General features: G+C 74.9%; 50 protein-coding genes. 21 read left to right on the top strand and 29 right to left on the bottom strand.

Annotated elements, in window-relative coordinates; genetic code table 11:
- The first annotated feature begins 122 nt into the window (after nucleotides 1–122).
- Together ACYVI6_RS06860 and ACYVI6_RS06855 are read left to right on the top strand one after the other, a co-directional pair.
- Nucleotides 123–1,265, top strand: coding sequence for a diacylglycerol/lipid kinase family protein (locus tag ACYVI6_RS06860; protein WP_460445649.1), 1,143 nt, complete (start codon nucleotides 123–125; stop codon nucleotides 1,263–1,265).
- A 283-nt stretch (nucleotides 1,266–1,548) separates the two neighbouring features.
- A complete protein-coding gene (locus tag ACYVI6_RS06855; protein ID WP_460445648.1) occupies nucleotides 1,549–1,797 on the top strand; it encodes a WhiB family transcriptional regulator in 249 nt (82 codons plus the stop codon).
- Between the two features lie 100 nt (nucleotides 1,798–1,897).
- On the opposite strand, the gene ACYVI6_RS06850 is transcribed toward ACYVI6_RS06855, so the two are convergent.
- The 3 genes from ACYVI6_RS06850 to ACYVI6_RS06840 all read right to left on the bottom strand — a co-directional run bounded on the left by ACYVI6_RS06850 (nucleotide 1,898) and on the right by ACYVI6_RS06840 (nucleotide 9,279).
- Nucleotides 1,898–3,367, bottom strand: a complete 1,470-nt coding sequence (locus ACYVI6_RS06850; protein ID WP_460445653.1) for a sensor histidine kinase — start codon at nucleotides 3,365–3,367, stop codon at nucleotides 1,898–1,900.
- A 45-nt stretch (nucleotides 3,368–3,412) separates the two neighbouring features.
- A complete protein-coding gene (locus ACYVI6_RS06845) occupies nucleotides 3,413–8,317 on the bottom strand; it encodes an NAD-glutamate dehydrogenase (protein WP_460445647.1) in 4,905 nt (1,634 codons plus the stop codon).
- 146 nt (nucleotides 8,318–8,463) lie between these two features.
- Nucleotides 8,464–9,279 carry a tryptophan 2,3-dioxygenase gene (locus ACYVI6_RS06840; protein WP_460445646.1) on the bottom strand — a complete coding sequence of 272 codons (816 nt, stop codon included), beginning with the start codon at nucleotides 9,277–9,279 and terminating at the stop codon, nucleotides 8,464–8,466.
- A gap of 60 nt (nucleotides 9,280–9,339) precedes the next feature.
- Here ACYVI6_RS06840 and ACYVI6_RS06835 point away from each other — a divergent pair, with 60 nt between their 5' ends.
- The 3 genes from ACYVI6_RS06835 (at nucleotide 9,340) to ACYVI6_RS06825 (ending at nucleotide 11,995) form a co-directional block, all read left to right on the top strand.
- On the top strand, nucleotides 9,340–9,834 hold the full coding sequence (locus ACYVI6_RS06835; RefSeq protein WP_460445645.1) for a DUF2505 domain-containing protein: 495 nt from the start codon (nucleotides 9,340–9,342) through the stop codon (nucleotides 9,832–9,834).
- Nucleotides 9,835–9,895: 61 nt separating this feature from the next.
- Complete coding sequence (locus tag ACYVI6_RS06830; RefSeq protein ID WP_460445644.1) at nucleotides 9,896–11,383, top strand: aminopeptidase P family protein; 1,488 nt, start codon at nucleotides 9,896–9,898, stop codon at nucleotides 11,381–11,383.
- Between the two features lie 165 nt (nucleotides 11,384–11,548).
- Nucleotides 11,549–11,995, top strand: coding sequence for a DUF6636 domain-containing protein (locus tag ACYVI6_RS06825; RefSeq protein ID WP_460445643.1), 447 nt, complete (start codon nucleotides 11,549–11,551; stop codon nucleotides 11,993–11,995).
- Here the strand turns inward: ACYVI6_RS06825 and ACYVI6_RS06820 are convergent.
- Together ACYVI6_RS06820 and ACYVI6_RS06815 are read right to left on the bottom strand one after the other, a co-directional pair.
- Entirely contained in the window at nucleotides 11,992–12,495 is a 504-nt protein-coding gene (locus ACYVI6_RS06820; protein WP_460445642.1) for a YflT domain-containing protein, read from the bottom strand. The genes ACYVI6_RS06825 and ACYVI6_RS06820 overlap by 4 nt on opposite strands.
- 106 nt (nucleotides 12,496–12,601) lie before the next feature.
- Nucleotides 12,602–13,183, bottom strand: coding sequence for a Dps family protein (locus ACYVI6_RS06815; protein ID WP_460445641.1), 582 nt, complete (start codon nucleotides 13,181–13,183; stop codon nucleotides 12,602–12,604).
- Nucleotides 13,184–13,558: 375 nt separating this feature from the next.
- On the opposite strand from ACYVI6_RS06815, the gene ACYVI6_RS06810 reads away from it, so the two are divergent.
- Nucleotides 13,559–14,017 (top strand): hypothetical protein, encoded by a 459-nt coding sequence (locus tag ACYVI6_RS06810; RefSeq protein WP_460445640.1) that lies wholly within the window; start codon nucleotides 13,559–13,561, stop codon nucleotides 14,015–14,017.
- Between the two features lie 23 nt (nucleotides 14,018–14,040).
- On the opposite strand, the gene ACYVI6_RS06805 is transcribed toward ACYVI6_RS06810, so the two are convergent.
- A complete protein-coding gene (locus ACYVI6_RS06805) occupies nucleotides 14,041–15,000 on the bottom strand; it encodes a DMT family transporter (RefSeq protein WP_460445652.1) in 960 nt (319 codons plus the stop codon).
- Between the two features lie 46 nt (nucleotides 15,001–15,046).
- Between ACYVI6_RS06805 and ACYVI6_RS06800 the strand changes: the two genes are divergently transcribed.
- Nucleotides 15,047–15,571, top strand: a complete 525-nt coding sequence (locus ACYVI6_RS06800; RefSeq protein ID WP_460445639.1) for a hypothetical protein — start codon at nucleotides 15,047–15,049, stop codon at nucleotides 15,569–15,571.
- A 29-nt stretch (nucleotides 15,572–15,600) separates the two neighbouring features.
- Here ACYVI6_RS06800 and ACYVI6_RS06795 read toward each other — a convergent pair whose 3' ends face one another.
- A complete protein-coding gene (locus ACYVI6_RS06795) occupies nucleotides 15,601–16,473 on the bottom strand; it encodes a PhzF family phenazine biosynthesis protein (RefSeq protein ID WP_460445651.1) in 873 nt (290 codons plus the stop codon).
- A 207-nt stretch (nucleotides 16,474–16,680) separates the two neighbouring features.
- Here ACYVI6_RS06795 and ACYVI6_RS06790 point away from each other — a divergent pair, with 207 nt between their 5' ends.
- From ACYVI6_RS06790 to ACYVI6_RS06780, 3 genes are all read left to right on the top strand, one after another.
- The gene (locus tag ACYVI6_RS06790) at nucleotides 16,681–18,009 is read left to right on the top strand and encodes a magnesium transporter MgtE N-terminal domain-containing protein (protein WP_460445638.1); all 1,329 of its coding nucleotides are present in this window, start codon (nucleotides 16,681–16,683) and stop codon (nucleotides 18,007–18,009) included.
- Entirely contained in the window at nucleotides 17,999–18,544 is a 546-nt protein-coding gene (locus ACYVI6_RS06785; RefSeq protein WP_460445637.1) for a DUF1003 domain-containing protein, read from the top strand. Before ACYVI6_RS06790 ends, ACYVI6_RS06785 begins: the two co-directional genes overlap by 11 nt.
- Before the next feature lie 90 nt (nucleotides 18,545–18,634).
- On the top strand, nucleotides 18,635–20,533 hold the full coding sequence (locus tag ACYVI6_RS06780; RefSeq protein ID WP_460445636.1) for an ATPase, T2SS/T4P/T4SS family: 1,899 nt from the start codon (nucleotides 18,635–18,637) through the stop codon (nucleotides 20,531–20,533).
- A gap of 24 nt (nucleotides 20,534–20,557) precedes the next feature.
- On the opposite strand, the gene ACYVI6_RS06775 is transcribed toward ACYVI6_RS06780, so the two are convergent.
- Entirely contained in the window at nucleotides 20,558–21,046 is a 489-nt protein-coding gene (locus tag ACYVI6_RS06775) for a MarR family winged helix-turn-helix transcriptional regulator (RefSeq protein ID WP_460445635.1), read from the bottom strand.
- A 238-nt stretch (nucleotides 21,047–21,284) separates the two neighbouring features.
- Between ACYVI6_RS06775 and ACYVI6_RS06770 the strand changes: the two genes are divergently transcribed.
- On the top strand, nucleotides 21,285–22,418 hold the full coding sequence (locus tag ACYVI6_RS06770; protein WP_460445634.1) for an Mrp/NBP35 family ATP-binding protein: 1,134 nt from the start codon (nucleotides 21,285–21,287) through the stop codon (nucleotides 22,416–22,418).
- Between the two features lie 125 nt (nucleotides 22,419–22,543).
- On the opposite strand, the gene ACYVI6_RS06765 is transcribed toward ACYVI6_RS06770, so the two are convergent.
- The 4 genes from ACYVI6_RS06765 to sigE are packed head-to-tail and all read right to left on the bottom strand — an operon-like array spanning nucleotide 22,544 to nucleotide 25,983.
- The gene (locus ACYVI6_RS06765) at nucleotides 22,544–23,002 is read right to left on the bottom strand and encodes a twin-arginine translocase TatA/TatE family subunit (RefSeq protein WP_460445633.1); all 459 of its coding nucleotides are present in this window, start codon (nucleotides 23,000–23,002) and stop codon (nucleotides 22,544–22,546) included.
- A 56-nt stretch (nucleotides 23,003–23,058) separates the two neighbouring features.
- Nucleotides 23,059–24,615, bottom strand: a complete 1,557-nt coding sequence (locus ACYVI6_RS06760; RefSeq protein ID WP_460445632.1) for a S1C family serine protease — start codon at nucleotides 24,613–24,615, stop codon at nucleotides 23,059–23,061.
- 52 nt (nucleotides 24,616–24,667) lie between these two features.
- Nucleotides 24,668–25,348, bottom strand: coding sequence for an anti-sigma factor family protein (locus tag ACYVI6_RS06755; protein ID WP_460445631.1), 681 nt, complete (start codon nucleotides 25,346–25,348; stop codon nucleotides 24,668–24,670).
- On the bottom strand, nucleotides 25,345–25,983 hold the full coding sequence (gene sigE, locus ACYVI6_RS06750) for an RNA polymerase sigma factor SigE (protein ID WP_460445630.1): 639 nt from the start codon (nucleotides 25,981–25,983) through the stop codon (nucleotides 25,345–25,347). Before sigE ends, ACYVI6_RS06755 begins: the two co-directional genes overlap by 4 nt.
- 165 nt (nucleotides 25,984–26,148) lie before the next feature.
- On the opposite strand from sigE, the gene ACYVI6_RS06745 reads away from it, so the two are divergent.
- Together ACYVI6_RS06745 and ACYVI6_RS06740 are read left to right on the top strand one after the other, a co-directional pair.
- The gene (locus ACYVI6_RS06745) at nucleotides 26,149–26,781 is read left to right on the top strand and encodes an O-methyltransferase (protein WP_460445650.1); all 633 of its coding nucleotides are present in this window, start codon (nucleotides 26,149–26,151) and stop codon (nucleotides 26,779–26,781) included.
- Nucleotides 26,782–26,789: 8 nt separating this feature from the next.
- Nucleotides 26,790–27,278, top strand: a complete 489-nt coding sequence (locus ACYVI6_RS06740) for a hypothetical protein (RefSeq protein WP_460445629.1) — start codon at nucleotides 26,790–26,792, stop codon at nucleotides 27,276–27,278.
- A gap of 9 nt (nucleotides 27,279–27,287) precedes the next feature.
- Here the strand turns inward: ACYVI6_RS06740 and ACYVI6_RS06735 are convergent, their stop codons facing one another.
- The 4 genes from ACYVI6_RS06735 to ACYVI6_RS06720 all read right to left on the bottom strand — a co-directional run bounded on the left by ACYVI6_RS06735 (nucleotide 27,288) and on the right by ACYVI6_RS06720 (nucleotide 30,107).
- Entirely contained in the window at nucleotides 27,288–27,881 is a 594-nt protein-coding gene (locus ACYVI6_RS06735; protein WP_460445628.1) for a YdeI/OmpD-associated family protein, read from the bottom strand.
- A 40-nt stretch (nucleotides 27,882–27,921) separates the two neighbouring features.
- Nucleotides 27,922–28,275 (bottom strand): hypothetical protein, encoded by a 354-nt coding sequence (locus ACYVI6_RS06730; RefSeq protein ID WP_284287983.1) that lies wholly within the window; start codon nucleotides 28,273–28,275, stop codon nucleotides 27,922–27,924.
- Nucleotides 28,276–28,309: 34 nt separating this feature from the next.
- Nucleotides 28,310–29,827, bottom strand: a complete 1,518-nt coding sequence (locus ACYVI6_RS06725; RefSeq protein ID WP_460445627.1) for a leucyl aminopeptidase family protein — start codon at nucleotides 29,825–29,827, stop codon at nucleotides 28,310–28,312.
- A gap of 112 nt (nucleotides 29,828–29,939) precedes the next feature.
- The gene (locus ACYVI6_RS06720) at nucleotides 29,940–30,107 is read right to left on the bottom strand and encodes a DUF3117 domain-containing protein (protein WP_284291066.1); all 168 of its coding nucleotides are present in this window, start codon (nucleotides 30,105–30,107) and stop codon (nucleotides 29,940–29,942) included.
- Between the two features lie 180 nt (nucleotides 30,108–30,287).
- Here ACYVI6_RS06720 and ACYVI6_RS06715 point away from each other — a divergent pair, with 180 nt between their 5' ends.
- The 3 genes from ACYVI6_RS06715 to ACYVI6_RS06705 all read left to right on the top strand — a co-directional run bounded on the left by ACYVI6_RS06715 (nucleotide 30,288) and on the right by ACYVI6_RS06705 (nucleotide 32,945).
- Nucleotides 30,288–31,109, top strand: a complete 822-nt coding sequence (locus ACYVI6_RS06715) for an enoyl-CoA hydratase/isomerase family protein (protein WP_460445626.1) — start codon at nucleotides 30,288–30,290, stop codon at nucleotides 31,107–31,109.
- A 109-nt stretch (nucleotides 31,110–31,218) separates the two neighbouring features.
- On the top strand, nucleotides 31,219–32,337 hold the full coding sequence (locus tag ACYVI6_RS06710; protein WP_460445625.1) for a DNA glycosylase AlkZ-like family protein: 1,119 nt from the start codon (nucleotides 31,219–31,221) through the stop codon (nucleotides 32,335–32,337).
- A gap of 26 nt (nucleotides 32,338–32,363) precedes the next feature.
- A complete protein-coding gene (locus ACYVI6_RS06705) occupies nucleotides 32,364–32,945 on the top strand; it encodes a hypothetical protein (protein WP_460445624.1) in 582 nt (193 codons plus the stop codon).
- A gap of 1 nt (nucleotide 32,946) precedes the next feature.
- Here ACYVI6_RS06705 and ACYVI6_RS06700 read toward each other — a convergent pair whose 3' ends face one another.
- From ACYVI6_RS06700 to ACYVI6_RS06670, 7 genes are read right to left on the bottom strand one after another with little or no spacing between them, the layout of a single operon-like run.
- Nucleotides 32,947–34,161, bottom strand: coding sequence for a hypothetical protein (locus tag ACYVI6_RS06700; RefSeq protein WP_460445623.1), 1,215 nt, complete (start codon nucleotides 34,159–34,161; stop codon nucleotides 32,947–32,949).
- Entirely contained in the window at nucleotides 34,158–34,748 is a 591-nt protein-coding gene (locus ACYVI6_RS06695) for a DNA-3-methyladenine glycosylase I (protein ID WP_284287989.1), read from the bottom strand. Before ACYVI6_RS06695 ends, ACYVI6_RS06700 begins: the two co-directional genes overlap by 4 nt.
- On the bottom strand, nucleotides 34,745–35,209 hold the full coding sequence (locus ACYVI6_RS06690; protein WP_284287990.1) for an SRPBCC family protein: 465 nt from the start codon (nucleotides 35,207–35,209) through the stop codon (nucleotides 34,745–34,747). The genes ACYVI6_RS06695 and ACYVI6_RS06690 overlap by 4 nt, the downstream gene beginning before the upstream one ends.
- A gap of 4 nt (nucleotides 35,210–35,213) precedes the next feature.
- A complete protein-coding gene (locus tag ACYVI6_RS06685) occupies nucleotides 35,214–35,552 on the bottom strand; it encodes a DivIVA domain-containing protein (RefSeq protein ID WP_460445622.1) in 339 nt (112 codons plus the stop codon).
- Between the two features lie 13 nt (nucleotides 35,553–35,565).
- Complete coding sequence (locus tag ACYVI6_RS06680) at nucleotides 35,566–36,135, bottom strand: LOG family protein (RefSeq protein WP_460445621.1); 570 nt, start codon at nucleotides 36,133–36,135, stop codon at nucleotides 35,566–35,568.
- Between the two features lie 20 nt (nucleotides 36,136–36,155).
- On the bottom strand, nucleotides 36,156–36,389 hold the full coding sequence (locus tag ACYVI6_RS06675; protein WP_460445620.1) for a hypothetical protein: 234 nt from the start codon (nucleotides 36,387–36,389) through the stop codon (nucleotides 36,156–36,158).
- A 38-nt stretch (nucleotides 36,390–36,427) separates the two neighbouring features.
- Nucleotides 36,428–37,201, bottom strand: coding sequence for an LOG family protein (locus ACYVI6_RS06670; RefSeq protein ID WP_460445619.1), 774 nt, complete (start codon nucleotides 37,199–37,201; stop codon nucleotides 36,428–36,430).
- A gap of 218 nt (nucleotides 37,202–37,419) precedes the next feature.
- On the opposite strand from ACYVI6_RS06670, the gene ACYVI6_RS06665 reads away from it, so the two are divergent.
- Entirely contained in the window at nucleotides 37,420–41,568 is a 4,149-nt protein-coding gene (locus ACYVI6_RS06665) for an Ig-like domain repeat protein (RefSeq protein WP_460445618.1), read from the top strand.
- 96 nt (nucleotides 41,569–41,664) lie between these two features.
- Here the strand turns inward: ACYVI6_RS06665 and dapE are convergent, their stop codons facing one another.
- Nucleotides 41,665–42,741 carry a succinyl-diaminopimelate desuccinylase gene (dapE, locus tag ACYVI6_RS06660; RefSeq protein ID WP_460445617.1) on the bottom strand — a complete coding sequence of 359 codons (1,077 nt, stop codon included), beginning with the start codon at nucleotides 42,739–42,741 and terminating at the stop codon, nucleotides 41,665–41,667.
- A 168-nt stretch (nucleotides 42,742–42,909) separates the two neighbouring features.
- Here dapE and ACYVI6_RS06655 point away from each other — a divergent pair, with 168 nt between their 5' ends.
- From ACYVI6_RS06655 to ACYVI6_RS06645, 3 genes are read left to right on the top strand one after another with little or no spacing between them, the layout of a single operon-like run.
- Nucleotides 42,910–43,215 (top strand): hypothetical protein, encoded by a 306-nt coding sequence (locus ACYVI6_RS06655; RefSeq protein WP_460445616.1) that lies wholly within the window; start codon nucleotides 42,910–42,912, stop codon nucleotides 43,213–43,215.
- A gap of 49 nt (nucleotides 43,216–43,264) precedes the next feature.
- The gene (gene dapD / locus ACYVI6_RS06650; protein ID WP_460445615.1) at nucleotides 43,265–44,218 is read left to right on the top strand and encodes a 2,3,4,5-tetrahydropyridine-2,6-dicarboxylate N-succinyltransferase; all 954 of its coding nucleotides are present in this window, start codon (nucleotides 43,265–43,267) and stop codon (nucleotides 44,216–44,218) included.
- A 22-nt stretch (nucleotides 44,219–44,240) separates the two neighbouring features.
- On the top strand, nucleotides 44,241–45,188 hold the full coding sequence (locus ACYVI6_RS06645) for a hypothetical protein (protein ID WP_460445614.1): 948 nt from the start codon (nucleotides 44,241–44,243) through the stop codon (nucleotides 45,186–45,188).
- A gap of 108 nt (nucleotides 45,189–45,296) precedes the next feature.
- Here the strand turns inward: ACYVI6_RS06645 and ACYVI6_RS06640 are convergent, their stop codons facing one another.
- The 5 genes from ACYVI6_RS06640 to fdxA form a co-directional block, all read right to left on the bottom strand.
- Nucleotides 45,297–46,961, bottom strand: a complete 1,665-nt coding sequence (locus tag ACYVI6_RS06640) for a catalase (protein ID WP_460445613.1) — start codon at nucleotides 46,959–46,961, stop codon at nucleotides 45,297–45,299.
- A complete protein-coding gene (locus ACYVI6_RS06635; RefSeq protein WP_460445612.1) occupies nucleotides 46,958–47,449 on the bottom strand; it encodes a Fur family transcriptional regulator in 492 nt (163 codons plus the stop codon). Before ACYVI6_RS06635 ends, ACYVI6_RS06640 begins: the two co-directional genes overlap by 4 nt.
- A 49-nt stretch (nucleotides 47,450–47,498) precedes the next feature.
- Complete coding sequence (locus ACYVI6_RS06630) at nucleotides 47,499–48,785, bottom strand: citrate synthase (RefSeq protein ID WP_460445611.1); 1,287 nt, start codon at nucleotides 48,783–48,785, stop codon at nucleotides 47,499–47,501.
- A 101-nt stretch (nucleotides 48,786–48,886) separates the two neighbouring features.
- The gene (gene dapC / locus ACYVI6_RS06625) at nucleotides 48,887–49,987 is read right to left on the bottom strand and encodes a succinyldiaminopimelate transaminase (RefSeq protein WP_460445610.1); all 1,101 of its coding nucleotides are present in this window, start codon (nucleotides 49,985–49,987) and stop codon (nucleotides 48,887–48,889) included.
- Nucleotides 49,988–49,991: 4 nt separating this feature from the next.
- Nucleotides 49,992–50,318, bottom strand: coding sequence for a ferredoxin (gene fdxA / locus ACYVI6_RS06620; RefSeq protein ID WP_284288009.1), 327 nt, complete (start codon nucleotides 50,316–50,318; stop codon nucleotides 49,992–49,994).
- Between the two features lie 96 nt (nucleotides 50,319–50,414).
- Between fdxA and ACYVI6_RS06615 the strand changes: the two genes are divergently transcribed.
- On the top strand, nucleotides 50,415–50,615 hold a 201-nt coding region (locus ACYVI6_RS06615), incomplete at its 3' end, for a putative acetyltransferase (protein ID WP_460445609.1).

Below are 50,615 nucleotides of genomic sequence, written 5' to 3'. Positions count from 1 at the left end.
CCCCTGCGCCCGGGCTCGCGCTGCCGCGCGCTCCCCCGCGCAGCCGCGGGCCGGGCGAGCGGGCGCGGGTCGGACGGGCGGGCGCGGGTCGGACCGACGGGCCGTCGGCGTAGGGTCCGCGTGTGCACGTGCTGCTGCTGATCAACCCGGCAGCCACCGCCGCCGACCCGGCGTTGCACGAGGCGGTGCGGACGGCGCTCGTCGGCGCGGCCGTCGTCGAACGGGTCGAGGTCGTGCAGACCGAACGACGCGGGCACGCCCGCGAGCTGGCCGCGGCCGCCGGCCGCGACGGGGTGGACGTCGTCGCGGCGGTCGGCGGCGACGGCACCGTCAACGAGGTGGTCGACGGGCTCCTCGGCGGTGCACCCGCAGGTCCGGCGCACCCGGCACCCGGCGACGACCCGACCGAGCGGACCACGGGCGGTCCGGCGCTCGTGGTCGTGCCGAACGGCGCGACGAACGTGCTGGCGCGGGCGCTCGGCCTCCCCCGGCACCCGCTGCGCGCCGCGCACGCGCTGGTCGCGGCGCTGGAGGCCGGGCACGAGCGGCGGATCGGCGTCGGGCTGCTCGAGCACCTCGACGACGCGCGACCAGCCGCCGCACCGGGTGCCGCGCAGCACCACGGGCCGCCGGCGGACGGCACGGCGGCGTCCGACGGCACCGTCAACCTGGCGCAGCGACCCCGGACGGCGGACGTGCCGGGCGAGCAGCGGGCCGCCCGCTGGTTCGTGCTGAACGCGGGGCTCGGGCTCGACGCCGCAGCCATCGCGCACGTCGAGCTGGGCCGGCTGGCCGGACGCCGGGCGACGAACCGGGCCTACGCGCTCGCGACGCTGCAGGCCTGGCGGGCCAGCGACCGCACCGACGCACCGCTGCAGGTGCGCACCCCCGACGGCCTCGAGGAGTCGCTGGCAGCGGTGATGGTGACGAACACCGACCCCTGGACGTACCTCGGGCCGCGCCGGATGCGCCCGACCCCGCGCTCGTCGTTCGACCTCGGGCTCGACGCCACCGCGGCCCGCCGCATGCACCTGGGCGGCACCCTCGAGAGCCTCGGCCGGATGCTCGCCCACCGCCCGGCTCCGCTGCGCACCACGTGGTCGGCGCACGACCAGCCGTGGCTGGAGGTGCGGTCGGCGAGGCCGGTCGCGCTGCAGGTCGACGGCGACTACCTGGGTGAGACGACGGGCGTCCGGCTCACCGCGCGCCCGGACGCCGTGCGGCTGGTCGTGCCGCTCGGCGGTCCCCCCTTGCGGTCGCGGTGAGCCGATCGGGCTGGTACTCCTGAGAGCGACAGAACGGGCGACGTGCACCCACGACGTCCGGTTCGCCCCGGTCTGCACACGTCGTAGGCCGTGACCCACCCCTTCGCCAGCGAGTTCGTCACAGATCGATCACGAGTTTGGCCTTGTGCTCGGTGTCGCCGAGTTGAGAGGCTGGAACACCGCGGGTGAACGACGCGTTCTCCCGGGTGACCGCTCGTGAATCGCTTCACAAGGTGTGGACGAGCCGTCACCGCATCACCGAGCTGAATGGAGACCGATCCCGATGGACTGGCGCCACCGTGCCGCCTGTTTGGACGAGGATCCCGAGCTGTTCTTCCCGATCGGCAACACCGGACCCGCCATCCTCCAGATCGAGGAGGCGAAGGCCGTCTGCCGTCGCTGCCCCGTCACCGAGACGTGCCTCAAGTGGGCGTTGGAGTCCGGGCAGGACGCCGGCGTCTGGGGCGGGCTGTCCGAGGACGAGCGTCGGGCGCTGAAGCGTCGCAACGCCCGGGCCCGCCGGGCCGTCTGAGCACAGGAACACGCAGGACCTCACCAACGGACGACCGCACCACCCGCAGCACCGCGAAACGCCCCGGCCGCACCGGCCGGGGCGTTCGCGCGTCCGCGGGCTAGGCGAGCTGCCGGGGGCGCAGGTGCAGCCGCACCTCGGTGCCGCCGCCCTCGCGCGGCGCCCAGTCGATGCTGCCGCGCAGCTCGCCCACCAGGGCGCGCACGATCTGCAGGCCCAGCCCACCGCTCGGTGCCGTGGTGCCCGCGGGCAGCCCGGCGCCGTCGTCGCTGACCAGCACCTCCAGCACGTCGAGCGCCTCGTCGCCCTCGTTGGCCCGCTCGGCGGAGATCTCCACCGTGCCGCCGTCGCGCCCGCCCAGCCCGTGCTCGACGGCGTTCTGCACCAGCTCGGTGAGCACCAGCGACAGGGCGGTGGCGTCCTCGGCCCGCAGCCGCCCGAAGTGCCCGGCGTGCTGGGTGCGGACGCCGCCGCCGGGGCTGGCCACCTCCACGACCTGCGACAGGCCCATCTTCGCGACGTCGTCGAACTCGACGTTCTCGTCGTGCCCGGTCGACAGCGTCTCGTGCACCAGCGCGATCGCCCCGACCCGCCGCACCGCCTCGTCGAGGGCCGCCCGGGCCGGGCCGCCGTCGAGCCGGCGCGCCTGCAGCCGCAGCAGCGCCGCCACCGTCTGCAGGTTGTTCTTCACCCGGTGGTGGATCTCGCGGATCGTCGCGTCCTTGCTGAGCAGCTCGCGCTCGCGCCGGCGCAGCTCGGTGACGTCGCGCACCAGCAGCAGCGCACCCACCCGCTCGCCGGCGTGCATCAGCGGGATCGCGCGCATCGACAGCGTGGTGCCCCGCCCGTCGACCTCGGTGCGCCAGGGCGCTCGCCCGGTCAGCACCAGCGGCAGCCCCTCGTCGACCGTGCCCTGCGCGCGCACCAGCGGGGTGGTGACCTCGGCCAGCAGCTGCCCGATGAGCCCGCGGTCGTTGCCGAGCCGGTGGTACGCGGAGACCGCGTTCGGGCTGGCGTAGGTGACCCGGCCGTCGAAGTCGAGCCGCAGGAACCCGTCGCCCACCCGCGGCGCGCCGCGGCGGCGTCCGGTCGGTGCGGCGGTCACCGGGAAGGCGCCCTCGGCGATCATCACGGCGAGCGCGTCACCGACCGCCACGTAGTTCTGCTCGAGCAGGCTCGGCGTGCGCATGTTCGTGAGGTTGGTGTGCCGCGACAGGACGGCGATCGGCCGCCCGCCGCGCACCACCGGGAGGGTGTCCTCGCGCACCGGCTCCTCGACGTCCCAGTCGGGGTCGGCGCCCTGCAGGATGCGCACCTGCTCGAACGCGTCGTCGAGCTGCGGGCGCCGCCCGCGCGGCACCGTGCCCCCCACGACGTCGTCGAAGAACACCGTGGTGCCGGTGGTCGGCCGCACGTGCGCCACGGACAGCCAGCCCTCCTCGACGGCCACCCACAGCACGAGGTCGGCGAACGACAGGTCCGACACCAGCTGCCAGTCGCCGACGAGCTGCCGCAGCCACTCGACGTCCTGCTCGCTGAAGTCGGTGCGCTCGTGCAGCAGGTCGTTCATCGTAGGCACCCGACGAGCCTAGGGCGCGGGCCCCTCGGTGCGCTGTCAGGCCCCCGACCCGCTGCGGACGACGCCGCGCAGCCCGCGCAGCGCCACCGACAGCGCGGCGATGCTGGTGCTCTCGACCCCCCGGACGTCGGCGACGAGGTCGCGCACGCGGGTCAGCGACTCGCGGTTGACCTCCTCCCAGGTCGCCAGCCGCTCGGTCGCGGGCAGCCCGGCGGCGGTGGTCTGCAGCACCGACGTCACCAGCTGCTCGAGCACGGCGTAGAGGTCGTAGCGCAGGGCGGCACGGGCCAGCGCGTCCCACCGGTCGTCCCGCGGCAGCGCCGTGATGAGGCTGAGCACCGCGTCGACCTCGAACCGGTCGCTCACCACGAAGTACAGCGCCGCGACCTCCTCGGCCGGCGTCGACGTCGCGAGGGAGATCTCGGTGACGTCGAGCAGCACGAACACCTCGAGCAGCTCGGCGGTGCGCCGGGCCAGGTCGGCGGGCACGCCCAGCTCGACGAGCGAGGCGACCCGCGCCTGCAGCGCGTCGCGCTCGGCACCGGTCACCAGGTCGCCGAGCCCGTCGCGCAGCCGCTGCACGACCGGGCGGTACCGCTCGATCTCGGCGGCGATGTCGACGATCGCGGGACGCGACTGCACCAGCCAGCGCACCGCGCGGTCGACCAGGCGCCGGAACTCCAGGTACACGGCGCTCTGCGCGGACGTCGGCACCTGGTTGTCGAGCGCCTCGACCTGCTCGACGAAGTCGCGCATCCCGAACACCTCGCGGGCCACGACGTAGGCGCGCGCGGTCTGCGCCGGCGTCGCCTGCGTCTCCTCGTGCAGCCGGAACTCGAACGTGATGCCGCCGCGGTTCACGATGTCGTTCGCCAGCGAGGTGACGACGATCTCGCGGCGCAGCGGGTGCTGGTCGAGCCGGTCGCCGTACCGCTCGACGAGCTCGCGCGGGAACGCCTCGCGCAGCGTGCGGCCGAACCACGGGTCGTCCGGCAGGTCGCTGTGCAGCAGCTCCTCGGTCAGCGTCATCTTCGCGTAGGCCACCAGCACCGAGAACTCCGGCGAGGTCAGGCCCTGCCCCTCGTCGTGCCGCCGGGCCAGCGCCGCGTCGGTCGGCAGGAACTCCAGCGCGCGATCGAGCAGCCCGCGCCGCTCGAGGTCGCTCATGAACCGGCGGTGCACCGGCAGCATCCCGTGCGCCTGGTAGCGCGCGTTGCCCAGCAGCACGTTCTGCTCGTAGTTGTCGCGCAGCACGAGTCCGGCGACGTCGTCGGTCATGTCGGCCAGCAGGGCGTTGCGCTGCTTGACCGTGAGGTCGCCCTCGGCCACCACGGCGTTCAGCAGGATCTTGATGTTCACCTCGTGGTCGGAGGTGTCGACGCCGGCCGAGTTGTCGATGGCGTCGGTGTTGACCCGCACGCCGTGGGCGGCCGCTTCGATGCGGCCGAGCTGGGTCAGGCCGAGGTTGCCGCCCTCGCCCACCACCCGCGCCCGCAGCTGCCCGCCGTCGACGCGGATGGCGTCGTTGGCCCGGTCGCCGACGTCCGCCGCCGTCTCGTGGCCGGCCTTCACGTAGGTGCCGATGCCGCCGTTCCAGAGCAGTGCGACCGGCGCGGTGAGGATCGCGCGCATCAGCTCGGCCGGGGTCAGCGAGCGCGGCCCGTCGCCGAGGCCGAGCACCTGGGAGGCCTGCGCCGACAGTGGCACCGACTTGGCCGAGCGCGGGTACACGCCACCGCCCGGCGACAGCAGCGAGGTGTCGTAGTCGGCCCACGACGAGCGCGGCAGGTCGAACAGCCGGCGGCGCTCGGCGTACGAGACCGCGGCGTCCGGGTCGGGGTCGACGAACACGTGCCGGTGGTCGAACGCGGCGACGAGCCGGATGTGCTGCGACAGCAGCATCCCGTTGCCGAACACGTCGCCGCTCATGTCGCCGACGCCGACCACCGTGAAGTCCTCGGTCTGCGTGTCGACGCCGAGCTCGCGGAAGTGCCGCTTCACGGACTCCCAGGCGCCCCGGGCGGTGATGCCCATCGCCTTGTGGTCGTACCCGGCCGAGCCGCCGGAGGCGAAGGCGTCGCCGAGCCAGAAGCCGTACGACTCGGCGACGTCGTTGGCGATGTCGCTGAACGTCGCGGTGCCCTTGTCGGCCGCCACGACGAGGTAGGTGTCGTCGCCGTCGTGCCGCACGACCCGCTGCGGCGGCACCACGGTGCGCGCCTCGCCGGTGCCGGTGATGTCGTCGGTGACGTCGAGCATCGCCGAGATGAAGGTGCGGTACGCCGCGACGCCCTCGGCCAGCCAGGCGTCGCGGTCGACCGCCGGGTCGGGCAGCTGCTTGGCGTAGAACCCGCCCTTGGCGCCGGTCGGCACGATGACGGCGTTCTTCACCATCTGCGCCTTGACCAGGCCGAGCACCTCGGTGCGGAAGTCCTCGCGCCGGTCGCTCCAGCGCAGCCCGCCGCGGGCGACCGCGCCGAAGCGCAGGTGCACCCCCTCGACCCGCGGCGAGTGCACCCACACCTCGTAGGCCGGGCGCGGGGCGGGCAGGTCGGGCACGGCGTGCGGGTCGAGCTTGAGGCTGGTGTACGGGTGCGGGCTGCCGTCGGCGCGCCGCTGGAACCAGTTGGTGCGCAGCGTCGCGCGGACGACGCCGAGCAGCGCCCGCAGGATGCGGTCGTGGTCGAGGCTCGCGACGTCGTCCAGCGCGGCGCCGACCTGCTCGACCAGCACGTCGCAGAGCTCGGTGCGCCCCTGTGCGTGCGCGTCGCCGTCGAAGCGGTCGGGGTCGAAGCGCGCCGCGAACAGCTGTACCAGCAGCCGGGCGACCGACGCGTTGGCCAGCAGGCACGACTCGACGTACTCCTGGCTGAAGGTCAGCCCGGTCTGCCGCAGGTACTTCGTGAGCGCGCGCAGCAGCGCCACCTGGCGCCAGTCGAGCGCGGCGGCGAGCACCAGCCCGTTCAGCCCGTCGCTCTCGGCGCGACCGGACCACACCGCGGCGAACGCGTCCTGGAACATCGCCCGGGTGCGCTCCGGGTGCTCGCCGGTCCACCCGCCGGCGCCGCGGTAGCGCAGCCCGAAGTCGTAGACGTGCAGGGTGCGGCCGTCGGGCAGGTCGAGCGCGTACGGCCGCTCGTCGACGACCTCGACGCCGAGGTCGCCGAACGTCGGGAGCACGCCGGTGAGCGACAGCGTCTCGCCGCGGTACAGCTTGAAGCGGCGCTCCTCCGGCGGGCGACCGGGCTCCTGGTACAGGTTCATCCGCGGGTCGGCGCCGGGCTGCTCCTCGCCGGCGGCGTCCAGCGCGGCGACGTGGCGCAGGTCGGCGACCGCGACCCGGGCGGCGAAGTCCTCCTTGTACGCCTCGGGGAACGCGCCGCCGTACACGGCCTGCAGGCGCGCCGCCTCCTCCTCGCCCACCTCCAGCCGCAGCGACTCGGCGAGGTCCTCGTCCCAGGTGCGGGTGGCGGCGACGAGCCGCTCCTCCAGCGCGGCGGGGTCGACGTCGGGCAGCACCGCCCCGCGCGGCACCCGGACGACGAAGTGCAGGCGGGCGAGCACCGACTCGGAGACGCGCGTGGTGTAGTCGACGCTCTCCCCCTCGAACGCCTCGCGCAGGATCTCCTCCATGCGCAGCCGCATCTGCGTGGTGTAGCGGTCGCGCGGCAGGTAGACCAGGCACGACATGAAGCGGCCGTAGTCGTCGCGCCGCAGGAACAGCTCGGTGCGCCGGCGCTCCTGCAGGTGCAGCACGCTGGTCGCCGTCTCGTACAGGTCGTCGAGGCTCGTCTGGAACAGCTCGTCGCGCGGGTACGTCTCGAGGATCTCCAGCAGGTCCTTGCCGGAGTGGCTCTCGGGGCGGAACCCGCTGCGGTGCAGGATCTCCCGCACCTTGGTGTCGATGACCGGCACCCGGGTGACGCTCTCGGTGTAGGCCGCCGAGGTGAACAGGCCCAGGAACCGCCGCTCGCCGGTGACCCGCCCCTCGGCGTCGTACGCCTTCACCCCGACGTAGTCGAGGTACACCGGCCGGTGCACGGTCGAGCGGCTGTTGGCCTTGGTCAGGATGAGCAGCCGCGGGTCGGCGGCCTGCGCGCGCACCTGGCCGGGGAGCCGGGCGAAGCTGCCGCTGAGCCGCTGCTCGCCACGCAGCACCCCGAGGCCGGTGCCGGGCACCGACCGCAGCGAGACGTCGTCGCCGGCGCCCTCGAGCACGTACTCGCGGTAGCCCACGAACGTGAAGCTGCCGTCGACCAGCCAGCGCAGCAGCCGGCGGGTCTCGGCCGCCGCGGCGGGGTCGACCGACGGCGGCACCACGTCGAGCTCGGCGGCCAGCCGCTCGGCGGCCTCTCGCATGGGACGCCAGTCCTCGACCGCGGCCCGCACGTCGCCCAGGACCCGCCGGACGTCGGCGACGAGGCCGTCGAGGTCGGCCTGGTCGGTCTCGCGGTCGATCTCGACGTGCATCCACGACTCGACCGCCGCGCCCTCGGGCAGCCCGGCCGGGTCGGTGGCGGAGCGGTCGAGCACCTCGAGCAGCTCGCCCTGCGGGTCGCGCCGGACCACGAGCTGCGGGTGCACGACGAGGTGGATCGCGCGGGCCAGCCGGGTCAGCTCGGCGGTCACCGAGTCGACGAGGAACGGCATGTCGTCGGTGACGACCTCGACCACCGTGTGGCCGCACGTCCAGCTGTGCTCGTCGACGCTGGGCGTGTAGGCGCGCACGCGGGCGGTGCCGGGACGGCGGCGCGCCGCGAGCTCGCGGTGGCTGGTGAGGGCGCCGAGGAGGTCCTCGGGACGGCGGACGAGCAGGTCGTCGTCCGGCACGTGGCGGTAGTAGCGCGCGAGCGCCGTGGTCACCGCCTCGCGGTCGGCGTGACCGGTGAGACCGGCCGCGGAGTCGATGAGCTGCTGCCGTGACCGTGCGGGTTGCGCCATGACTCCCGTGCCTCTGGACCGGTTGCCGCCGCGGGCGCGAACACCCGCAGCGGGCGCCGCACCTCGTCGTGCGGCCGAGGCCGAGCGTACAACCGCCGCAGGCCCTCGGGCGCCACGGGGTCGATCACCCTGTAACAACCATCGGCTCAGAGGGCGCCGCGCAGCTCCCAGAGCAGCGGGTAGAACCGCAGCGGCAGCCGGCTGCGCAGGTACGGCGCGCCGGTCGAGCCGCCGGTGCCGGACTTGGTGCCGATCTGCCGCTCGACCATCGTCACGTGCCGGGCCCGCCAGGCGGCCTGCTGCTCGTCGTGCACCAGCAGGCACTCCGCGAGCTCCCACAGGTCGCCGTAGCGGCCCCGGTCGCGCGCCACCGCGAGCAGCGACGCGCGCAGCCCCTCCTCGTCGCCGACGTCCAGCCCGGCGGCGCCCAGCGCCGACACGAACGCGTCCCACAGCGACGGCTCGGCCAGCCGGCGGCGCAGCCGCTCGCGGTCGGCCTCGCGCAGCCCGCGGAACCGGTCGAGGAACGAGGGGTCCTTGTGCCCCGACAGGAACTCGACCTCGCGGAACTGCACCGACTGGAAGCCGCTGGCCGGCGCCAGCTGGTGCCGGAACTCCAGGAAGTCCTGCGGGGTCATCGTCTCCAGGATCGCGACCTGGTCGACCAGCACGCCCTCGATGACGGCGACCCGGCGCAGCAGGTGCCGCGCCCACCAGAGCCGGCCGTCGGTCATCGCCTCACGGGCCGCCACCAGCTCGTGCAGCAGCTGCTTGAACCACAGCTCGTAGGTCTGGTGGATCGTGATGAAGAGCAGCTCGTCGTGGGCGTCCGTCTCGAGCCGCTGCTGGTCGAGCAGCTGCTCGACCCGCAGGTACGAGCCGTACGTGAGCCGCGCCCCCTCCTCGCCGAACTCCCTCGCCGTGGGGTCGGTCGGGTCGGCCCAGCGCTGCACGTCGCTCATGTGGCCGTAGCGTAGGGGCCCGATCGGGCCCACCCGCCCAGCGACGTCCGGAGGCAGCACGTGCAGCTCACCACCCAGCTCCGCTACCAGGCCGAGCCCGCCGCCGTGTGGGCGATGCTCACCGACCAGGCCTTCCACGAGGAGGTCTGCAAGGCGACGGGGGCGACCTCGTGGACGGCCGAGGTGGTGCCGACGGCCGACGGCGGCGCCACGATCACGACCCGCCGCACGCTGCCCACCGACGAGTTCCCCGACTTCGTGAAGTCGTTCGTGGGGTCGACGATCGACGTCGTGCGCACCGACGTGTGGCAGGCCGCGCGCGCCGACGGCAACCGCTCCGGCACGACGGTCGTCGAGATCAAGGGCGCGCCGGTGCGGCTCGACGGCACCATGCAGCTGACCACCGAGGGCGGCACGACCGTGCACGACGTCGACGGGCAGCTCAAGGCGTCGATCCCGCTGCTCGGCGGCAAGGTCGAGAAGGCCGTCGAGCCGCCCATCCGCTCGGCCATCTCGCGCGAGCAGCAGGTCGGCGGGCGCTGGCTGACCCGCTGACCGCCCACCGCGGCGCGGCACCCGGGTGACCGCCGCCGCGGGCAGTGGCAGAGTGGGCCGGGTGACCAGCGAGGACCAGCCGAAGAAGACCGACCACCGCGCCCGCCCGACGTCCGAGGCGTTCCGGGCGTTCATCGCGCAGGGCTGGGCACCGCGCCCTGCCGATCTGCCCGAGCGGGCCGAGGTCGCGAGCTGGACGCCGGCCCGCCGCGCGGCGGTCTCGGCGGCCTTCCCCGGCGAGCGGCTGGTGCTGCCGGCCGGCGGCCTGAAGGTGCGCTCGAACGACTGCGACTACGTCTTCCGGCCGCACTCGGCGTTCAGCCACCTGTCCGGCCTCGGCGCCGACCGCGAGCCCGACTCGGTGCTGGTGCTCGAGCCGCTCGACGACGGCGGCCACGAGGCGGTGCTCTTCTTCCGCCCCCGTGCCGGCCGCGACACCACCGAGTTCTACTCCGACGCGCGCTACGGCGAGCTCTGGGTCGGCGTCCGCCCGAGCCTGGAGGAGGTCGAGGCCGAGCTCGGCCTCACCGCGCGGCACCTCGACGAGCTGGCCGACGCCCTGAGCAAGGACGTCGGCAGCCTGCGGGTGCGCGTCGTCCGCGACGCCGACCCGCAGGTCACCGCCCTGGTCGACGCCGCTCGCGAGCAGGCCGAGACGTCGGACGCCGAGGCCGAGGCGGCGCTCGACGACGAGCTCGTCGTGGCGCTGAGCGAGCTGCGGCTGACCAAGGACGAGTGGGAGGTCGAGCAGCTGCGCGAGGCCTGCGCGGCGACGGCCGAGGGCTTCGAGGCGATCGTGCGCAGCCTGCCCGACGCGGTGGCCAAGGGCCGCGGCGAGCGGTGGGTCGAGGGCCAGTTCGGGCTCGTCGCGCGGCACGCGGGCAACGGCGTCGGCTACGACTCGATCGCCGCCGCCGGCGACCACGCGTGCACGCTGCACTGGATCCGCAACGACGGCGAGGTGCGCGAGGGCGACCTGATCCTGGTCGACGCCGGCGTCGAGGTCGACTCGCTCTACACCGCCGACGTCACGCGCACGATGCCGGTGACCGGCACCTTCAGCGAGACGCAGCGGCGCGTGTACGAGGCAGTGCTCGCCGCCCAGGAGGCCGGCATGGCCGCGGTGAAGCCGGGCAACCGGTTCAAGGACGTGCACGACGCCGCGATCCGGGTGATCGCCGAGACGCTGCACGAGTGGGGCCTGCTGCCGGTCGACGTCGAGACCTCGCTCGGTGACGAGGGCGGCCACCACCGCCGCTGGATGGTGCACGGCACCAGCCACCACCTCGGCATCGACGTGCACGACTGCGCGCAGGCCCGGCGCGAGGAGTACCTCGACGGCGAGCTGCGACCCGGCATGGTGATCACCGTCGAGCCCGGTCTGTACTTCAAGGCCGACGACGAGAGCGTGCCCGAGGAGCTGCGCGGGATCGGCGTGCGCATCGAGGACGACGTGCTGGTGACCGAGGACGGCTGCGAGAACCTCTCCGGGGCGCTGCCCCGCGGCGCCGACGAGGTCGAGGCGTGGATGGCGGGCCTGCTGAAGTAGCCCGCCCGTGAGCCTGCCGAGCCTGCCCGAGGTGCCCCGCGAGCGGCGCCGCACCTCGACCCTCGTGGCCTTCGCGGTCGGCGGGGTCTGTGCGCCGTCGCGCTGGCCCTCGGCGTCCGCGGCCTGCTGGCCGACCCCGAGCCGGCACAGCGTCCGCTGCCCCCGGTGGCCGGCGCCTCCCCGGTGGCGACCACGGCGCAGCCGACGCCGGTCGAGGAGACCCCCTCCCCCTCGAGCGCCGCGACCACCGACCCGACGTCCGACCCGACGCCCGACGACCGCGACCGCATCCAGTTCAGGTCACCGTCGTCGAACATCGGCTGCGCCCTCAGCTCGGCCGGCGCGCGCTGCGACGTCCGCGCCCGCGACTGGACGCCGCCCGCGAAGCCGGGCGACTGCCGGCAGGCCTGGGGCCGCGGGCTGCAGGTCGACGCCCGCGGGGCACGGGTGGTGTGCGCGGGCGACGTGGTGCAGGGCGGGGCCGCGCTCGAGTACGGCCGCACCCAGCGCAAGGGCCGGTTCGCGTGCACCAGCTCGGAGGCCGGCATGCGCTGCACCGGGCCGGGCGGGCACGGCTTCGAGCTGGCTCGCGCGGCGTACCGGGTGTTCTAGAGCGGCTGCTGCGGGCGGCCGGGCATGCGCTGCAGCAGCTCTTGGGCGGCCAGCAGGTGCCGGTGCTCGACCAGCACCTCGTAGCGCGTGGCGACCGTCTGCGTCACCGAGGTGAAGTCGCGGCGACCGCCGGTCGCGGCGAAGCCCGCCACGCCGAAGGCGATCCCGAACGCGATGCCGAGCAGCACGCCCGTCAGCAGCGACGACAGGAAGTTCGCGCGGCTGTCGAGCAGGTTGAGCAGCAGCCCGACGAACACGCCCATCCACGCACCGGACGCCGCACCCGCCATCGCGGCCCGGGCGTAGGTCAGGCGCCCGGTGACCCGCTCGACCTGCTTGAGCTCGGTGCCGACGATCACGCAGTTCTCCACCGGGAAGTGCTCGTCGCTGAGGTAGTCGACCGCGCGCTGGGCGTCGTCGTAGCGGTCGAACACGCCGAGGGACTGCGGGAAGTCGAGGTCGAGCGAGGGACGGACGCCTCGCGGCGCGGGTCCGGCCATGGGGTGCTCCTCCGTCTCGGGGACGCCCAGCCTCGCACACCGCCCCGGACGCGCCGAGAGGGCGGACCGCCCGGTCCGCCCTCTCGTCGTGGTGCCCGTGTCGGGGTCAGCGACCCTCGAGCTCGTCGCCGACGGCCGCGCTGTCGGCCGCCTCGCGCTCGTGGCTGGCGCCGCTCGTCGACAGCTCGCCGGCGATGTTCTCCAGGTGCGCGCGGACGAACCAGTGGAACAGCTCGAGGTCGCGCAGCTGGCCGATGATCATGTCCTCGGTCACCGGGTCGATGTCGGACGTCGTCTCCTGCGCGGCCCGGTGGCTCTCGATGACGCCGGTGTAGACCAGGTCGAGCGCACCGAGGTGCTCCTGCGTGGTCGCGCGCCCGAGCGAGTAGTCGTCCCAGGAGCGCTGCTCGACGATGGCGCCGGGGGTGCCCTGGGGGGAGATGCCCATGGTCGCCATCCGCTCGGCGGTGTCGTCGACCATGCCGCGCACCGCCTCGATCTGCGGGTCGAGCATCTCGTGCACCGCGATGAAGTTCTGGCCCACGACGTTCCAGTGGATGTGCTTCAGGGTGAGCGCGAGGTCGTTCAGCGCGTTCAGGCGGTCCTGCAGGATGCCGCCCACCTCTGCGCCCTGCTCCGGCGTCAGGCCGGGGATGGTGAAGCGGGGTCGGGCGGGGGTGGTGGTCATGCGTCTCAGCTCCTCTTCGTCCGGGTGTGCCTCGACGCTAGAGCGGCGCGGCGCCGCCCGCACCCGGGACGCGAACGGCCCCGGCAGCGGTGGGCTGCCGGGGCCGGGCGTGCGGGTCGTGCGTCAGGCGCCGCGACGGGGGTTGAGCGCGGCGGGCGCGTTCAGCGCGTCGAGCGTCCAGGCGTCGACGGTGCGGACGAGCCTGCGGAACGTGGTCATGACGATCTCCTCGGGGGCGTGGTGGTTCGGGCCTGTGGACGGCGGCACGCCCTCGTGCCGGTCGCATGCTGCAACGAGTGAATGGTACTACCTATTCCGCCTGGAGCCTGTGGACGACGGGACCGCGCCGGCTCGCCGCCGGGCACGATCGCCGTCATGCGCATCCCCTGCACCGTCGCCCGGCTCTCCCGCGACGCGTCCCACGGCCCCTGGCTCACCGCCCGCGTGCGCGGCGGGGCGCTCGTGATCCACAGCTCCAGCCTCTTCGTCGAGCCGGTCGCCGACGCCGAGGACGCCGAGGACGATGAGGACGAGGGGGACCAGGGGTCTGACGGGGCCGACGCGCCCGGCGTCGACGCCGGGCGCGAGGCGCCGCCGGTCGACGACGAACCCCGCTGCGAGTGGGTGTCGCGCGACGCCGTGTACCGGCTCGACCGCGAGCAGACCCGTGCGCTCGCGGCCGCGCTCGGGGTGCGGCCGTACCGGCTGCTGCGCGAGCTGGACAGCCGCCCGCGACGGGCGGAGATCGCCGACGAGCACATCGCGTTCTGGTTGCGGCGGTACGGCGTCGTGGCCGTGCCCTCGGTCGCCGTCTCCTACGGCGGTCCCGCGTGAGGCGTCTGCGACACGACGTGGGCTCACCAGGGCGTGCCGTCGACCACCTCGACCTGGCGGCTGCGCCGGCGCGCCCGGGCCCCGGCGCGCACGACGAGCACCAGCCCGAGCAGCACGAGCACCGCGCCGGGCAGGGTGCGCAGCGGCGGGGCCTGGTCGAGGAACGCCCAGGCGACGAGCGTCGCCCCGGGCACCTCGAGCAGGATGACCAGGGCCACGGTGGTCGCCCCGAGCGAGCGCAGCACCCGGTTGAAGAGCGAGTGCCCGAGCAGCTGCGCGCTCGCGGTGAGCGCGGCCAGCCCGAGCCAGGTCGAGCCCGACCAGCCCGCGAGCCGCACCCCGCCGACCAGGCAGACGGGCAGCAGCACGAGGGCGCACGTGGTGTAGGCGATCGAGGTGTAGCCGGCCGTCGACATGCTGCGCCGCACGTCCGCGCCGAGCAGCGTGTAGACGGCGGCGGCCGCACCCCCGCCCAGCGCCAGCAGGTCGCCGGCCAGCGCGCGGGCGCTGCTGCCGGCGTCCAGCCCGGTGATCACGACGACACCGGCGAGGGCGGTGAGCGCGCCGACCAGCACAGCCCGCGGCACGGCGCGACCGGCCAGCCGGTCGCCGAGCATGGTGAAGAGCGGCGAGGTGGTGACCAGGGCGGTCGAGGCCGTGATGCTGGTGAGTCGCAGGCTCGGGATCCACAGGCCGAAGTGCACGGCGAGCGCGACCCCGGCGAGCAGGGCCCGCCCGAGCACCGGCCGCTCGTGCTGCCAGACGCGCGCCAGCTCGGCCCGGCGACGCGCGGCGGCGAAGGGCACCACGACGGCGGCCCCGAAGGCGTTGCGCCACATGGCGACCGCGAGCGCCGGCGCGGCGAGCGAGGCGGCGAGGGGGCCGGAGCAGGAGACGGCGAGCACGCCGACGACGAGCAGCGCCCCGGTCGTCAGCGCTGGGTCGTGCGGCTCGTCCGCGCGCTCGTCCGGCACGCGCGGCAGTCTGTCAGGCGGGTCGTCGGAGTCCGCGCTGTGGGACCCTCGCCGGGTGAGCCCGAGCCCTCTCGACGCCCTGGTGGCGGAGGCCGCGTCGAAGAGCGGCCTGCTGTGGGTGCGCCCGGCCGGTTCGGCGCGCGCGTGGCCCGCCTGGCACGTGTGGCTCGACGGCTCGGCGTACGTGGTGAGCGGGCCGGGCGAGCAGCGGCTGCCCGAGCTGCGCGGCGACGTCGAGCTGGTGCTGCGCAGCAAGGACTCGGGCGCCCGGTTGCTCACGGTGCCGGCGACGGCCGAGCCGCTGTCCCCGGCCGACGAGGGGTGGGGCCCGGCGACGACCGCCCTGGCGGCGTCCCGGCTGAACGCACCGGTGGAGCCGGCGGCGCTGCCCGCTCGCTGGCAGGCGGCCGGCGACGTGGTGACGAGGCTGCACCCGGCGGCCGACCCGACGGAGGCGCCCGGCAGCTACCTCGACGACAGCGGGGCAGCCGCCCCGGCACCGACGGACGCGACCACCTCGGGCCTGCGACCGCGGCACCTCGGCGGCCCGCGCCGACGGCGAGCGCGCGGCCGCGGCTGACCGCGCCGCCGCGAGCTACTCGGCCCCGGCTACCCGCGGGGGCGGCGGATGGTGCCGGTCGCGACGGGCACCACGCCACCACCGACGCTCGACGCGACCGCGCGGCCGCCCTCGGCGGTCACCGTGCAGCGCAGCGTCGACGGCCGGCCCAGCTCGATGCCCTGGGCGATGGTGAACGAGCTCTGGCCCTCGCCGGGCAGCAGCCCGGTGGCCACGAGCACCACGCCGAGGCCGAGCGCGGACGAGCCGGTCGCCGGGTCCTCGGCGGCGCCGATGTCGTCGGTGAAGACCCGCACGCGGGCCGCGCCGTCGTGCCAGCCGACGACCGAGACGCCGCCGATGCGCGAGCCCTGCCACCGCAGCCGTCGCAGCCGCTGCAGGTCGGGCACGGCGCGGGCGATCGCCCCGGGCCGCACGAACAGGTAGCAGAAGTCGAGCCCGCTGCCGGCGACGTACGTCGGCAGCCCGACCAGGTCGCCCTCCCCCAGCCCGACGGCGGCGAGCGGTCCGAGCGAGTCGACCTCGGCGCCGAGCCGCGGGCGGTTGCCGTCCAGCCACACCGGGTCGTCGACGCCGCCGAGCCGCAGCGTCACCGTGCCGATCTCGCACCGCTGCCGCAGCACCGGGCCGTGCACGAGCCCGAGCCGGTGCAGCACCCAAGCGGCACCGACCGACGGGTGACCGGCGAACGGCAGCTCGACCACCGGCGTGAAGATGCGCAGCGCGTAGTCGGCGTCCTCGCCCGGTGGCAGGACCTGCGGGAACGCGGTCTCCGACAGGTTGAACTCGCGCGCGATCGCCTGCTGCTGCTCGGTGCGCAGCTCGTGCGCGCCGTGCACCACGGCCAGCGGGTTGCCGGCGTACGCCCGGTCGGTGAACACGTCGACGAGGTCGTAGCGCAGGCCGCCTTCGACCAGCGCGGCACCGCCCCGCGCGTCGGCCGTGCCCGCGGAGGCACCCGACGAGCCCTGCGGCGTGGTGGCTGCGGTCACCCGGCGAGCACCTCCGTGATCGGTGTGCCGGACGCCGGACGGGCCACGGTCACGCAACTCGGCCGTGCCGCGGCGGGGCCTGGCCGCGCGCAGCCTACGCGGGGATACGCTCGCCGGGTGAGCGGTCCTCCTGCACGCGTCTACGTGGCGCGCCTGGCCGGCCTCGCCGTCTTCGACCCGCAGGGCGACCAGGTGGGGCGGCTGCGCGACGTCGTCGTCGTCTTCCGGGCCAACCGCCAGCCGCCGCTGGTCATCGGCCTGGTCGTCGAGGTGCCCGGGCGGCGCCGCGTCTTCCTGCCCATGACCCGCGTCACGAGCATCGACGGCGGTCAGGTCATCACCACCGGCGTGCTCAACATGCGCCGCTTCGAGCAGCGGCAGTCCGAGACCCTCGTGCTGGGTGAGCTGCTCGACCGCCGGGTCGGTCTGCGCGACGGCAGCGGTGACGTCGTCGTCGAGGACGTCGCCATCAGCCAGATCCGCACCCGCGACTGGCAGGTGCAGAAGGTCTTCGTGCGCCGCTTCGTCGAGCCGCGCCGGCTCGGCGGACGGATCGGTCGTCGCCGCGGCGAGGCGTTCGTGGTCGAGGCCGACCAGGTCGACGGCCTCTCGATCGAGTCCGGCCCCCAGGGCGCGGCGGGCCTGCTGGCCTCGTTCGGCTCGCTGAAGGCCGCCGACATCGCCGACCTGCTGCACGACCTGTCGCCCAAGCGCCGGGTCGAGGTCGCGGCCGCGCTGGACGACGAGAAGCTCGCCGACGTGCTCGAGGAGCTGCCCGAGGACGACCAGGTCGAGATCCTCACCAAGCTCGAGAACGAGCGCGCCGCCGACGTGCTCGAGGCGATGCAGCCCGACGACGCGGCCGACCTGCTGCACGAGCTGCCCGCCGAGACCGCCGAGCACCTGCTGCAGCTCATGGAGCCGGAGGAGGCCGAGCCGCTGCGCCGCCTCATGCGCTACGACGAGGACACCGCCGGCGGCCTGATGACGACCGACCCGGTCGTGCTGGCGCCCGAGTCGACCATCGCCGAGGCGCTGGCCGTCGTCCGTCGTGCCGAGCTGAGCCCGGCGTCGGCGTCGAGCGCGTACGTCTGCCGGCCGCCGCTCGAGACGCCGACCGGCCGCTACCTCGGCATGGTGCACATCCAGCGGATGCTGCGCGAGCCCCCGCACGCCTCGATCGGGGGCATCATCGACAAGGACATCGACGCCCTCGGCCCGCTCTCGACGCTCGACCAGGTGACGCGCTTCATGGCGACCTACAACCTGGTGAGCGCCCCGATCATCGACGACGACGGGCACCTGCTCGGCGCGGTCACGGTCGACGACGTGCTCGACCACATCCTGCCCGCGGACTGGCGCGAGACCGGCGAGCACCGCGACGGCCAGCCGATGACCGGCGTCATCCAGGTGCAGCAGCAGGCCGGGGGCACCCGTGGCGCGTGAGCCGCGGCGGCGCGACGCCCCCCGCCTCGACCAGCCGCGCGAGGCGCGCCGCAGCCTGCTCGCCGCACCGAGCGTCGACCCCGAGGCGTTCGGCCGGTGGTCCGAGCGCTTCGCCCGCTTCATGGGCACCGCGCGCTTCCTCGTCTACATGACGGCGCTGGTCGTGCTCTGGCTGGCCTGGAACACCTTCGCCCCGGACCACCTGCAGTTCGACCCGAAGACCCTGAACTACACCCTGCTCACGCTGCTGCTGTCGCTGCAGGCCAGCTACGCCGCCCCGCTCATCCTGCTCGCGCAGAACCGGCAGACCGACCGCGACCGCGTGATCGGCGAGCAGGACCGCGCCCGCGACGAGCGGGGGCTCGCCGACACCGAGTTCCTCACCCGCGAGGTGGCCTCGCTGCGCATCGCGCTCCGCGACGTCGCGACCCGCGACTTCGTGCGCTCCGAGCTGCGCGACCTGCTCGCCGAGCTCGACGAGCGCGGCGCCCTAGAGCGGCGCGACCCGCCGGCCACCGAGGCCCGCCCGACCTGACGCGGCGCAACCACCTGGCACGAGCGGCTTCACCCGAACGGGTGCCGTGCCGATAGAGCCGTCATGTTCGGCTCCAGCACGCCAGCCGCCGTGCCCGCACCGGGTGCGCAGCCCAGCGACCCCACCGACGACCGCCGGCCGGTGCGCCGCCGCCTCGGCGAGGTGCTCACCGACGAGCAGCTGCTCACCGAGGCGCAGCTGCAGCACGCCCTGCAGGTGCAGGGTGCGACCGACGGCCCGCGCAAGCGGCTGGGCATCGTGGTCGCCGAGCTCGGCTACGCCACCGAGCGCGAGGTCGCCGAGGCGCTGGCGCAGCACCTGGGCCTGGAGGCCGTCGACCTCTCGCGCGTCGTCCCCGCCCCGGACGTCGTGCGCCTGCTCCCCCGCGCCGTCGCCGATCGCACCGGCGTGCTCGTGCTCGACCGTCTGGCCAACGGGGCGCTGCTCGTCGCGACGTCCGACCCCACGAACGTGCTCGCGATCGACGACGTGCGGATGTACACCCGAGCCACCGAGGTGCTCGTCGTCGTCGCGCCCGCCACCCAGATCAAGGACCACCTCGCCCGCGCCTGGTCGCTGTCGGAGGACGCGACCGGCGTCACCATGGCCGTCGAGGACACCGAGGAGGCCGACGACGACCCGAGCGGCACCGTCGGCGGCGGTGACGACGCCCCCATCGTCAAGCTGGTCAACCAGGTGCTCGCCGACGCCGCCCGGCTGCGCGCGTCCGACATCCACATCGAGGTGCAGCGCGACGGGCTGCGCATCCGCTACCGCGTCGACGGCATCCTGCGCGACGTGATGACCGCCCCGAAGCGCATCGCCTCGACGGTCGTCAGCCGGGTGAAGATCATGTCCGGCCTCGACATCGCCGAGCGCCGCGTCCCGCAGGACGGCCGCAGCCGGATCATCGTCGACGGCTCGGCGATCGACACCCGCGTCAGCACCCTGCCGTCGCTGCACGGCGAGAAGATCGTCGTCCGTCTGCTGACCCGGGCCGACAACGTGCCGTCGCTGGCCTCGCTCGGCTTCGAGCCGTTCCAGCTCGAGATCTTCAAGCGGGCGCTGGCCGTGCCGCAGGGCCTGGTGCTCATCACCGGCCCGACCGGCTCGGGCAAGACGAACACCCTGTACGCCGCGATCCACGAGACGCTGACGCCGGAGAAGAACATCGTCACGCTCGAGGACCCCGTCGAGGTGCAGCTGCCCGGCATCACCCAGGTGCAGGTCAACGTGCGCTCCGGCATGACGTTCGACGCCGGCCTGCGCTCGATCCTGCGGCAGGACCCCGACATCATCCTGCTCGGCGAGGTGCGCGACCAGCAGACCGCCGAGATGGCGCTGAAGGCCTCGCAGACCGGCCACATGGTGCTCACCACGCTGCACACCAACTCGGCCGTCGCCGCCCTGACCCGACTGGTCGACATGGGCGTCGAGCCGTTCCTCGTCGCGTCGTCGCTCACCGCCGCGATCGCCCAGCGGCTGGTGCGCCGCCCCTGCGACTCGTGCGCCGAGGGCTACATCCCCGACGACACCACCCTGACGATGCTCGGCCTGCGCATCGACGACATCCTCGACGCCACGCCGCTCATGGGCGTCGGCTGCCCCGACTGCGGCGGCACCGGCTACCGCGGCCGCACCGCCGTGTACGAGGTGCTCGAGGTCGACAACGACATGCGCCAGGTGCTGCTGTCGACGCCGAGCGAGTCGGCCGTGAGCCAGCAGGCGCGCACCAGCGGCATGCAGACCCTGCGCGCCTCCGCGATCGAGAAGGCCAAGCGCGGCGAGACGACCTTCGAGGAGGCCGTGCGGGTCACGCACTCCGATCACGGCGGCGCGGGCTGCCCCTCGTGCGAGCGCTCGGTCGAGAAGGGCATGTCGCGCTGCCCCTGGTGCGGGGTCGACCTGCACACCGGTCGCTGCGAGGTGTGCGACCGGCAGCTGGAGGCGGACTGGAAGGTCTGCCCCTGGCACCCGGCGCAGCAGTAGCGCCGCGACGTCCCCGTCGACCGGCTAGCCGGTCGGCAGCCGGTGGCGCTCGTCCGCGGCCGCCAGCTTCGAGCAGGCGGTGCCCAGCGCCTCGAGCTCCTCCGGCGTCAGCTGGTCGAGCACGTACGTCGTGACGCCGCGCAGGTGCGTCGGCGCGGCCCGCCGCAACCGGGCGTGGCCGGCGTCGGTCAGCACCGCGTAGACGCCGCGCGCGTCGTTCGGGCTCGGCTCGCGGCGCACGTACCCCGCCCGCGTCATGCGGTCGACCAGCCGGGTGAGCCCGCTGCGCGAGAGCAGCACGGCCTCGGCGAGGTCGGTCATGCGCAACCGGCGGCCCGGCGCCTCGGCCAGCTGCACGAGGACGTCGTACATGGCGAGCGGCAGCCGCTGCTCGCCCATGAGGTCCTCCTCGAGCCGCCGGGTGAGCGACGCGTGCGCCACCAGGAAGGCCCGCCAGACGCGCAGCTGCTCCGGCGTCGGCCCGTCGTCGGCCAACCGCGGCCCGAGATCCACGCTGAGTCGCGAATCCTGACGCTGCGTGGCGGAGTTGGCAGGGCAGACTGTCGCCCTGGTGCTGATCGGATGTGGTTCGTCAACCGACGATGTGACGCTGTGTGTGCCCCTGTCCACGAGCGGAACCGTACCCGCGAACGGTGCACGACGGGGGTTTGGGCGGTGGTGGAACGAGCCCGTCACCTGTCCGGCGCAACCCGGGCACCGTCGGTGTCCGCGGACGACCTACGCTCGACGGGTGACCGCCCCGACGCTCGACGAGGTCCGCGCCGCGCTCGCCCGCGTCGACGACCCCGAGATCCGCAAGCCCGTCACCGAGCTCGGCATGGTCGACGACGTCCGCGTCGACCCTGCGGGCGGGGTCGACGTGCGGCTGCTGCTCACCGTCGCAGGGTGCCCGATGAAGGACACGCTGACCCGCGACGTCACCCGCGAGGTCGGTGCGCTGCCCGGCGTGACCGGCGTCCGCGTCGACCTCGGCGTCATGAGCGACGAGCAGCGGCGCGGGCTGCGCGAGCAGCTGCGCGGCGGTCAGACCGAGCGCGAGGTGCCGTTCGCGAAGCCCGGCTCGCTGACCCGGGTGTACGCCGTCGCCTCCGGCAAGGGCGGCGTCGGCAAGTCGTCCGTCACCGTCAACCTGGCGGCGGCGATGGCGGCCGACGGCCTGCGCGTGGGCGTGGTCGACGCCGACGTGTACGGGTTCTCGGTGCCGCGGATGCTCGGCGTCGAGCACCGACCCACGCAGGTCGACGACATGATCCTGCCGCCGGTGTCGCACGAGGTGAAGGTCATCTCCATCGGCATGTTCGTGCCGAACAACCAGCCGGTCGTGTGGCGCGGCCCGATGCTGCACCGGGCGCTGCAGCAGTTCCTCTCGGACGTGTTCTGGGGCGACCTCGACGTGCTGCTGCTCGACCTGCCGCCGGGCACCGGCGACATCGCGATCTCGACCGCCCAGCTCATCCCGAACGCCGAGATCCTCGTCGTCACCACCCCGCAGCGCGCGGCCGCCGAGGTCGCCGAGCGGGCGGGGTCGATCTCGATGCAGACCCACCAGCAGGTGGTCGGCGTGATCGAGAACATGTCGTGGCTCGAGCAGCCCGACGGCTCGCGGATGGAGCTGTTCGGCGCCGGCGGCGGTCAGGCCGTCGCCGACTCCCTCACCCGCTCGGTCGGTGCCGCCGTGCCGCTGCTCGGGCAGGTGCCGATCGACGTCACGCTGCGCGAGGGCGGCGACTCCGGCACCCCGGTGGTGCTGTCGCACCCCGACTCCCCCGCCGCCGTGGCGCTGCGGGGCGTCGCCCGCCAGCTCGGACGCCGGGCCCGCGGGCTCGCCGGGCGCTCGCTCGGCCTCACGCCCACCGGGCGCTGACCGCGCGCGGCCGGGTCGCCCCGGTCGCGCCCCAAGGGTCGTCCTGGTCGCGTCTGAGCAGGCCGCGTCCGACCGACCGCGTCCGACCAGCCGCGTCGGTCGCGTCCGACGTGGCCCGTGCCCGACTAGGTCGCGTCGGGGTCGAAGCCGGACGCCGGCGCGCTGCGCTTGGCCAGGTCGACGCGGTCGCCGCCGTCGAGGCCGTCGAGGCGCTCGGCCGGCTCGGCGGTCAGCGCGGGCGCCTCGGTGGGTCCCTCGACGGGACGCATCGCGGCCGGCACGTTGGGGGCGCTGTCGCTCACCCGCGGCTCGCCGCGCACGACGTCCTCGAGGTCGTCGAGCAGCGCCTCGCGCACGATGCGGCGCGGGTCGTAGCGCCGAGGGTCGAGCTGCTGCCAGTCGATGTCGTCGAAGTCCTCGCCCATCTCCTCGCGCACCTGCTCGCGGGCGTTGCGGGCGAACGAGCGCACGTCGCGCACCAGCCGGCCGAGGTCGGCGGCGTAGCGCGGCAGGCGCTCGGGGCCGACCACCACGAGCGCGACCACGGCGAGGATGCCGAGCTCGCCCGCGTTGATGTCGAACACCCCTGCATCGTCGCACGCGCAGGCCACGGGGTCAGCCGCACCCGCGCTCTGCCCGGTCAGCTGGTGGCGGCTCGCAGCACCACGCGCACCGTGCGCTCGCGACCGGCACGGCGCAGGGTGAGCTCGACGGTGTCGCCGGGGGCGCGCGCCCGCACGGCGACCACGAGCTCGTCGGGCTCGGACACCGGCCGTCCCTCGAACGCGGTGATGACGTCGCCCGCCCGGATGCCCGCCTGGTCGGCCGGGCCGCCTGGGGTCACCGGCGACTGCCCGCCCTGCGACGCGGTGGCCACCCGCACGCCCTCGCCCGACCAGGTGCGGTCGAGCAGCACGCCGATCACCGGGTGCTCGGCGCGTCCGGTGCGGATCAGCTGCTCGACGGTGCGCCGCACCTGCTGGCTCGGGATGGCGAACCCCAGCCCGATGCTGCCGGACTGCGCGCCCTCGACGGCCGTGCCCGGCACCCGCGCGATGGCCGAGTTCACCGCCACCACCCGGCCCTGCAGGTCGACCAGCGGGCCGCCGGAGTTGCCGGGGTTGATCGCGGCGTCGGTCTGGATGGCGTTGATGAACGCCGGGTCGGACGCCGACTCGCCGCCCGCCGACACCGGCCGGTTCAGCGCGCTGACGATGCCGGTCGTGACGGTGCCCTGCAGCCCGAGGGGTGCCCCGATGGCGATCACCTCGTCGCCGACGACGACGGCGTCCGAGTCGCCGAACGCCACGACCGGCAGCCCGGTGCGGTCGACGCGCAGCGCCGCCAGGTCGTAGGACGCGTCGCGGCCGACGACCCGCGCCGGCGACTGGGACCCGTCCTGGAACACGACCGTGATGGTGCCGCCGTCGCCCGCGCCCTCGACGACGTGGTTGTTCGTCACCACGTAGCCGTCGGCGCGGACGACGAACCCGGAGCCGGTGCCCTGGCCGTCGGCGCCGCGCACCTCGATCGACACCACGCTCGGCAGCACCTGCTGCGCCACGCCGGCCACCGACCCGCTGGGCCGCTGGGTGCTGCCCGCCGCAGGCGCCGGCAGCCGCACGGAGCGGTCGGGCCGCGCCAGGTCGTCACCACCGGCCAGCGAGGCCCCTACCGCACCGCCGCGCAGCGCGTCGACCAGCGCCTGCGCCACCGCACCCGCCACCAGCAGCGCGACCGGTGCGGGACGGCGGGCGCGCGGCGCGACCGTGCCGCCGAGGGTGTCGCCCGGCACCTGCCAGGCGTCCGGCACCTCGCCCGGGTCGCCGGCGGGCGCCCCCTGCGACGGGTGCCCCGGGCCGCTCGGCTGCCCCGTCGCGCCGGCGTCCGCAGGCACGGTCGCGGCGGCGGCCGCCGGCTCACTCGCGTCGCCCGTGCCGGTCGTGCCGGTCGTGCCGGTCGTGCCGGTCGTGCCGGTCGTGCCGGTCGTGCCGGTCGTGCCGGTCTGCGGTACCGCCCCGGCCACGTCCGACGGGCCGGCTGCATCGGAGGGGTCGGACACGGTGGACCCGGCGGCGGCAGGTGCGCCGGCGGCGTCCGGGTCGTCGGCCGCCGCGGCGTCGCCACCGGCCCACCACGAGGGCGGACCCTCGGGCTGCGGTCGCGGTGCGCCGTCGCCGGACGCGTGCTCGCTCATGCGGGCATCCTCGCGCACCGGCGCACGCGGCGCCCCGTCGGGCGGACGACCCTCAGGGCCCGGTGCGCAGGCCGAAGCCCGCCGACGCGACGTGCGACCCCGCCAGCGAGGGTGACGACGGCGACACCAGGGACGGAGAGGGCGACAGCGCCGACGGCACCCGCTGGGTCGTGGCCGCCCGGGCGAAGCGGTGGTCGACGCTGAAGCGGTCGGCCGGCACCAGCTGCGCTGTGGGCGGCTGCACCCGTCCGGTGCCCGGCGTCGAGGCGGTCAGCGGGCCGGCGAGCCCGACCACGACCGCACCCGCACCCAGCGCACCCGCCGCCGCGGTGACGAAGGCTCGGCGGCCGACGCCGCGTCGGGCACCCGGCCGGCGCGAGCCGCCCGGCGCGGACGGCCCCGGCCACCCCTGGGGGTAGCCGCCCGGGGGCGCCACCGAGGTGGTCGGCTGCCGCGGCGTGCCCGGCACCCGGCCGTGGCGCACCGGCACCGGTCCGCCCGGACCGCCGAGCGACAGCAGCGAGGCCATCAGGTCGCCGGAGGGCTGCGGGTCGGGCAGGGCGCGCAGCCGCTCGATCGTGAGGCGCTCGAGCTCGAGAGCCTCGCGGCACCGCGCGCAGTGCGCCACGTGGGCGACGGCACGGGTGGCGGCGTCCGGGTTCATGCTGCCGTCGGCCAGGGCGGCGACGCGCTCGCCGAGGCACGGGCTGTGGCTGCTGACGCGCTGGATCACGACCCCACCCCCCGCTGCACGTCGGGGTCGGCGAGGTCGAGGCCGAGCACCTGGCCGGGCTGCGGGCGCCGGCGGTGCTCGAGGGCGACCCGCAGCTGCGAGCGGCCGCGGTGGATGCGCGAGCGCACCGTGCCGAGCTTCACCCCGAGCGTGGCCGCGACCTCCTCGTAGGTGAGGCCCTCGATGTCGCACAGCACGACGGCGGCGCGGAAGTCCGGCTGCAGCGCGTCGAGGGCGGCCTGCACGTCGTCGTCGAGGTGGGTGTCCTCGTAGACGCGCGACGGGTCGGGCTCGCGGCCGGGCAGCTTGTCGCCCGCGTCGTCGGCGAGCGGGTCGAAGCGCACCCGCTTCTTGCGGCGCACCTGGTCGAGGAAGAGGTTCGTGGTGATGCGGTGCAGCCAGCCCTCGAAGGTGCCGGGCGTGTACGACGACAGGCTGCGGAAGACGCGGACGAACGTCTCCTGGGTGAGGTCCTCGGCGTCGTGCACGTTGCCGGTGAGGCGGTAGGCGAGCCGGTACACCCGCGCGGAGTGCTCGCGGACGACCTCCTCCCAGCTGGGCGGCGTCCAGGCAACGGCGTCCGTGGTGTCCACGCGCGCACCTCCGCCGATCGTCGCGAACCCCGCTGTGGCCATCCGGGTCTCCTCCAGTGTGTCGCACCCGCGCGGCACGGCCGAGTCGGCTGACCCGATCTGCACCACGTCTGCACCAACGGTGCGTCCCCCGGCCGGGTTCCCGCCGCCAGTACGCTGTGGGCCAGCCGTGGACGTCGAGCGGCGCCCTGCCACCTGGAGGCCACCATCAGCGGTCAGAAGCCCGCCACCTGGGCGTACGCCGAGGAGTTCGTCGTCGAGGACGAGGTGCTCGAGCGCGCCCGCGGTCGCGGCGTCGAGCTCGGCTGCACGCCGGTCGGCCAGGGCGCCGGCGCGGCGCTGCGGCTGCTCGCGGCCACCCTGCCGGCCCGCTCGGTCGTCGAGATCGGCACCGGCGCCGGGGTCTCCGGCGTGTGGCTGCTGCGCGGCATGCCGTCCGACGGCGTGCTCACCACGATCGACGTCGAGCCCGAGCACCAGCGCGCCGCCCGCGAGGCGTACGCCGAGGCCGGCGTCGCACCCAACCGCACCCGCGTCATCGCCGGCCGCGCGCTCGACGTGCTGCCGCGGCTGACCGACGGCGCCTACGACCTCGTGCTGTGCGACGCGGCGACGGCGGAGGTCGACGACTACCTCGACCAGGCGCTGCGGCTGCTGCGCCCGGGCGGGGCCGTCGCGGTCGCCGGCGCCCTGCGCGGCGACCGGGTGGCCGACCCGGCGCAGCGCGACGAGGCCACCACGACGATCCGCGAGCTGGGCAAGCGGGTGCGCGACGACGAGCGCCTGGTGCCGGCCATGCTGCCGGTGAGCGACGGCCTGCTGGTCGCCGTCCGCCGCTAGGCCGGTCGGTGGTGCCCGTCGTCGGCGAGGGCGGTCACGACCCGGACGACGCCGACCGCGCGGCCGCCGAGCGCCTGCCGGTCGTGCGGTCGGAGCTGCGCTTCGAGCTGCAGCTGCTGCACGAGCGGGTGAACTCGCTGCTCGCGGCGGAGGCGTTCCTCACGATCGCCTACACGGCGGCGCTGGCCAACGGCACCGCCTGGGGGCAGCGGTTCGCGCTCGTCGTGGGCCCGGTGCTGTCGGTGCTGGGCCTGCTGCTCGCGCTGCTGGCCTGGCCCGGTGTCGCCACGACGGTGCGGATGGTGCTGGGCTGGACCCGCGAGCTCGCCGAGCTGGTCGAGCGGTCACCCGCCACGCGGCTGCTCTCGCAGGCCGGCGACGCCCGCTCGGTGCGGCGCGGCCAGTGGCGCAGCATGCTGTTCTTCCGCGCCGTCCCGGCGCTGTTCGTGGTGGTCTGGGCGGTGCTCACCGTGGTCGCGCTGGTGCTGCCCCGGTAACCGGCGACCTCAGCTCGGCCGGGCCCTCTGCGGGAACGGCGTCTCGTGCCGGGCGAGCATGGCGACGAGCTCGACGATCTTCCGCTCGCGGGTCTCGGCGCGCTTGATCGCCCCCAGCCGGTGGTACAACGCGTACCGGTTGCCCTTGGTCAGCACGTCGAACATGGCCTGGGCCGCGGGGTCGGCCGCGATCGCGGCCAGCAGATCGGCGGGGAGCTCGGCCGTCGACGGCGGGTCGTAGGCGTCGGCCCAGCGACCGTCGGCCTTCGCGGCGTCGACGACGGCTCGGCCGGCGGGGGCCATCCGCCCCTCGGCCTCGAGCCGGGCGACGAGGTCGACGTTGACCTTCGACCACCTGCTGCGGGCGGTGCGCGGCGTCATGCGCTGCAGCGACGACGCGGCGTCGCGGCTGCGCGCCTGGCCGTCGATCCACCCGAAGCAGAGCGCGTCGTCGAGGGCGTCGGCCCGGGTCAGCGTCGTGACGTCGCCGCCCTTCTTCGTGAGCACCAGCCAGACGCCGGGGACGTCGGCGTGGTGATGCTCGAGCCAGGCCCGCCAGGCGGCGGCGTCCGGCACCAGCAGCTCCTCGAGGTCGTCGGCCACGACGGCGAACCTAGTCGCCGGCACCGACAACCGGCAGGGCTCAGGCCCCGGGGCCCGGCCCCGCCGCGAACCCGGCCGCGCCCTCGGCGACCGCCACCACCTCGAACGGCTCGATCGACACCGGCGCCGACCCCACGATCTGCGACCCCGGGCTCTCGGCGGCCTCGCCCGTGAACCGCTCCTGGAACGCGTCGCGGGCCGCCTCGCCGGCGAACACGTAGGTGCCCTCGAACCACTCGCCCGCACGCAGCCGCCAGGTCTTGAAGCGCAACCCGTCCATGCCGGTGAACCGGTGGATGGACGTGCCGGTCACGTACTCGCGCAGCCGGTCGGCGACGTCGGACGGCGCGTCGGCCAGCGACCAGCGGACGCTCAGGCCGTGGGAGTCGGTCACGGGTCCCTCCTCGGGGTGCGGGGGTCGGTCGGGGTCATCGCAGGGTCTCGAGCCAGCGCAGCAGCAGCCGGGCGCCGAACCCCGTGCCACCGCGGGTGATCACGCCGGCGTCGCGCTCGCTGCGCGCCGGGCCGGCGATGTCGAGGTGCGCCCAGCGGCGGCCGCCGACGAACTCGCGCAGGAACAGCGCGGCCACCACGGCGCCGGCACCGACCGTCTTCGCGGGCGCGACGTGCCCGACGTCGGCGACCTGCGAGTCGAGCGCCCACCGGTAGTCCTCGACGAGCGGCATCCGCCACAGCTGCTCGCCGCTGAGCCGCCCCGCGTCGAGCAGCGCGGTCGCCAGCCGGTCGTCACCGCTGAAGAGCGCGCCGTGCCCGCGGCCGAGGCCCTGGGTCGCGGCGCCGGTCAGCGTGGCCACGTCGACGACGACGTCCGGGTCGAGCACGGCGTCGGCGTACGCCAGCGCGTCGGCCAGCACGATGCGGCCCTCGGCGTCGGTGTTCGCGATCTCGACGGTGCTGCCGCCGTACTGCGTGACCACGTCTCCCGGGCGGTACGACGAGGCGCCGATGGCGTTCTCGGCGAGCGGCAGCAGACCGGTGACCCGCACCCGCACCCCGAGCCGGGCGGCGGCCCGCAGCACCGCGAGCACCACGGCCGCGCCGGTCATGTCGGTCTTGATGGGGATCATCGCGTCGCGCGGCTTCAGCGACAGACCGCCCGAGTCGAACGTGATGCCCTTGCCCACCAGCACGACGTGCGGCGTGCGGTCGGTCGCCCCGGGCGGCACGTGACCGAGCTCGACCAGCCGCGGCGAGCGGGCGGCCGCGGCACCTACGGCGAGGATGCCGCCGAAGCCCTCGGCCGCGAGCGCCTTCGAGTCGAGCACCCGACAGCTCAGCCCCACCTCGGCCGCGGCCCGGCGCGCGCGGCCGGCGACCCAGGCCGGGCCCTTCGTGGACGACGGCGTGTTGGCCAGGTCGCGCGCCAGCACCGGCTCGGCGGCGACCGTGACGCCGCGCGCGAGGTACGCGGTCAGCGAGGCCCGGCGTCCCACGACCTCGACCCGACGCAGCGGCGGGCGCGGACCCTCGCCGACACCCGAGCGCGGCGGCGTGTACGTGGCGAGCACGAACCCCTCGGCGGCCGCCCGGGCGTGCTCGCCGCCCTCCGCGCCCAGCGTCGTGACCAGCCGGTCGAGCCCGCGGTGCGCCCGGGCCAGCGCGGCCGCGCCGGAGCGCACCGCCGCCGGGCTGCCGTCGCCGGTGCCGACCAGCACGACGCGGTCGACCGCGGGGTGGCCGGTGCCCGGCGTCCAGGGCACGCGCACGACCTCGCCCGCGGTGCCCTTCACCCGCTCGAGCGCCAGCACGCGGTCGAGGTCGATGCCCAGCTGCCGGGCCACCGCCGGGGCGTCGCCGACCGGGCGGGGCGGGGTGTCGCCGTCCGCCGGCTGCACCGGCAGCGCCAGCACGTCGATGCGCGGTGACGCCTCCCGGACGACGTCCGGCAGGCGCGCCGCGAGCGCGCGGATGCGGGGGGCGCGCACGGCGGCTCCTCGGGATCGGGGTCGCTGCACCCTAGCCCGGCCGGTCCGGGCACGAGCGAGCCCCCCGCGACCGCTGTCACGGGGGGCTCGTCGGTGTCACGGGACCAGCTGCTCAGGCGGTGGCGCCCTTCAGGGCGTCACCGAGGGCGTTGGCCTCGACGGGGGTCATCTCGACGACGAGGCGGCCACCGCCGTCCAGCGGCATCCGCATCACGATGTCGCGGCCTTCCTTGGTGACCTCGAGCGGACCGTCCCCGGTCCTGGGCTTCATGGCGGCCATGTCGCCGACCCCTTTCACTGTGTCGTCCAGGCGCCACCGGCCGCTCCCGAGCTGCTGCGACCGGCGGTGGTCAGGCACCAGTATCCCTCGTGGGGCGGGTGCACGGGAAATCGTCCGCGCGGACGGGCATGATGCAGGCCCGAGCACGGGCCCGCGGCCCGCACCGCCAGGAGGACCGACGTGACCGATCCAGCCCTCGGGGCGCCCGTCACCACCACGCACGACGGCGCCGTGGCGACCGTCCGGCTCGACCGTCCGAGCGCGATGAACGCGCTCACCCTCGAGGTCAAGGAGGCGCTGCTGGCGGCGCTGCGCGAGGTCGCGGCGGACGACGCCGTGCGGGCGGTCGTGCTGACCGGTTCGGGGCGCGCGTTCTGCGTCGGGCAGGACCTGCGCGAGCACGTCGCCGACCTGCGCGCCGCCCAGCGCGACCCGGCCGCCGCCGCCGGCCTCGGCACCACCGTGCGCGAGCACTACAACCCGATCGCGACGCTGCTGGCCACCATGCCGAAGCCGGTGATCGCCTCGGTGAACGGCGTCGCGGCCGGTGCCGGCGCGTCGTTCGCGTTCGGGTGCGACGTGCGGCTGCTCGGCGAGGGCGCCGGCTTCAACCTGGCGTTCGCGGGCATCGGGCTGAGCGCCGACTCGGGCGCGTCGTGGTGGCTGCCGCGTCTGGTGGGACCGGCGCGCGCCAAGGAGCTGCTGCTGCTGCCGCGCACCGTGCGGGCGGCCGAGGCGCTCGAGCTGGGGCTGGCGACGGAGGTGGTGCCCGACGCCCAGCTCGCCGACCGGACGGCGCAGCTCGCCGCGCAGCTCGCCGCGGGCCCGACCCAGGCCTACGCGGCGATCCGGCGGGTGGTCGCGGCGTCGATGGGGCAGGACCTGTCGACCGCCCTGGCCCACGAGGCCGAGCTCATGGACCGCACCGGCGCCACGGCCGACCACCTCGCGGCCGTCGAGGCCTTCGTCGCCAAGCAGCCGCCGGTGTTCGAAGGCCGCTGACCCCCTCCCACCCGGCCGAGATGCCTTTCGGGGGTCCGGCCGGCCCTCCGGTGCCCGAAAGCGGCATCTCGGCGGTGGGTGTCGGGGGCACGTGGCAGCATCCAGCGGCATGACGACGAGCGTGTCGCGCGACCAGGTGCTGGCCCTGCGGGTGGCCGCGCAGCAGCTCGATCGGCGGGTCGACGAGCCCGGTGAGCTCGCCGTGCTCGACCTCGGGCTGGCCGACACCGGCACCGCGGCCGCCGCCCTCGCCCTCTCCGCCCGGCTGCCCGACGTCGTCACGGCCGAGCAGGTGACGGCCGACCGGTCGCTGGCGCGGGTGTGGGCGCTGCGCGGTGCCCCGCACGTGCACCGCCGCGTCGACCTGCCGGGACTGGCGCGGGCCCTGTGGCCGGTGTCGGACGACGACGCCACCGCCCGGCTGCGCAGCGACGTCATCAAGCAGGGCAAGCACCTCGGGCTGGCGGCCTTCACCGCCACCGCGCAGGCGTTCGCCGACGTCGTCACGACCCGGACGCCGAAGGGCGCAGCCAGCACCGGCGTCAGCGCCCGGATCCCTCACGAGCTCACCTACTGGTGCGCGTCGTGCGAGGCGCAGCACGTGTCGGCGCTGCCGTTCCAGCAGACCGCCCTGGCCGCCTCGCTCGAGCTGGTGCCCGACGGCCGCGGCATCGCCCTGCAGCCGGTCGAGCACCCCTGGCCGCTGCCCGACGCGGCGGTCGGCGCCGGCCGCCTGGTCCGCCGGGTGCTCGCCGACCTGGTCGTGGCCTCCGCGACCGAGGTCGCGGCCGTGCTCGGCTCCACGGCCACCGCGCTGCAGCCGGTGTGGCCGGCCGACGCCGTCGAGGTCGAGGTCGACGGCCGCCGCCGGTTCGTGCTGCCCGAGGTGCTCGACGCGGTCGGCACCCACCCCGCCCCGCGCCTCACCCGGCTGCTGCCACCCGGTGACCCGTGGCTGCAGGCCCGCGACCGCGACCTGCTGCTGCCCGGCACCGACCGGCAGAAGGCGCTGTGGAAGGCGATCAACGCGCCCGGGGCCCTGCTCGTCGACGGCGAGCTCGAAGGGACCTGGACGGCGAAGCAGGGCCGGGCCGGCCGCGTGCTGGTGCGCGTGACCGTCTTCGAGCCGCTCGACCCGGCGACCGCGCGCGAGGTCGAGGCCGAGGCCGAGCTGGTGGCCCGGGTGCGCGGCGGCACCTCGGCCGAGCTCGAAATGGCAGGCGCCTGACACCGCCGGCCCGGCATCCTGGCCACGTGCCCGCGAAGCAGCTCCGTGTCGACGAACCCACCGTCCGACGACGGCTGCAGCGGGCTGCGCGCAAGCACACCCTGGTGCGCGTCAGGCGCTGGACTCCCGAGTCCGATCGGATCACGGGATACGTCGTCGGGGTCGGGAGCGCGTGGTTCGTGCTCGCCGTGCAGACGGACGGCTCACGACCGGACGGGTGGATCGCGCTGCGCGTGCGTGACGTCAGCTCGGTCAGGGTGCGATCACGTGGTGACACGATCGACGAGAAGTCGCTCCGCGCCCGCGGCGAGTGGCCACCAGCTCCACCGCACCATCTGGAGCTGGACGGGGTGCGTGGCGTTCTGCGCACGGCGAGCCGCTCGGCGCCGCTCGTCACGGTCCTCGTGGAGTGGGACGAGCCCGACCGTTGCTGGATCGGCGCAGTCGAGCGCATCGGCAAGCGGGTGCTGTCGCTGCGTGAGGTCGACCCCGGTGGTCGCTGGAAGCGGCACCGGTCGAAGTTCGACCTCGAAGACGTCACGCGCGTCGATTGGGGTGACGCCTACAACGAAGCGCTGCTGCTCGTCGCCGGCCCGCCGCCTCGCTGACCTACGGCGGGTAGTCGGTGGGGGGCACGAAGACGAGCAGGTGGTGCACCCACTGCACCTGGCCGACGAGTCCGAGCACGGCGAGCCCGGCGGTGAGCAGCGCGAGCACGAGGGGCACGCGGCGCAGGCGGGCGAGCAGCACGACGAGCAGCGGCCACTCGAGCAGCAGGTAGCGGAAGGTGCTGGTCCAGGGTTCGAGCGTGGCGGCGAGGTACAGCGGGTACACGAACGACCAGGTGCGCAGCTCGGGGCCGGCGGGCCGGCCGAGCGGGGTGGCGACGACGGCGAGCAGCACCAGCGTGCCGGCCAGCACCAGCCAGGGCCCGTGCTCGCCCCAGAGCAGGCGGCTGATGCCGAGGGTCTGGGTGACCGGCTCGACCGTGCCGCTCGACCGCCAGGTGCCCTGGGTGCGCTGGTAGGCGTCGGGCACGCCGGTGAGCCGGCCGACGAGCACCGGCCACAGCAGCGACGACGCGGCCGAGAGCAGGCCGAGCCCGACCACCTCGACGCGTTGGCGCCGCGGGAACGGTTCGCGGCCGCGGGCCCGCCAGCGCGCGACGAGGTGCGCCAGCACCACGAGGGCGAAGGGCGCGACGACCGGTCGGCTGAGCGACAGCACCAGCACGACGACGGCGCACCAGCGGTACCGCCGCTCGACGAGCAGCAGCAGCGCCAGGGCGAGCAGCAGCAGGCCGAGGGTCTCGCTGTAGGCGATCTGCAGCACGGGCGCCGGCGGCAGCGTGCAGAGCAGCACGACCGCCGCGAGCGCCACCCCGCGGCCGGCCAGCAGCCGCACCAGCCGGTGCACGACGACCACCGCGCACCCGCCGAGCACGACGTTGAGCAGCACCGCCGACGCCCCGAAGTCGAGCCCGGTGACGGCCATGACCGCCCGCGTCGACATCGGGAACCCGGGCAGGAACGCCCACGCGTTCTGCTGCACCGCGCCGGTCGGGCCGAGCGGCAACCCGTCCGGGTACCCGGCGACGGCGATCGTCTTGTACCACTGGGCGTCCCACAGCTGGGCGAGGTCGAGGTAGCCCGAGCGGGGCCCGGTCCAGATGCTCGGCAGCTGGTCGCGCGCGGCCCTGGAGATCACCACCCAGCCGACGAGCCGGGTCAGCACGTACGCCGCGAGCGCCAGGCCGACGTCCGGCAGCGGCACCCGCGGGCGCGGTCGGGCGGTGTCGACCGGTGCCACGGTGGGGGCGGTCACCCCGCGGCCTGCGCCCGGTGGCACCCGGCCACGTGGTCGTCGACGAGGCCGCACGCCTGCATGGCGGCGTAGGCGGTGGTCGGTCCGACGAACACGAACCCGGCGGCCTTCAGCGCCTTGGCCAGCGCCTTGGACTCGGGGCTGACGGCGGGCACCTCGGTCAGGGTGGCCGGCCGCCAGCCGTCGCGGTCGGGCGCGAACGACCAGACGAGCTCGTCGAGGCCGCCGCGCTCGCGCAGCGCGACGACGGCGCGGGCGTTGGCGACCGCCGCGACGATCTTCGCCCGGTTGCGCACGATGCCCGCGTCGAGCAGCAGCCGCTCGGTGTCGGCGTCGTCGAACCGGGCGACGCGGTCGGCGTCGAAGTCGTGGAAGGCGGCGCGGAACGCCGGCCGCTTGCGCAGGATCGTCAACCACGAGAGGCCGGACTGGAACGCCTCGAGCGTGAAGCGCTCGTACAGCGCCTGCTCGCCGCGCACCGCCCGGCCCCACTCGTCGTCGTGGTAGGTCGCGTAGTCGGGGGTCGAGCCGCCCCAGGCGCAGCGCGGGACGCCGTCGGCCCCGACCACCACGCCGTCCGCGGTCACCGGCGGGCCGCGTGCTCGACGTCGCGCGCCAGCCGCCGCAGCATGAACCCCAGCCCGGCGCGGGTGCCGACGTCGAGCAGGCCGCGCAGCACCGGCACCCGGCTGACCAGCGGCAGGTCGGCGGTCTCGGCCCACACCAGCAGGCTGCGGTCGGGCCCGAGCGCGCGCACGGTGACCTCGGCGCCGCCGAGCACCACGCGGCCGCTCTTGGTCACGGTGTAGGCACCCGGCGCGGCGCCGTCCGGCGGCTGCCAGGCGGTGACGGTCATCGGGTCGTCGAAGCCGAGCGGCCCGACGCCGGTGCGGGCGACGAACGAGGTGCCGACGCCCGAGGTCTGCGCGCTGGTGGTGCGCACCACGGTCGAGGGGACCCAGCGGCCCTGGGCCGGCCAGTCGGTCACGGCGGCCCACAGCAGCCACGCCGGTGCGGCGACCTCGCGCGCGACGGTCACGGTGCCCATGCGGTCACGACCCCTCGGGGGCCGTCCAGCCCGTGCTCGCGACCTCGGTGCGCGGCCCCGCACCCGAGGCCTCGCCGCGCAGCCGGGCGATCTCGTCGTCCTTGCGGCCGAGCTCGTCGCCCAGCCGGTCGAGCACCTCGTCGACCTCGCGCATGCGGTACCCGCGGAACCCCACCGAGAAGCGGACGTCGGCGACGTCGGCCGGGTGCAGCTCGCCCTCGGGCACGCCGGACGGCGGCAGGCTGCCGACCGGCTCGTCGAGCCCGCCGCGCACGGCGCCGAGCACGACCGCGGCGACCACCCCCACGACCGCGAGCACGACCAGCAGCTCGAGCAGCGTCATGCGCCACATCGTGTCACGGCGCGCCGACAGCCCCGCCGAGGTGCAGCCCGCGCTCCACGGCGTCGAGCGCGGCGTCGACGTCCGTCGTCCAGACCAGGTGGTCGCCGACCCCGGGGCGCACGAACCCCTGCTCGGCGAGCCCGGCGACCAGCGACCGCAGACCGGCCAGGTCGTCCCACGGGTCGAGCACGACGACCGGCTTGGCGTGCATGCCGAGCGAGCGCGACGTCCACACCTCGAGCAGCTCCTCGAGGGTGCCGACGCCACCGGGCAGCACGACGAACGCGTCCGAGCGGGCGTCCATCAGGCCCTTGCGGGCCCGCATGTCCGACACCACGAGCAGGTCGTCGGCACCGGTGTCGGCGACCTCGAGGTCGACCAGCGCCTGCGGGATGACGCCCGTGGTGCGCCCGCCCCCGGCCCGGACGGCGCGCGCGACGGCGCCCATCATCGACACCCGCCCACCGCCGCTCACCAGCTCGTGCCCGCGCGCGGCGAGCGCCGAGCCGAACGACGTCGCGAGGGCGGGGTAGCGCGGGTCGATGCCCTCGCTGGAGGCGCAGAACACGCAGACGGAGGCCACGGGCGCAGCCTGCCAGAGGGCTACCCGGCGGCGGCGCGAGGGCGCTGCTCGGGCAGCAGCGTCGCGGTGAGGGCGCGCACCAGGTCGGGCACGTCGTCCTCGGCGAGGCGGACCGTCGACACGCAGGTCGAGCCCTGCCAGATCGACAGCACGACCCGGCCGGCCTCGGGGTGCGAGCTGACGCGCAGCGCCCGGCCGGCCACGTCGCGGCCGACCAGCACGGTGCCCCTCGCGGGGACGGGGCTGACGCTCACACCGCATGGTCACCCGCGGCGGCGCGGTTGTCGAGGGGTCAGCCGTCGGTGGCCCGGTCGTCGGCCCGGCCGGACCCGACGATGATCCGCACGACCTCGTCGACGTCGTCGGTGACGGTGAGCAGGTCGAGGTCGGCCTCGCCGATGGTGCCCTGCGCGAGTGCGGACGAGCGCAGCCAGTCGAGCAGCCCCTGCCAGTACGCCGACCCGACGAGCACGATCGGGAACGAGGTGACCTTGCGGGTCTGCACCAGCGTGAGCGCCTCGAACAGCTCGTCGAAGGTGCCGAACCCGCCGGGCAGCACCACGAAGCCCTCGGCGTACTTCACGAACATCGTCTTGCGGGCGAAGAAGTACCGGAAGTTGATGCCGAGGTCGACGAACTCGTTCATGCCCTGCTCGTGCGGCAGCTCGATGCCCAGCCCGACGCTGACCCCGCCGGCCTCGCAGGCACCCTCGTTGGCCGCCCGCATCGCGCCGGGCCCGCCGCCGGTGATCACCGCGTAGCCGGCCTCGGCGAGCGCGCGGCCGATGGCGACGCCGGTGCGGTACTCGGCCGAGTCGACGGGGGTGCGGGCCGACCCGAAGACGCTGACGGCGCGCGGCAGCTCGGCCAGCGCGCCGAAGCCCTCGACGAACTCGCTCTGGATGCGCAGCACCCGCCACGGGTCGGTGTGCACCCAGTCGTGCGGGCCGCGGCTGTCGAGCAGCCGCTGGTCGGTCGTCTCGCCGGGCACCTGGTCGCGGCGCAGCTGCACCGGCCCCTTGCGGTAGGCCGGCTGCGCACCGTCCTCGTCCTGCGTCGTCGTCATGCGGCAGACCCTACGGGCCGCCCCCGACCCTGCACCCGGGGCGCTCGGGCGGTCGTTCGTCGAGCAAGCACCCTCGTGGCCCACCAGCTGTCGGTGCGACGTGGTCGACTGCTCAGGTCCGACCACGGGCTGCCGATGCGATCCACGACGCCTCCTGGCCGGATGCGTCGACCCGGCGTGCCCTCGCCGGTGCAGATCACGTCGAAAGCAGACTCCACGTGCTCGGAGCACTCGCCGCCCTCCGCCCCCGCGCCCTGCGGCGCACCGCCGCGGTGCTCGTCGTCGGCGTCGCCGTGCTGGCGACCCAGGGCGGGGTCGCGCACGCGGCCGCGTTCACGCCGCTGACGACCGAGGGCTTCACCGGCGCCACCGTCGGCCCCGAGTGGCGGCTGCCGTCCTCGGCGACCAACACCGCCTGCCTCACGGCGTCCACGGACACCGCCGCGACGCCGGTCAAGGGCTGCAACCTGGCGACCCCCGACCCGGTGGGCAGCGGCACGCTGCGGCTGACCGGCAACGGCGCCGGGCAGGTCGGCACGATCTACAACACGACCAGCCTGCCGACGTCGAAGGGCGTCGACGTCACCTTCAACACCTACCAGTGGAGCGGCACGAACCCGGGCGCCGACGGCATCAGCTTCATCCTGGCCGCGACCGACCCGACCAACCCGGCGCCCCCGAGCACGCGCGGCCCGTCCGGCGGCTCACTCGGCTACAGCCCCACCGCCGGCAGCGCCGCGGGCACGTCGTACGGATACCTCGGCTTCGGGCTCGACGTGTTCGGCAACTTCCAGAGCTCGGCCTTCGGCGGCACCGACTGCCCGGCGTCCAGCCGCACCGCGTCGCCCTTCCAGCAGCTCACCGTCCGCGGCCCGGGCAACAACTACCTCGGCTACTGCATCCTCACCCAGGCGGCGCCCAACGGGTCGCTCGACGACCGCACCGCGACCTCCCGGCCGGCCCCCGTGCCGGTCGAGGTGGTGCTGAACCCGGGCGCCGCGACGACGACCGACTCCGGCATCGCGGTGGCCGCGAACTCCTTCACCCTGAAGGTGACCTCGCTCGGCGGCACCCCCCAGACCATCAGCGGCAGCCTGCCGACGGCGGCCCGGCTCAGCGCGCTGGGCTTCCCGGCGTCGTGGTTCGACCCGACCACCGGCCTGCCCTACCAGCTCACCTTCGGCTGGGCGGCCTCGACCGGCGGCTCGTACGAGATCCACGAGATCAACACGCTGACCTCGCGCACCGTCGCCGGCAAGCTGCCCAAGTACGCCCTCGACGTCACCGACGACGAGGACGGCAGCCTGGTCGGCGGCAACCGGGGCGCCGCGCTGGTGACCCCGACGCTGGTCGCCACCGAGGGCGACGAGACGTTCGCGCCGACGGTCGCGACCACGTTCCCCGCCGGCCTGGTGCCGGCCGTCGACCCGACCGTGGCGGGGTACACCTGCACGACGTCCGGCCAGGTCGTGAAGTGCACGAGCACCGACCCCGGCCCGTGGACCGCCGGTACCAGCCTGCCCACCGTGCGGCTGCCGTTCACGGTGACGTCCGGCACCACCGGCACCAAGGGCGTGACGGCGAAGGTCAGCTCGAACGACGCCGCCCCCGCAGTGGCCACGCACTCGGCGAGCGTCAGCACCTACGCGGCGTCGGCGACACCGGGCTCCGTCGCCCACGGCACCGACAGCACGCTCGCCGTCTCGGGCCTGCCGGTCGCCGCCACCGGCACCGTGGCGTTCCGCGAGGGGGGCACCACGCTGTGCACCGCGACGCTGCCCGCCACCAGCTGCCTCGGCGGCGGGCCGCTCGCTGCGGGCGGTCACACGATCACGGCGGTCTGGACGCCGGGCGCGTCCTCCCCCTACGCGACGCAGTCCACCAGCACCTCGCTCACGGTCACGAAGGCGGGCGGTTCGATGACCGCGGCCGCCACGCCCGCGTCGGTGGCCTACGGCACCGCCGACGCGCTGACGGTCGCCGGGCTGCCTGCGGACGCCACCGGCGTGGTCACCTTCGCCAGCGGCGGCACCACGCTGTGCACCGCGACCCTGCCGGCGACGAGCTGCTCGACCGACGCCGCCCTGCACGTCGGCACGTACCCGGTCACCGCCACCTGGCCGGGCGACGGCAACTACGACGGCCGCTCGGCGACGACGTCCTTCGACGTGACGCCGGCACCCACCGCGCTGGCGGCCGCCGTCACCGACCCGACGGTCTCGTACGGGACCGCCGACACCCTGTCGTACAGCGGCCTGGCGGTGAGCGGCCCGACCGCCGCCGGCGGCACCGTCACGTTCCGCGACGCCGACGGCGACACGCTGTGCGTCGCCACCCTGCCCGACACCTCCTGCGCGACGGCGGCCGACCTCGAGCCCGGCACCTACGACGTCACGGCCTCGTACTCCGGTGACGGCGACCACGCGGCCGGCACCGCCACCACCCGGTTCGTGGTGTCGGAGGCCGCGACCGCCGTGCAGGCCGGCGTGACGGACGCGTCCGTCGTCTTCGGCAGCAGCACCACCCTGACCTGGGCCGGGCTGCCCACCAGCCCGGCAGCCGCGACGGGCACGGTCACCTTCACCTCCGGCGGTGCCACCCTCTGCACGGCGACGCTGCCCGACACCTCCTGCGCCACCTCGGCCACGCTGGCGGCGGGCACGTACCCGGTGACCGCCACCTACTCCGGCGACGACCACTACACCGGCTCGACGGACACCACCTCGTTCCAGGTGACCACCGCCGGCTCCACGTCGTTCACCGCGGCCGCGACCCCGACCAGCGCCACCTACGGCGACCCGGTGACCCTGTCGCACGCCGGGCTCGACCTGACCGGCGCGGACGCCGCGACCGGCACGGTCACCTTCACCTCCGGCGGCGAGACGCTCTGCGTCGCGACGCTGCCCGACACCAGCTGCGCGGCCCCCGCCGACCTCGACGTCGGCACCTACCCGGTGACGGCGACGTACTCGGGCGACGCGAACCACGACGGCGCCACCGACACCACCGCGTTCGAGGTCACGAAGGTCGCGACGACGGTCGTGGCCGCGGCGACGTCGCCGTCGGTGACGTTCGGCACGACCAACACGCTGTCGTACTCCGGACCGGTGCTCACCGGCCCGACGGCGGCGACGGGCACCGTCACCTTCACGGCCGGCGGCGAGACGCTGTGCGTGGCCACCCTGCCGGCGACCAGCTGCACGACCGCCGCCGACCTCGGTGCCGGCTCCTACGCCGTCACCGCGACGTACTCCGGCGACGCGAACCACGACGGCGACAGCGACACCGCCGCGTTCGAGGTGACGAAGGCCGCCACGACGCTGACCGCCTACGCCGCCTTCCCGAGCGTGCCGTTCGGCGCACCCGACCCGCTCGCCGTCACCGGCCTGCCGGCCGGCGCGACCGGCACGGTGACCTTCACCTCGGGCGGCACCACCCTCTGCACGGCGACGCTGCCGGAGACCACCTGCGACGCACTGGCCGGGCTGCACGCGGGCACCTACCCCGTCGTCGCCACCTACTCGGGCGACGCGAACCACGACGGCGACACCGACACCACGTCCTTCACGGTGACGCGGGCCGCGACGGCCCTCGGCGCGACGGTCAGCTCGCCGGTCGTCTCGAAGGGCACCCGGGAGGTGCTGACCGCCTCCGGCCTGCCCGCCGGCGCGACCGGCACCGTCGTGTTCACCGCGGGCGGGCGCACCCTGTGCACCGTGACCCTGCCCGACACCAGCTGCCGCACCGCGGCCGACCTCGCGCTCGGGCGCTACGACGTGACGGCGACCTACTCCGGCGACGGCGACCACAGCGGCTCGACCGCCACCGCGCGGTTCCGCGTCGAGGCCGTCGCCACCACCACGCGGACGACCACGACGCCGCAGGGCACGCCGGTCACCGTGCCGGTCCCCGGTGCCTCCACCGCCGACTCGATCACCGTGGTGGGCACGCCCGCGCACGGGACCGCGACGGTGCGCGACGGCGCGCTCGTCTTCTCGCCCGACGACGGGTTCGTCGGCACGACGACCGTCACGCTGCGGGTGGTCGACGAGGACGGCACCGTCACCGTGGTCACCGTCCGCGTGGTCGTCACGGCGGCTGACAGCGGCACCGACGGCGGCGGGGGCACGGGCGGCTCGGGTGGCGGCGGCTCCGGCGGCTCGGACGGCGGCGACGAGGGCTCGGGTCTGCCCGCGGTCGCCGACGGCGTCGCGACGCTGCCGCGCACGGGCTCCGACCTGGTGCTGTGGACCCTGGTCGGTGCCGGGCTGGTGACGGTCGGCGCGGTGGCCGTCCGCACCACCGCCCGTCCGGTGCGGGCGACCCGGGCCGGCCGGGCAGACGGCGCCACGGGCGAACGCGCCTGAGCGACGGTCCGGCCGGCCCCGCGTGGGCCGGCCGGGCGGCTCAGCCGGTCCGCCGCTCGGCCGGCCAGTCGGTCAGCCCGTCGGCTGGTCGTGTGGTCAGGCGGGCGGTGCGGAGAGCCAGCGACGCAGCGCCGCCTCGGCCTCGACGACCTGGTGCGCCGGCACGAACTCGTCGTCGGCGTGCGCCTTCATCGGGTCGCCCGGCCCGTAGTTGACGGCGGGCACGCCGAGCGCGCTGAAGCGGGCGACGTCGGTCCAGCCGTACTTCGGCTTCACGACGCCGCCCATCGCCGCGACGAACGCCGCGGCGGCCGGCCGGTCGAGGCCCGGGCGGGCGCCGTCGGCGCGGTCGGTCACGGCCACCTCGAAGCCCTGCAGCAGGTCACGCAGGTGCGCCTCGGCGTCGGCGGCGCTCGTGCTCGGGGCGAAGCGGTAGTTCACCTCGACCCGGCAGGCGTCGGGGATCACGTTGCCGGCGACGCCGCCCGCGATGCGCACGGCGTTCAGGCTCTCGCGGTAGACCAGACCGTCGACCTCCACCTGCCGCGGCTCGTAGGCGGCGAGCCGGGTCAGCACCTCGCCGGCGTCGTGGATCGCGTTGTGCCCCTTCCACGCCCGGGCCGAGTGCGCGGCGACGCCCTTCGTGGTGACGTCGACCCGCATGGTGCCGTTGCAGCCGCCCTCGACGAGCCCGTCGGTGGGCTCGAGCAGCACGGCGAACTGCGCGTCGAGCCACTCGGGGTGGGTGCGCGCGATGCGGCCGAGCCCGTTGTGCTCCGACTCGATCTCCTCGCCGTCGTAGAACACGTACGTGACGTCGCGCACCGGCGCCTCGACGGCCGCGGCCAGCGCGAGCTGCACCGCGACGCCGCCCTTCATGTCGCAGGTGCCGCGGCCGTAGACCAGACCGCCCTCGACCCAGGTCGGCAGGTTCGGCGTCGCGGCGAGCGGCACGGTGTCGAGGTGGCCGGCCAGCACCACGCGCTCGCCCCGCCCGAGCTCGGTGCGGGCGACCACCGCGTCGCCGTCGCGGTCGACCCGCAGGTGCGGCAGCCGGCGCAGGGCCTCCTCGACGGCGTCCGCGATCGGCCCCTCGTGCCCGCTCACCGACTCGAGGTCGCACAGCGCCCGGGTCAGCGTGACGACGTCCTGGCTGAGGTCGAGGCTCGGCATGGGCCACATGGTGGCACGCGGCTCAGGGCGCGCCGCCGGGCTGCCGATCCACGAAGGGTGGACGGCCCTGGCGCTGAGCGCCGCGAGCGGACGGTCGCGCGGACGGGCGCAGCGGTGCCGGCGCCGTGGCAGGCCGAACGCTTTCGCACGACGCGGTGGCACGCGACGGTGACGACGTTCGGGCCGCGCACGAAGCTGGCGCTGACCGTGCCGACCTTCGTGCCGGCGCTGCTCTTCGCCGGCATCCTGACCGGCCCGCCCGACCCGTTCTGGGCCATCGGCGTCCTGGGCGTCGCCGGCTGCGGGTCCGCCGCGGCGTGGTGGGCCCGTCAGGTGTGGCAGCCCGGGTCCGTCGCACGCGGCGCGGCGCCACCGAGCGAGCCGCGGCCCGAGCCCGACCTCGAGGCGGAGGCGACCCGGCGTCCGGCGCACGGCTCGCTCGGCGGCGACGTCGCGCCGCCCACCCGCTGGTGACCCTGCCGCTCGGCCGAGGCCGTCGGGGCGCCCCTCTAGGCTGAGGGCCATGAGCGACGCGCGCACCGCCTGGGGCCACGGCCTGGTCACGACGTCGGACGACGGGCAGGTGCTCGACACCTGGTTCCCGTCGCCGTCGCTCGGCTCGGCGCCCAAGAGCAGCAGCCCCTACGACGTGCCGAGCGAGCTGGCGGCGCTCGAGGGCACCGACCCGGCGCGCGGGGTGAAGCGCCACGTCGCGCGGGTCGAGGTCGACCTCGACACCGCCCCGGCCGGCGCGAGCGACGCCTACCTGCGCCTGCACCTGCTCTCGCACCGTCTGGTGCGGCCGAACACGGTGAACCTGCAGGGCGTCTTCGGCGTGCTGGCCAACGTGGTCTGGACCGACCGGGGCCCGTGCCCGGTCGACGGCTTCGAGGCCACCCGGGCGCGACTGATGGCGCAGCACGGTCGGGTCACCGTCTACGGCGTCGACAAGTTCCCGCGGATGGTCGACTACGTGCTGCCGACCGGCGTCCGCATCGCCGACGCCGACCGGGTGCGACTCGGCGCGCACCTGGCCGAGGGCACCACCGTCATGCACGAGGGCTTCGTGAACTACAACGCCGGCACGCTCGGCACCTCGATGGTCGAGGGCCGCATCGTGCAGGGCGTGGTCGTGGGCGACGGCACCGACGTGGGCGGCGGCGCGTCGATCCTCGGCACGCTGAGCGGCGGGGGCACCGACGTGGTGTCGATCGGCGAGCGCTGCCTGCTGGGCGCGAACTCCGGCTGCGGCATCAGCCTCGGCGACGACTGCGTCATCGAGGCCGGGCTCTACGTGACGGCCGGCACCAAGGTCACGCTGGTCGGCGGCGAGCGCGCCGGCCAGGTGGTCAAGGCCCGCGAGCTGTCCGGCGCGTCGAACATGCTGCTGCGCCGCAACTCGGTGTCCGGCGCCGTCGAGGTGGTCGCCCGGCCGGGCACCACCGTCGAGCTCAACGCCGCGCTGCACGCGAACTGACGGCACGCCTCGAGCCGGCGCGATGACCACGTACCCCTACGCAGCGCGCGACGCCGGCGGGTCGGTGCCCCCACCGCCTGCCGCGACCGCGCGCTCGCGCCGCCGCCGCGGGCCCCGGGTGCTGCTGATCGGCCTGCTCGTCGCGGCGCTGGTGGTGGCCGGTGTCGTGCTGTGGCAACGGCGCTCGACGCCGTTCCTGGGCGACGAGTGCACGGCCACGGCGTCCGGCCGCGGCGTCGACGCCTCGCCCGAGCAGATGGGCAACGCCGCGACCATCGCCGGCATCGCCCTGCGCCGCGGGCTGCCCGCGCGAGCCGCGACCATCGCCATCGCGACCGCCATCCAGGAGTCGAAGCTGCAGAACGTCGACTACGGCGACCGCGACTCGCTCGGCCTGTTCCAGCAGCGGCCCTCGCAGGGCTGGGGCACCGAGGCGGAGGTGCAGGACCCGGTGCACGCCACGAACGCCTTCTACGACGCGCTGGTGAAGGTGCGCGGCTACCAGGGCATGGAGATCACGAAGGTCGCCCAGAAGGTGCAGCGCAGCGCCTACCCCGAGGCGTACGCCGACCACGAGCCGGACGCGCGGGTGCTGGCCTCGGCGCTCACCGGCCAGTCCCCCGCCGCGCTGAGCTGCCGCCTCGACCCCGACACCGCGCCCGCCGGGGCCGCCGGCGTCGCGCCGTTCCGCACCGCCGTCCGTGCCGAGCTGACGAAGGCCGCCACGACGGTCGCCGGCCCCGCCGCCGTCCGCGTGCCCGCGGTCGACACCACGCACCTGTGGGCCACCGCGCAGTACGCCGTCGCGCAGGCCGACCGGCTCGGCGTCGCGCGGGTGTACGTCGCCGGCAGGGTGTGGAGCCGCACGGCGGACGACGGCGGCTGGGCGCCCGTACCGAAGGGGACGCCGAAGCAGCCGGCCGGCTCGGTGACGGTGACGTTCAGCGACGCGCCCCCGCCCGCCGCCTGACCCGACGCTCCCGGACGCACGTCCGCCGCCCAGGCCGCTCCCGCGCCGTCCAGAGCGATCTGGACGGCGACGAGCGGCCTGAGCGGCGGAGGGGTGGTGCGGGGTGGGTCAGGCCTCGACGGTGACGTGCTCGTTCGGCACGCAGTGCGTCATGACCAGGCCCTCGACGTCGCGAGGGCCGTTCTTGCCGAGGTTCGCCAGGCGCTGCAGCTCGGGCTCGCTGAGCGTCTGGGTGGCGAGCGGCTCGAGGTGCCGCACGTCGTCGGCGCTGATGCCGAGGCCGTCGCCGACGCGCTGGCCCAGCTCGTCCTCGCACATGAGCAGGTGCCAGACCATGCGCTCCTGGATCGGGCGGTCGCACTGGGCGAGCGCACCGGTCAGGTTGGCGACCAGGTCGTCGCGCTCCCACTGCTCCGAGAGCAGGTACCGCTCGCCGGCCTGCGCGTAGTCGTTCGTGCGCGGGATCCGCTTGCGGGTCAGGCGCCCGGTGATCTCGGGGCCCTGCTCGTCGTGCGTCGGGTACTCGGCCTCGCGCAGGCCGCCGAGGATCGACGGCTCGTAGTTCACCGAGGGGTTCTGGCCGGGGGCCAGGTCGACGCCGTACGCCATCTGCCCGTCGCGCTGGTTGGTGGCGACCTTCGCACCCTTGGCCGAGTTCACCGGCAGCTGCAGGTAGTTCGGGCCGACGCGGTAGCGCTGGGTGTCGGAGTAGCTGAACGTGCGGCCGACGAGCATCTTGTCGTCGGAGAAGTCGAGGCCGTCGACCAGCACGCCGGTGCCGAACGCGATCTGCTCGTTCTCGGTGAAGAAGTTCTCCGGCCGCCGGTCGAGCGTCATGGTGCCGACCTTGCGGAGCGGGAAGAGGTTCTCCGGCCACACCTTCGTGTCGTCGAGCGGGTCGAAGTCGAGCTCGGGGTGCTCGTGGTCGTCCATGAGCTGCACGTGCAGCTCCCACTGGGGGAAGTCGCCCGCGTCGATCGCGGCGTACAGGTCCTTGGTGTGCGCGCCGAGCTCCTGGCCCTGCACGACGGCGGCGTCGGCGGCGGTCCACGACCGCACGCCCTGCTTCGGCAGCCAGTGGTACTTCACCAGCTGCGTCTCGCCCTGGGCGTTGACCCACTTGTAGGTGTTGACGCCGAAGCCCTGCATGAACCGGTAGCTGGCCGGCAGGCCGCGGGGGCCGAACACCAGCGTGACCATGTGCATGGCCTCGGGGGTCTGGCTGATGAAGTCGAAGACGCGGTTCGGCACCTGGCGGTCGAACGTCACCGGGTCGGGCTTCTGCGAGTGGATGAAGTCGGGGAACTTGATCGCGTCGCGGATGAAGAAGACGCCGAGGTTGTTGCCGACGAGGTCCCAGTTGCCCTCCTCGGTGTACATCTTGATCGCGAAGCCGCGCGGGTCGCGGGCGGCCTCGCTGGAGTCGCGACCGCCGGCCACGGTCGAGAACCGGATGGCGAGCTCGGTGCGCTTGCCGGCCTCGCTGAACACCTTGGCTCGGGTGTACTTCGCGATCGGCTCGTCGCCGACCGTGCCGTCGGCCTCGAAGTACCCGAAGGCGGTGGCGCCGCGGGCGTGCACGACGCGCTCGGGGATGCGCTCGCGGTCGAAGTGGCTGATCTTCTCGAGGAACTGGTAGTTCTCGAGCGTCGCCGGGCCGCGAGCGCCGACGGTGCGCTGGTTCTGGTTGTCGTACACCGGGTGACCCTGGCGGTTGGTGAGCACCGCCCGGTCGTCACCCGCCTCGGGGCCCTTGCTGGCCACGTCGGTCATGACGTCTCCCTCTCGATCTGCTGAGCTGGCTGGGGTGCTGCTGGAGGTGCGGTGGTGCAGTCGGGGCAGGTGCCCCAGAAGACGACCTCGGCCTCGTCGACGGCGAAGCCGTGGGCGGCCGAGGGCGTGAGGCAGGCGGCGTCGCCGACCACGCAGTCGACGTCGACCGTGCGCCCGCAGGCGCGGCAGACGAGGTGGTGGTGGTTGTCGCCGACCCGGCTCTCGAACCGGGCCGCCGACCCCGCCGGCTCGAACCGGCGCACCAGCCCGGCCGCGGTCATCGCGTCGAGGCAGTCGTAGACGGCCTGCAGCGACACGGTACCCAGCCGGGTGCGGGTGCGCACCGCGACGTCGGACGCCGTGAGGTGCTCGCGCGCCGACCCGGCGTCGTCGAGCACACCGAGCACGGCGACCCGCTGGCCCGTGACGCGCAGGCCGCGCGCACGCAGCCGGTGGGTCGCGTCGAGGGTCGTGGGCACGTCCCCCACCCGACCACCGTTCCTGGAACGAGTCAAGTCTGGGGCGCGCCCGCTCGGGTCAGCGGTCGGCCACCGGCACGTAGTCGCGCTCGGGCTCGCCGACGTACAGCTGGCGCGGCCGGCCGATCTTCGTCTCCGGGTCCTCCATCATCTCGCGCCACTGCGCGATCCAGCCGGGCAGCCGGCCGATGGCGAACAGCACCGTGAACATCTTCGTCGGGAAGCCCATGGCCTTGTAGATGAGGCCGGTGTAGAAGTCGACGTTCGGGTACAGCTTGCGCTCGACGAAGTAGTCGTCCTGCAGCGCGATCTCCTCCAGCCGCACCGCGATGTCGAGCAGCTCGTCGCGCCGGCCGAGGTTGCCGAGGATCTCGTCGGCGGTCTTCTTGATGATCGCCGCGCGCGGGTCGTAGTTCTTGTAGACGCGGTGCCCGAAGCCCATGAGCCGGACGCCGTCCTCCTTGTTCTTCACCTTCTGCATGAAGCTGTCGGCGTCGTCGTCGCCGCGCTGGATGCGCTCGAGCATCTCCAGGACGGCGGAGTTCGCGCCGCCGTGCAGCGGGCCGGACAGGGCGTGGATGCCGGCCGACACCGACGCGAACAGGTTCGCCTGGCCGGAGCCGACCAGCCGCACCGTCGACGTCGAGCAGTTCTGCTCGTGGTCGGCGTGCAGGATGAACAGCAGGTCGAGCGCCTTCGTCATGGCCGGGTCGACGTCGTACGGCTCGGCCGGGAAGCCGAACGTCAGCCGCAGGAAGTTCTCGACCAGCCCGATCGAGTTGTCGGGGTACAGGAACGGCTGGCCGATGCTCTTCTTGTAGGCGTACGCCGCGATCGTCGGCAGCTTGGCCAGCAGCCGCACCGTCGACAGCTCGATCTGGTCCTTGTCACGGATCGAGAGGCTGTCCTGGTAGAAGGTCGACAGCGCCGACACCGCCGACGACAGCACCGGCATCGGGTGCGCGTCGCGGGGGAAGCCCTCGAAGAAGCGCTTGAGGTCCTCGTGCAGGAGCGTGTGCCGCCGGATGCGGTTGGTGAAGTCCTCGAGCTCGGTCGCCGTCGGCAGCGCGCCGTAGATGAGCAGGTAGCTGACCTCGATGAACGTCGACTTCTCGGCGAGCTGGTCGATCGGGATGCCGCGGTAGCGCAGGACGCCCGCGTCGCCGTCGATGTAGGTGATCGCGGAGCGGGTCGCCGCGGTGTTGCCGAAGCCGGGGTCGAACGTGACGTTGCCGGTGGTGCCCAGCAGCTTCGAGATGTCCCAGGCGTCGTTGCCGTCGGTCGCCGCCTGGCCGGCGAGCTGCAGCTCGCCACCGTCGTACTTCAGGGTCGCGTCGTGCGTCATCGGTTCAGCTCCCTCGAGTGCTCGCGGACCGCCGCCGCGGTTCTCGCAGGAGCGGGCACGCCGAAACTACCCGTCGGTCACAACCGGCAGCCAATCAGGGGTCACCAGGTGGACTGACCGAGTCGGGTGGCGGCCCGCGCGATGCGCGGACCGGTCGCCGTGAGCGCCACCCGGACGTGCTCGGCACCGGCGGCGCCGTAGAACGTGCCCGGCGCGACCAGCACGCCGAGGTCGGCCAGCCGGTCGACGGTGACCGCCGCCGGCTCGCCGCGGGTGCACCACAGGTACAGCCCGGCCGTGGAGTGGTCGACGCGGAAGCCGGCGCCCTCGAGCGCCTCCCGCAGCACGTGCCGGCGGGCCAGGTAGCGGCCGCGCTGCTCGGCCACGTGCAGGTCGTCGCCCAGCGCCACCCGCACGGCCTCCTGCACCGGCCGCGGCACGATCATGCCCAGGTGCTTGCGCAGCTCGAGCAGCCGGCGCACCAGCGCGGGGTCGCCGGCCGCGAACGCCGCCCGGTACCCGGCGAGGTTCGACTGCTTCGACAGCGAGTAGACCGCGAGCAGCCCCTCGTGCGAACCGCCGCAGACCCGCGGGTCGAGGATGCTCGGCACCGGCTCGCCGTCCCACGACAGCTCGGCGTAGCACTCGTCGCTGGCCACGACGGCGCCGCGCGCCCGGGCCCACTCGACGACCTTGCGCAGGTGCTCGACGCCGAGCACCTGACCGGTCGGGTTGGACGGTGAGTTCACCCAGACCAGCGCCACCCGCCCGGGTCCGGTCTGCAGCGTGCCCGCGGCCGGCACCGGCGTGGCGCCCGCGACCCGGGCCCCGACGTCGTACGTCGGGTAGGCGATCTCGGGGTGCACCACGACGTCGCCCGGCCCGAGGCCGAGCAGCGTCGGCAGCCAGGCCACCAGCTCCTTCGAGCCGACGGTCGGCAGCACCGCGTCGGGGTCGACGTCCGGCACGCCGCGGCGCCGCGCGAACCAGGCCGCCACGGCCTCGCGCAGCTGCGGCGTCCCGTGCGTCTGCGGGTAGCCGGGCGCGTCGGCGGCCTCGCGCAGCGCCTGCTGCACGAGCTCGGGCGTCGGGTCGACCGGGGTGCCGACCGACAGGTCGACGATGCCGTCCGGGTGCGCCCGGGCGCGCGCCGCCGGCTCGGCCAGCGTGTCCCAGGGGAAGTCGGGGAGCTGCAGCGCCACCGCGCTACTCCGCGTGCTCCTGCGGGGGCAGCGCCGAGATGATGGCGTGGTCCTTGCTGATCAGGCCCATCTTGGCGGCACCGCCCGGCGACCCGAGGTCGTCGAAGAACTCCACGTTGGCCGTGTAGTACTCCTTCCACTGTTCGGGCACGTCGTCCTCGTAGTAGATGGCCTCGACCGGGCAGACCGGCTCGCAGGCGCCGCAGTCGACGCACTCGTCGGGGTGGATGTAGAGCGACCGCTCACCCTCGTAGATGCAGTCGACCGGGCACTCCTCGATGCACGCCTTGTCCTTGAGGTCGACGCAGGGCTGGGCGATGACGTACGTCACGGCGGTGTCCTCCTCCTCGGCCGGGACGGTGCTGCCCGGCGACTGACCGGCACCTAGTATCGCGGCAGGCCGGGCGCAGCGCACGGAGGGGGTCTGATGTCCCGACAGCCGGGACCGCGGGTGGGCGCGGACGACGTGGGGCGGCGCGTCGTGCTGCGCCGCCGGCTGCCCGGCGGCCGGGTGGGCGACCTGCTCGGCGAGCTGCTGGCGTGGGACCCCGCGGGGCTGGCCCGGGTGCGCACCCGCGCGGGCGAGGTGAGCGTGCCGGTGCGCGAGGTGCTGGCCGGCGAGCCGGAG

It is taken from the genome of Angustibacter aerolatus (genome assembly GCF_054776675.1).
This window is presented reverse-complemented; position numbering and strand designations above follow the sequence as displayed.

What these genes read in the sequence shown, in the direction of transcription:
- ACYVI6_RS06855 (WP_460445648.1), top strand. Translation starts at nt 1,549, where the DNA reads ATGGACTGGCGCCACCGTGCCGCCTGTTTGGACGAGGATCCCGAGCTG.
- ACYVI6_RS06850 (WP_460445653.1), bottom strand. Translation starts at nt 3,367, where the DNA reads ATGAACGACCTGCTGCACGAGCGCACCGACTTCAGCGAGCAGGACGTC.
- ACYVI6_RS06845 (WP_460445647.1), bottom strand. Translation starts at nt 8,317, where the DNA reads ATGGCGCAACCCGCACGGTCACGGCAGCAGCTCATCGACTCCGCGGCC.
- ACYVI6_RS06840 (WP_460445646.1), bottom strand. Translation starts at nt 9,279, where the DNA reads ATGAGCGACGTGCAGCGCTGGGCCGACCCGACCGACCCCACGGCGAGG.
- ACYVI6_RS06820 (WP_460445642.1), bottom strand. Translation starts at nt 12,495, where the DNA reads ATGGCCGGACCCGCGCCGCGAGGCGTCCGTCCCTCGCTCGACCTCGAC.
- ACYVI6_RS06815 (WP_460445641.1), bottom strand. Translation starts at nt 13,183, where the DNA reads ATGACCACCACCCCCGCCCGACCCCGCTTCACCATCCCCGGCCTGACG.
- ACYVI6_RS06810 (WP_460445640.1), top strand. Translation starts at nt 13,559, where the DNA reads ATGCGCATCCCCTGCACCGTCGCCCGGCTCTCCCGCGACGCGTCCCAC.
- ACYVI6_RS06760 (WP_460445632.1), bottom strand. Translation starts at nt 24,615, where the DNA reads ATGAGCGAGCACGCGTCCGGCGACGGCGCACCGCGACCGCAGCCCGAG.
- sigE (WP_460445630.1), bottom strand. Translation starts at nt 25,983, where the DNA reads ATGGCCACAGCGGGGTTCGCGACGATCGGCGGAGGTGCGCGCGTGGAC.
- ACYVI6_RS06720 (WP_284291066.1), bottom strand. Translation starts at nt 30,107, where the DNA reads ATGGCCGCCATGAAGCCCAGGACCGGGGACGGTCCGCTCGAGGTCACC.
- ACYVI6_RS06710 (WP_460445625.1), top strand. Translation starts at nt 31,219, where the DNA reads ATGACGACGAGCGTGTCGCGCGACCAGGTGCTGGCCCTGCGGGTGGCC.
- ACYVI6_RS06690 (WP_284287990.1), bottom strand. Translation starts at nt 35,209, where the DNA reads ATGGGCACCGTGACCGTCGCGCGCGAGGTCGCCGCACCGGCGTGGCTG.
- ACYVI6_RS06685 (WP_460445622.1), bottom strand. Translation starts at nt 35,552, where the DNA reads ATGACGCTGCTCGAGCTGCTGGTCGTGCTCGCGGTCGTGGGGGTGGTC.
- ACYVI6_RS06670 (WP_460445619.1), bottom strand. Translation starts at nt 37,201, where the DNA reads ATGACGACGACGCAGGACGAGGACGGTGCGCAGCCGGCCTACCGCAAG.
- dapE (WP_460445617.1), bottom strand. Translation starts at nt 42,741, where the DNA reads ATGCCGAGCCTCGACCTCAGCCAGGACGTCGTCACGCTGACCCGGGCG.
- dapD (WP_460445615.1), top strand. Translation starts at nt 43,265, where the DNA reads ATGAGCGACGCGCGCACCGCCTGGGGCCACGGCCTGGTCACGACGTCG.
- ACYVI6_RS06645 (WP_460445614.1), top strand. Translation starts at nt 44,241, where the DNA reads ATGACCACGTACCCCTACGCAGCGCGCGACGCCGGCGGGTCGGTGCCC.
- ACYVI6_RS06640 (WP_460445613.1), bottom strand. Translation starts at nt 46,961, where the DNA reads ATGACCGACGTGGCCAGCAAGGGCCCCGAGGCGGGTGACGACCGGGCG.
- ACYVI6_RS06630 (WP_460445611.1), bottom strand. Translation starts at nt 48,785, where the DNA reads ATGACGCACGACGCGACCCTGAAGTACGACGGTGGCGAGCTGCAGCTC.